General features: G+C 64.1%; 58 protein-coding genes (1 of these 58 running past the window's edge). 10 read left to right on the top strand and 48 right to left on the bottom strand.

The annotated features are described in order from the left end of the window. Window positions 1–1,237: the 3' portion of a DUF5710 domain-containing protein gene (locus FHS31_RS14710; protein ID WP_167074893.1), read on the top strand. Its footprint begins 929 nt before the window's first position; the window shows 1,237 of its 2,166 coding nt (coding positions 930–2,166); its start codon lies beyond the left edge, outside the window; it ends in the stop codon at window positions 1,235–1,237. Window positions 1,238–1,368: 131 nt separating this feature from the next. Continuing rightward, complete coding sequence (locus FHS31_RS14705) at window positions 1,369–1,953, top strand: NAD(P)H-dependent oxidoreductase (RefSeq protein ID WP_167074890.1); 585 nt, start codon at window positions 1,369–1,371, stop codon at window positions 1,951–1,953. Window positions 1,954–2,001: 48 nt separating this feature from the next. Here FHS31_RS14705 and FHS31_RS14700 read toward each other — a convergent pair whose 3' ends face one another. Together FHS31_RS14700 and FHS31_RS16765 are read right to left on the bottom strand one after the other, a co-directional pair. Then, a complete protein-coding gene (locus FHS31_RS14700; protein ID WP_167074888.1) occupies window positions 2,002–2,796 on the bottom strand; it encodes a universal stress protein in 795 nt (264 codons plus the stop codon). A gap of 119 nt (window positions 2,797–2,915) precedes the next feature. Then, a complete protein-coding gene (locus FHS31_RS16765; RefSeq protein WP_341786374.1) occupies window positions 2,916–3,572 on the bottom strand; it encodes a BON domain-containing protein in 657 nt (218 codons plus the stop codon). Window positions 3,573–3,703: 131 nt separating this feature from the next. Between FHS31_RS16765 and FHS31_RS14690 the strand changes: the two genes are divergently transcribed. Next, window positions 3,704–3,991 (top strand): hypothetical protein, encoded by a 288-nt coding sequence (locus FHS31_RS14690; protein WP_167074886.1) that lies wholly within the window; start codon window positions 3,704–3,706, stop codon window positions 3,989–3,991. Between the two features lie 81 nt (window positions 3,992–4,072). Here the strand turns inward: FHS31_RS14690 and FHS31_RS14685 are convergent, their stop codons facing one another. Continuing rightward, window positions 4,073–4,975 (bottom strand): hypothetical protein, encoded by a 903-nt coding sequence (locus FHS31_RS14685; RefSeq protein ID WP_167074884.1) that lies wholly within the window; start codon window positions 4,973–4,975, stop codon window positions 4,073–4,075. Between the two features lie 344 nt (window positions 4,976–5,319). On the opposite strand from FHS31_RS14685, the gene FHS31_RS14680 reads away from it, so the two are divergent. Both FHS31_RS14680 and FHS31_RS14675 read left to right on the top strand, forming a co-directional pair. Further along, on the top strand, window positions 5,320–5,511 hold the full coding sequence (locus tag FHS31_RS14680; protein ID WP_167074882.1) for a hypothetical protein: 192 nt from the start codon (window positions 5,320–5,322) through the stop codon (window positions 5,509–5,511). 68 nt (window positions 5,512–5,579) lie between these two features. Next, entirely contained in the window at window positions 5,580–6,749 is a 1,170-nt protein-coding gene (locus FHS31_RS14675) for a tyrosine-type recombinase/integrase (protein ID WP_208408751.1), read from the top strand. Window positions 6,750–6,895: 146 nt separating this feature from the next. Here the strand turns inward: FHS31_RS14675 and FHS31_RS14670 are convergent, their stop codons facing one another. Next, entirely contained in the window at window positions 6,896–7,816 is a 921-nt protein-coding gene (locus FHS31_RS14670; protein WP_167074878.1) for a hypothetical protein, read from the bottom strand. Then, a complete protein-coding gene (locus FHS31_RS14665) occupies window positions 7,816–10,809 on the bottom strand; it encodes a TrlF family AAA-like ATPase (protein ID WP_208408750.1) in 2,994 nt (997 codons plus the stop codon). Before FHS31_RS14665 ends, FHS31_RS14670 begins: the two co-directional genes overlap by 1 nt. Window positions 10,810–11,094: 285 nt before the next feature. Here FHS31_RS14665 and FHS31_RS14660 point away from each other — a divergent pair, with 285 nt between their 5' ends. Beyond that, on the top strand, window positions 11,095–11,964 hold the full coding sequence (locus FHS31_RS14660) for a hypothetical protein (RefSeq protein ID WP_167074876.1): 870 nt from the start codon (window positions 11,095–11,097) through the stop codon (window positions 11,962–11,964). 277 nt (window positions 11,965–12,241) lie between these two features. Here the strand turns inward: FHS31_RS14660 and FHS31_RS14655 are convergent, their stop codons facing one another. The 14 genes from FHS31_RS14655 to FHS31_RS14590 all read right to left on the bottom strand — a co-directional run bounded on the left by FHS31_RS14655 (window position 12,242) and on the right by FHS31_RS14590 (window position 23,137). Then, the gene (locus FHS31_RS14655) at window positions 12,242–13,276 is read right to left on the bottom strand and encodes a relaxase/mobilization nuclease domain-containing protein (protein ID WP_341786373.1); all 1,035 of its coding nucleotides are present in this window, start codon (window positions 13,274–13,276) and stop codon (window positions 12,242–12,244) included. Beyond that, entirely contained in the window at window positions 13,273–13,803 is a 531-nt protein-coding gene (locus FHS31_RS14650; RefSeq protein WP_167074874.1) for a plasmid mobilization protein, read from the bottom strand. Before FHS31_RS14650 ends, FHS31_RS14655 begins: the two co-directional genes overlap by 4 nt. A gap of 149 nt (window positions 13,804–13,952) precedes the next feature. Further along, entirely contained in the window at window positions 13,953–14,876 is a 924-nt protein-coding gene (locus FHS31_RS14645; RefSeq protein WP_167074872.1) for a ParB/RepB/Spo0J family partition protein, read from the bottom strand. Further along, on the bottom strand, window positions 14,876–15,637 hold the full coding sequence (locus FHS31_RS14640) for a ParA family protein (protein ID WP_167074870.1): 762 nt from the start codon (window positions 15,635–15,637) through the stop codon (window positions 14,876–14,878). Before FHS31_RS14640 ends, FHS31_RS14645 begins: the two co-directional genes overlap by 1 nt. A gap of 20 nt (window positions 15,638–15,657) precedes the next feature. Then, entirely contained in the window at window positions 15,658–16,059 is a 402-nt protein-coding gene (locus tag FHS31_RS14635) for a PIN domain-containing protein (RefSeq protein WP_167074868.1), read from the bottom strand. Continuing rightward, window positions 16,056–16,277 carry a type II toxin-antitoxin system VapB family antitoxin gene (gene vapB / locus FHS31_RS14630; protein ID WP_167074866.1) on the bottom strand — a complete coding sequence of 74 codons (222 nt, stop codon included), beginning with the start codon at window positions 16,275–16,277 and terminating at the stop codon, window positions 16,056–16,058. The genes FHS31_RS14635 and vapB overlap by 4 nt, the downstream gene beginning before the upstream one ends. Before the next feature lie 437 nt (window positions 16,278–16,714). After that, window positions 16,715–17,137, bottom strand: coding sequence for a hypothetical protein (locus tag FHS31_RS14625; protein WP_167074864.1), 423 nt, complete (start codon window positions 17,135–17,137; stop codon window positions 16,715–16,717). Then, on the bottom strand, window positions 17,091–17,411 hold the full coding sequence (locus tag FHS31_RS14620; protein ID WP_167074862.1) for a hypothetical protein: 321 nt from the start codon (window positions 17,409–17,411) through the stop codon (window positions 17,091–17,093). The genes FHS31_RS14625 and FHS31_RS14620 overlap by 47 nt, the downstream gene beginning before the upstream one ends. Window positions 17,412–17,553: 142 nt before the next feature. Next, complete coding sequence (locus tag FHS31_RS14615; RefSeq protein ID WP_208408749.1) at window positions 17,554–19,674, bottom strand: ATP-binding protein; 2,121 nt, start codon at window positions 19,672–19,674, stop codon at window positions 17,554–17,556. A 166-nt stretch (window positions 19,675–19,840) separates the two neighbouring features. After that, window positions 19,841–20,005 (bottom strand): hypothetical protein, encoded by a 165-nt coding sequence (locus FHS31_RS14610; protein ID WP_167074860.1) that lies wholly within the window; start codon window positions 20,003–20,005, stop codon window positions 19,841–19,843. A gap of 288 nt (window positions 20,006–20,293) precedes the next feature. Continuing rightward, entirely contained in the window at window positions 20,294–20,572 is a 279-nt protein-coding gene (locus FHS31_RS14605) for a PilZ domain-containing protein (protein ID WP_167074858.1), read from the bottom strand. Between the two features lie 279 nt (window positions 20,573–20,851). Continuing rightward, on the bottom strand, window positions 20,852–22,153 hold the full coding sequence (locus FHS31_RS14600) for a HipA domain-containing protein (RefSeq protein WP_167074856.1): 1,302 nt from the start codon (window positions 22,151–22,153) through the stop codon (window positions 20,852–20,854). Further along, window positions 22,150–22,506, bottom strand: coding sequence for a helix-turn-helix transcriptional regulator (locus FHS31_RS14595; RefSeq protein ID WP_167074854.1), 357 nt, complete (start codon window positions 22,504–22,506; stop codon window positions 22,150–22,152). The genes FHS31_RS14600 and FHS31_RS14595 overlap by 4 nt, the downstream gene beginning before the upstream one ends. Before the next feature lie 220 nt (window positions 22,507–22,726). Beyond that, window positions 22,727–23,137: a single-stranded DNA-binding protein gene (locus FHS31_RS14590; protein WP_167074852.1), complete on the bottom strand. Its 411-nt coding sequence runs from the start codon at window positions 23,135–23,137 to the stop codon at window positions 22,727–22,729. Window positions 23,138–23,506: 369 nt separating this feature from the next. Between FHS31_RS14590 and FHS31_RS14585 the strand changes: the two genes are divergently transcribed. Continuing rightward, the gene (locus FHS31_RS14585) at window positions 23,507–23,992 is read left to right on the top strand and encodes a hypothetical protein (protein WP_167074850.1); all 486 of its coding nucleotides are present in this window, start codon (window positions 23,507–23,509) and stop codon (window positions 23,990–23,992) included. Between the two features lie 5 nt (window positions 23,993–23,997). Here the strand turns inward: FHS31_RS14585 and FHS31_RS16760 are convergent, their stop codons facing one another. The 17 genes from FHS31_RS16760 to FHS31_RS14500 form a co-directional block, all read right to left on the bottom strand. Next, window positions 23,998–25,497: a Swt1 family HEPN domain-containing protein gene (locus FHS31_RS16760; RefSeq protein WP_167074848.1), complete on the bottom strand. Its 1,500-nt coding sequence runs from the start codon at window positions 25,495–25,497 to the stop codon at window positions 23,998–24,000. Between the two features lie 87 nt (window positions 25,498–25,584). Next, window positions 25,585–26,517 (bottom strand): DUF2493 domain-containing protein, encoded by a 933-nt coding sequence (locus tag FHS31_RS14575; RefSeq protein WP_167074846.1) that lies wholly within the window; start codon window positions 26,515–26,517, stop codon window positions 25,585–25,587. A 328-nt stretch (window positions 26,518–26,845) separates the two neighbouring features. Next, the gene (locus FHS31_RS14570; protein WP_167074844.1) at window positions 26,846–27,559 is read right to left on the bottom strand and encodes an SDR family NAD(P)-dependent oxidoreductase; all 714 of its coding nucleotides are present in this window, start codon (window positions 27,557–27,559) and stop codon (window positions 26,846–26,848) included. Beyond that, window positions 27,553–28,050, bottom strand: coding sequence for a DUF427 domain-containing protein (locus FHS31_RS14565; RefSeq protein WP_341786372.1), 498 nt, complete (start codon window positions 28,048–28,050; stop codon window positions 27,553–27,555). Before FHS31_RS14565 ends, FHS31_RS14570 begins: the two co-directional genes overlap by 7 nt. Next, entirely contained in the window at window positions 28,047–28,409 is a 363-nt protein-coding gene (locus FHS31_RS14560; RefSeq protein WP_167074842.1) for a thiol-disulfide oxidoreductase DCC family protein, read from the bottom strand. The genes FHS31_RS14565 and FHS31_RS14560 overlap by 4 nt, the downstream gene beginning before the upstream one ends. 8 nt (window positions 28,410–28,417) lie before the next feature. Beyond that, complete coding sequence (locus tag FHS31_RS14555) at window positions 28,418–28,870, bottom strand: TspO/MBR family protein (RefSeq protein WP_243843486.1); 453 nt, start codon at window positions 28,868–28,870, stop codon at window positions 28,418–28,420. A gap of 68 nt (window positions 28,871–28,938) precedes the next feature. After that, complete coding sequence (locus FHS31_RS14550; protein ID WP_208408748.1) at window positions 28,939–29,184, bottom strand: glutaredoxin domain-containing protein; 246 nt, start codon at window positions 29,182–29,184, stop codon at window positions 28,939–28,941. Window positions 29,185–29,254: 70 nt separating this feature from the next. Beyond that, window positions 29,255–30,064 carry a universal stress protein gene (locus FHS31_RS14545; protein ID WP_167074838.1) on the bottom strand — a complete coding sequence of 270 codons (810 nt, stop codon included), beginning with the start codon at window positions 30,062–30,064 and terminating at the stop codon, window positions 29,255–29,257. A gap of 44 nt (window positions 30,065–30,108) precedes the next feature. Further along, on the bottom strand, window positions 30,109–30,384 hold the full coding sequence (locus tag FHS31_RS14540; protein ID WP_167074836.1) for a hypothetical protein: 276 nt from the start codon (window positions 30,382–30,384) through the stop codon (window positions 30,109–30,111). A 159-nt stretch (window positions 30,385–30,543) separates the two neighbouring features. Further along, window positions 30,544–31,137, bottom strand: a complete 594-nt coding sequence (locus FHS31_RS14535; protein WP_167074834.1) for a DUF6927 domain-containing protein — start codon at window positions 31,135–31,137, stop codon at window positions 30,544–30,546. A 70-nt stretch (window positions 31,138–31,207) separates the two neighbouring features. After that, a complete protein-coding gene (locus FHS31_RS14530; RefSeq protein WP_167074832.1) occupies window positions 31,208–31,663 on the bottom strand; it encodes a hypothetical protein in 456 nt (151 codons plus the stop codon). 76 nt (window positions 31,664–31,739) lie between these two features. Continuing rightward, on the bottom strand, window positions 31,740–32,795 hold the full coding sequence (locus tag FHS31_RS14525; RefSeq protein WP_167074830.1) for a Fic family protein: 1,056 nt from the start codon (window positions 32,793–32,795) through the stop codon (window positions 31,740–31,742). Continuing rightward, window positions 32,795–33,001, bottom strand: coding sequence for an antitoxin VbhA family protein (locus tag FHS31_RS14520; protein WP_167074828.1), 207 nt, complete (start codon window positions 32,999–33,001; stop codon window positions 32,795–32,797). Before FHS31_RS14520 ends, FHS31_RS14525 begins: the two co-directional genes overlap by 1 nt. Window positions 33,002–33,063: 62 nt before the next feature. After that, complete coding sequence (locus tag FHS31_RS14515) at window positions 33,064–33,369, bottom strand: gp53 minor capsid family protein (RefSeq protein ID WP_167074826.1); 306 nt, start codon at window positions 33,367–33,369, stop codon at window positions 33,064–33,066. 30 nt (window positions 33,370–33,399) lie between these two features. Continuing rightward, window positions 33,400–34,320, bottom strand: coding sequence for an ArdC family protein (locus FHS31_RS14510; RefSeq protein ID WP_167074824.1), 921 nt, complete (start codon window positions 34,318–34,320; stop codon window positions 33,400–33,402). A gap of 129 nt (window positions 34,321–34,449) precedes the next feature. Then, entirely contained in the window at window positions 34,450–36,504 is a 2,055-nt protein-coding gene (locus FHS31_RS14505; RefSeq protein ID WP_167074822.1) for a ParB/RepB/Spo0J family partition protein, read from the bottom strand. Window positions 36,505–36,632: 128 nt separating this feature from the next. Further along, window positions 36,633–40,826 carry a strawberry notch-like NTP hydrolase domain-containing protein gene (locus FHS31_RS14500; RefSeq protein ID WP_167074820.1) on the bottom strand — a complete coding sequence of 1,398 codons (4,194 nt, stop codon included), beginning with the start codon at window positions 40,824–40,826 and terminating at the stop codon, window positions 36,633–36,635. A 147-nt stretch (window positions 40,827–40,973) separates the two neighbouring features. Between FHS31_RS14500 and FHS31_RS14495 the strand changes: the two genes are divergently transcribed. Beyond that, window positions 40,974–41,123, top strand: coding sequence for a DUF2256 domain-containing protein (locus FHS31_RS14495; protein WP_167074818.1), 150 nt, complete (start codon window positions 40,974–40,976; stop codon window positions 41,121–41,123). A 424-nt stretch (window positions 41,124–41,547) separates the two neighbouring features. After that, window positions 41,548–42,357 (top strand): AI-2E family transporter, encoded by an 810-nt coding sequence (locus tag FHS31_RS14490; RefSeq protein ID WP_167074816.1) that lies wholly within the window; start codon window positions 41,548–41,550, stop codon window positions 42,355–42,357. Window positions 42,358–42,538: 181 nt separating this feature from the next. Here FHS31_RS14490 and FHS31_RS14485 read toward each other — a convergent pair whose 3' ends face one another. From FHS31_RS14485 to tnpA, 12 genes are all read right to left on the bottom strand, one after another. Next, window positions 42,539–43,735, bottom strand: coding sequence for a molybdopterin molybdotransferase MoeA (locus FHS31_RS14485; protein WP_167074814.1), 1,197 nt, complete (start codon window positions 43,733–43,735; stop codon window positions 42,539–42,541). Further along, window positions 43,732–43,956 (bottom strand): hypothetical protein, encoded by a 225-nt coding sequence (locus tag FHS31_RS16755; RefSeq protein ID WP_341786371.1) that lies wholly within the window; start codon window positions 43,954–43,956, stop codon window positions 43,732–43,734. The genes FHS31_RS14485 and FHS31_RS16755 overlap by 4 nt, the downstream gene beginning before the upstream one ends. 55 nt (window positions 43,957–44,011) lie before the next feature. Further along, window positions 44,012–44,263 (bottom strand): molybdenum cofactor guanylyltransferase, encoded by a 252-nt coding sequence (gene mobA / locus FHS31_RS16750; RefSeq protein ID WP_341786370.1) that lies wholly within the window; start codon window positions 44,261–44,263, stop codon window positions 44,012–44,014. Between the two features lie 25 nt (window positions 44,264–44,288). Further along, on the bottom strand, window positions 44,289–45,077 hold the full coding sequence (gene cobA, locus FHS31_RS14475) for a uroporphyrinogen-III C-methyltransferase (RefSeq protein ID WP_167074812.1): 789 nt from the start codon (window positions 45,075–45,077) through the stop codon (window positions 44,289–44,291). Next, window positions 45,070–47,691, bottom strand: coding sequence for a nitrate reductase (locus tag FHS31_RS14470; protein WP_167074810.1), 2,622 nt, complete (start codon window positions 47,689–47,691; stop codon window positions 45,070–45,072). The genes cobA and FHS31_RS14470 overlap by 8 nt, the downstream gene beginning before the upstream one ends. Beyond that, a complete protein-coding gene (gene nirD, locus FHS31_RS14465; protein WP_208408747.1) occupies window positions 47,691–48,035 on the bottom strand; it encodes a nitrite reductase small subunit NirD in 345 nt (114 codons plus the stop codon). Before nirD ends, FHS31_RS14470 begins: the two co-directional genes overlap by 1 nt. Then, window positions 48,032–50,548, bottom strand: a complete 2,517-nt coding sequence (gene nirB / locus FHS31_RS14460; RefSeq protein WP_167074808.1) for a nitrite reductase large subunit NirB — start codon at window positions 50,546–50,548, stop codon at window positions 48,032–48,034. The genes nirD and nirB overlap by 4 nt, the downstream gene beginning before the upstream one ends. A 235-nt stretch (window positions 50,549–50,783) precedes the next feature. Beyond that, window positions 50,784–51,992 carry an alginate export family protein gene (locus tag FHS31_RS14455; RefSeq protein ID WP_167074806.1) on the bottom strand — a complete coding sequence of 403 codons (1,209 nt, stop codon included), beginning with the start codon at window positions 51,990–51,992 and terminating at the stop codon, window positions 50,784–50,786. 55 nt (window positions 51,993–52,047) lie between these two features. Continuing rightward, complete coding sequence (locus FHS31_RS14450) at window positions 52,048–53,289, bottom strand: nitrate/nitrite transporter (protein WP_167074804.1); 1,242 nt, start codon at window positions 53,287–53,289, stop codon at window positions 52,048–52,050. A 192-nt stretch (window positions 53,290–53,481) separates the two neighbouring features. After that, complete coding sequence (locus tag FHS31_RS14445; protein ID WP_167074802.1) at window positions 53,482–54,699, bottom strand: CmpA/NrtA family ABC transporter substrate-binding protein; 1,218 nt, start codon at window positions 54,697–54,699, stop codon at window positions 53,482–53,484. Beyond that, window positions 54,696–55,277: an ANTAR domain-containing response regulator gene (locus FHS31_RS14440; protein WP_167074800.1), complete on the bottom strand. Its 582-nt coding sequence runs from the start codon at window positions 55,275–55,277 to the stop codon at window positions 54,696–54,698. The genes FHS31_RS14445 and FHS31_RS14440 overlap by 4 nt, the downstream gene beginning before the upstream one ends. Before the next feature lie 382 nt (window positions 55,278–55,659). After that, window positions 55,660–56,064: an IS200/IS605 family transposase gene (gene tnpA / locus FHS31_RS14435; protein WP_167074798.1), complete on the bottom strand. Its 405-nt coding sequence runs from the start codon at window positions 56,062–56,064 to the stop codon at window positions 55,660–55,662. 238 nt (window positions 56,065–56,302) lie between these two features. Here tnpA and FHS31_RS14430 point away from each other — a divergent pair, with 238 nt between their 5' ends. Then, entirely contained in the window at window positions 56,303–56,503 is a 201-nt protein-coding gene (locus FHS31_RS14430; protein ID WP_167074796.1) for a hypothetical protein, read from the top strand. Window positions 56,504–56,531: the final 28 nt, after the last annotated feature.

Below are 56,531 nucleotides of genomic sequence, written 5' to 3'. Positions count from 1 at the left end.
CGGCGTTCAACTGAGCGAGGGCCATAATCCAGGGCGTGAGAAAGCGACCGCTGCTGCAGAAGCCGTCGATGGTCTGGCGGTCTTTCCCGTTTTCGCCCGGGGGGAGCAGGAAGCGAGCCCGCGCGATTTTACCGACTTCCACGATCTCGCCGTGCGCAGCCGCATCGGGCGCCAGGGAGCCCAAGCCCAGATCCAAGCCGCCATGGCCGGTATTCTCGCCGGTCCCGGCGGCGCATCCGTGGAGGCACATATGCCCGAAGAGCCCCGTCCCAGCGAGAAGGAACGGCGGCGCGAACCGCCGGCCGAAATCCCTATAGCCCCGGTCGAGCCAGCAGCCGAAGCGCGCGACGCTAGGTCGGAAAATCCGAATAGTATCGCGCCGGAGCGCGGTCACGACGATGACGATCGCAGGGTCGAGCGCGGCGAGCCTTCACACGAGGTAGGCGATGTCCCGGGAGACATCAGCGCACGCTACCGCATCGAGACCGGCTCGCGTCGTCATCATGATTTTTACGAGAGCCACACCGCCGAGCAGCCGGCTTTTCGCGATCGTGGCAATCGGCTCGTGTCCGAAATCGAGAGCGCCGCTGTCATCGCGGACATGATCGTCATCGCGGAGCATCGTGGTTGGCAGTCGATCACGGTCGAAGGCACCAATGAATTCCGCCGAGAAGCATGGGTGCGCGCCCACAGAGCAGGCCTTGAAGTTGCCGGCTACACGCCCACGGAGCGCGATCGGCAGGAGGCCACGGCGCGGAGCCCTTCGCCGAGATCCGGCCCGGTCCACGCCCGCGCCGACGATCACGCGCGAGAGCAAGACAAGCCTCGCATCTTGTTGTCGGTGCCTTTTGCCGAGAAGGAGAATGCGAAGGCGGCTGGCGCACGTTGGGATCGGGATGCGCGATCCTGGTATGTTGAGGATGGCCAGCAGGCCGCGGTCGCGCGTTGGATACCCGACGCTGAGCAGGCGCGGGCGGAAAATGTCATTGGCCGGGATCGCGCCGCCGTCGAGCAGCTTCGCACCATAGAGGCGGTCGTGAGCTCAACTCTTTCGGATGATCCAAGCAAAGCCAAGCGCGTGCTTGAGGCCGGTCGAGACGCATTGGCGGCGAAGGTCGAACGCGGCGAGGCAGTTCAGGCCCCTGTTCTCCAGGACCGCAATCGGGACGCCGAACCGAGCGCCGAGATCGGACCACCCAAGGTGGTCGCGCGCAAGCCCCGAGAGCGGCTGCGCTGATCTGTCGGTCCACCATCACTAAGAGTTTGTTCAAACAAACTTTGAGGTCGGGAAACTACGAATAGTCCGCCGTTCGCGACGTCGAGCACAGTCACCAACATGGATCTTATCGGCCATGGCGGAGGCGGCACGTGACACTCAGGCGCATTGCGATCATCGACGGGCATCCCGATCCAGACCCAGCGCGGTTCGTTCACGCCCTCGCCGACCGCTATGCCGAAGGTGCGACGAAAGCCAGTCACGAGGTTCGCCGCATCATGGTTTCAGCGCTTGAATTTTCCCTGCTGGGCTCGCGCCACGATTGGGAAGGCGAATATATCGATTTCGATATCAAGCGCTCGCAAGTGTCGATCCGCTGGGCCGACCATCTCGTATTTCTCTATCCGCTCTGGCTCGGTGATATGCCCGCATTGCTCAAGGGATTCCTCGAGCAAGTGATGCGGCCCGGCTTCGCGTTCGAACCGCAAACGGGAAAAGGTCCGCAGAAGGCGCTCAAGGGCCGATCGGCGCTCGTGGTCGTGACGATGGGCATGCCCGCACTCGTCTATCGCGCTTACTACGGCGCCCACAGCGTGAAGAGCCTAGAGCGCAATATCCTCAAATTCTCCGGGATCAGCCCCGTCCAGCACATGATCATCGGTGACGTCGAGGCACGCCCCGGCATGAGAGATGAATGGCTCAGTCGCCTGTCCTTCTTGGGAGAAACCGGGCAATAAATCATCGTCAGGGAGCGCCGGCATCCGACGCAGCCCCCCGATCTCCTATCAATGTCCGAGCACCAGGGGCCGCTTGCTATGCGCGAGCATGCGCTTGGTATTGCCACCGAACAGCTCGGCCAGGCGGCCATGACTATAGGCGCCCATCATGATGTAATCTGGCCGGAAGAGCTGGGCGTGTTCCTCGATGAGCGTGTCGATCGTGCGAATGCCGTCGTCCAGGCCGTAATGAACCGTCGCCTGTATGCCGTGCCGCGACAGATATTCTGCCGCGTCGTCCGCGCTCGCCGCGATATTGCGCCGATGGGCCATGAAAAGCCGCACCTCGGCGGCGAGCTTCAGCAGGGGAACACAGGCGCGCATGGTCGACGCAACGGACCCTTGACCATCCCAGGCGATCAAAACGCGTCCGATCTCGAAGCGGTCAAGCGTTGGCGGCACCGCGACAATGGGCTTGCGCGCGTGCATCACGGTCCGGCTAGCGACGTCGCGCATTTCGGCCTCAGGCGCGTCGTCCATTCTGAGATTGAGTACGATCAGGTCGGCGAGATTGGCGGCGCCGAGGACGCATTCACTGGGGTTGCCGAGTGCGTCGATCCAGTCCCAGGGGACGTCCTCGCTAGCGAGCCGCGCCTCGATCGCGGCCTTATTCCTCGATTCCTGCTGGCGCTCGGCGGCGAGCACCATCGCCTCGCCGGCGCCATAATCACCCATGAAAATCGGCATCACCGAGACATCGACGCAGGTGAGATGCCCATCCATCGCCCGCGTCAGATCGAGCGCCGCCTGCAATCGCGCCTCTTGGCCGATGTCGTCATGCACCAGCAGGAAGATGTTCTTCATGATCGCCTCCATCCATTGCCAGGCGAGGCTATGGCTGAGCCGGTCGCATCGATATGCGTGATGCTACGGATAAGAAAACGGCCGCCCGATCGGGCGGCCGCCATCTCGCCGATGTATGGTCAGTAGGCGATGACGATGTTGTCGACGACCTTGGTGACGCCGGGCGCCGCCCACGCGGCGCGCTCGGCGATCCCGCGCTCGTGCCAGGCCTTCACACGGCCGCCGAGCCGAACCGTGCTCCCGTCGGTCACCACGGTTACGCTTCCGGAATCGAGATCGGCCTGCCGCTTGAACGCCGCCATGATCCGATCCTTGACGTCGCGACTTGTCGGCAACTTGCGGACCTCGAGCAAATTGCTGACGCCGACCACGCCGCTGACCTTGCCGGCGACCTTGCGAGCCTCATTGCTCTGGTAGAACCAGTCGACCGTGCCGCTGAGCGTGACCCAGCCATGCTCGACTTTGACCTCGATGCAGTCGTCCGGGATCGAGACGTTCCAGGCGAACATGTCGAGGATGCGCTTGGCGATCTCGTGGTCGGCCGTTTTGGGATCGGATGCGAAGCGGACCTTGATCTCTTCGGCGATCGCCTGAACGCCGGCAACGCGCCGCGCCGCGCGTTCGGCCGCCATTTTCTCGGGATAGGCTTTCACATAGCCCGAAAGCGTGACGACACCGTCGTTGACAGCGATGCCGATGTCGGCGTGATCGACACTCGGCTCCCACTCGAGCTCGGCCATCACGTCATGCTGCACTTGTGCGTCGGTTTTCTTCACGAGACATCTCCTTCCTCATGAGCCGCGCGGCTGAGCCGCGCAGTGCGGCCGTCAGGCTCACGGAGCCAGACCGCGAAACTGGACGTCGCGGGTTTCGCCCGCAGATGTCCGCCTCGTTTGATCAGCCTGAGATGGGTGAAGCGGAATTCGTAGATTCCCGGACCGCCCCTTCCGCTGGTGTTGAGGACCCACTTACGTACCTCTCCCAATGGATCGGACGCCAGGCCCTTCGTAGCGCAAAGTTTCTGAAAGGAACGGCTGATGCCTATTCAAATTTCGTCGGAAGAGAATGTCTTGGAGGCACTTTGGTGCGCCGCGTTCGCCTGTTGGATGGCTCCGGCGACCGCGGCGGCGGCCTGGATGGTCGCAGCGATGAATATCTCACCGGCGACGTCGGATACGAAGCCCCATCCGAGTGAACGAATTGAATTACCACGTGCCCTGCGGGGCGACGGCGAGCGCTGCCTCTTCGCCTAGCGGCAGATACGCTCGTCTTTCACCTAGTGGTCGGCCTGGTTTCTGTTGGTCCGCGCGAGGAGCCGATCAAGCTCAGCCAGACTTGCATCGACCTCGGCGGTCGCCTGACTCAATCCCTCGGGAAGAGGTTGCGGCGCCTGCAGCGATCGAGGCTGCTTCCGCTTCCAGTCTATTCGTCCATTTCGACCAAGCTCCACGAGACCGGCTTCTGCGAGGACGCGCGCTTGAATGTCCGCGCCGGCACGCGATAGTCCAAGCGCGCCCGCAAGTTGGGAGCGAGTGATCGACTTTACCGCTGCCACCAGCTTCCAGGCTTCAAAGGCGCTGGCATTTCGGGAAAGATGGCCGAGCATTTCCCGCCCCCGGGTGAGATCCACGGAAGTTTGTTCAAACAAACTTTCTGCCGAATTCATCGCAGACGCCGCCTGCCCGATCAGTTCATCGCAGAGCTCTTCGTTCTCGAGATCTGGGCGAAACGCGGTCCGTCCGACAAGGCCTGGCGCGGGAAGCGCGGCATGTGGTGATCCTTTCAGCAGCAGAGCGACATTGAGTGCCCAGGCCGCCCCGGGGGCGGCCGGCACATAATGGCTGAACGTGCCTCGCGGCATGGCGTGCCGGACCTCGGAACCCATCGCTTCCGCAAAATCAGGATCAAGACGAAGGCGGTCTACGGTGCGCGCAATCTGGACGAGCGGCAGCGAATGCCCGCCGCAATCGATCAGTGTCTGCGCGATGCGACCAGATGGTCCCTCCGCAAGGGATAAGGCTTCATCTGCGATCTCGATCAGCGCGCTTTGCTCTTCGTTGAAACGACGGCGCGCTTTCGTCGCCTTCACCAACTGGGCGGCGGCGCGCTTCATCGCCGGTTGTCCGCGCTCGGATAACAGGACGAGCAGGGCATCCCGGCGCGCCCCATCGTTCGCCATGAGGATCCCCTCTGACCCAAGCCGATGCTCATGCGCCCGCCCAACGTCGCCACGCCCTGCGTCGCGAACGAGTACGTCCCAAGCGCTTGATATGAGGCCGATCGCCACTGTCTCGCAGACGTCGGCATCGGCGAGGCGCCACGCTGACCGGCACGCCCCCACCGACGCCGCATAGCGGATCAAGGCATCTTTCGCTGCGGCCACGGTGAACCAGTACGCTAGTGATTGGATGATTACTAGGCACTTCTAAGACGCTTTTATACGCACTTTCCATAATTGATCGTTATGGTAAGATTAGAGCCACAGGCTGCCGCTCGTGGCCTCGCCTATGATGAGGGGAAACGATGCGACAGATTGGTGGGGAAAATTCGACGCTTTATTCGCTGACAGCGGCCGAACTTGCGGCCTTTGACGCAGGTGTCGCAGCCGGCCAGCTTCTTCCGCCCGCAAGCGTCCACCCCGAAGGCCCGACGGGGGCGCTCGTGCGGTTTGCGTCGCTCGACGAGGTCGCGCTGGTGAGACTCTACCTTCCGTGACCAGCGGCGGCGAGATCGTCCTCCACCGGATCGACAGCACGGCCCTCCCCCAGCGCCGCCCGCGGGGAATGGCCGAGCCTGTCGACCAGCGGCTGCTGCGAACTATCGCATCCTCGCTTGCGTCGGACTTGCCGCCCGTCAGCCAGCTCGGCGTGGAAACGGCGCTCGAGGCGATGGCCGAGGCCACCAAGGCTGCGATCGCGGCCGACATGGATTGCTTTGGCCGCTGGTGTGCCGAAAACGGATCTGTCGCCCTACCGGCAGGCCCGGAGACGCTCGTCCTCTATCTGCGCTGGTTGGAAGCGGCGGGCCGAAAGCCAGCGACGTTGGCACGTCGCATTGCCAGCATCGCCAGTGCGCACCGCCTGATGGGCATCGGCGAAAAGGAAGGCCTGCCGACGGATCACCCGATGGTCCGAAACGCACTGCGCGCCAATCGCCGGCGTCAAGGCACGGTGCAGCGCCAGGCAGCGCCGCTGCGCTTCGGTGGCGCCCTCGGCGAGCTTCCAGGCTTTACGATTTCGGCACTACTCGACGCCTGCATGAGCGATCCGCAAGGACTGCGCGATGGCGCTATGCTGTCCACCGGCTACGACGCGGGCTTGCGCGTAAGCGAGCTCACGGCAGCCGCCGTCGATCATATCGATCCGCAGGCTGACGGGACCGGCTTGCTCTACATCCCGCGGTCGAAAACCGACCAGGAAGGCCAGGGAAGCTGGGCATGGCTTTCGGCCGAAACGATGCGGCGCGTTCAGGCGTGGCTGCAGTATAGTGGGATCGAGAGCGGCCCCCTGTTTCGTCGGGTTGGAATTGATCGCCGCCGCGCCCGCGACGCCATCCCTCCCCGACCCTATCATCTGATGGCTGGCAATACGCGGCACTGGCGGGAGCGCCTGCGCGGTTCACCTGCTATCGAAGCGCAGGTCACCTATACAATCGGTGAAACGCCACTCACCCGACAAGGCGTGTGTGGCATCTACCGGCGCATAGCGCTTGCTTCGGTCGAGGCAGGGCTTGTCGAATTGCCGACAGGAAAGCTCGACGCGGCAATCGCCGCGCTCTCGACCCACTCACTACGAGTTGGGTTGACGCAGGATCTCTTCGCCGCGGGCGAAGATGGAGCCGGCATCGCGCTCACCTTACGCTGGTCGTCACCTGCGACAGCGCTGAGGTACGGTCGCAAATTGGCGGTGCGAAGCAACTCCGCCTCGCGTGTTCTTAATAATGTGCGGCGATGATTGACGTTAGCGGAGAAGCCTAGCTGAATCGACACAAACGGGAGGCGTGCCTGAGAGGCGGCCTTTCGCAAGGTGTTACTCTCGAGAACTACATTTGCTTCGCCGACGCGGTGCGCCCTATTTCGAGCGTGAGCGCGCCCTGGCACCTAATGTTGCTGCTTCTTCGCGCGCTCTCGATGACGGCGTTCTCTACGGGCGTAGTTGTCCGCAAGACGGGCAAGATCTGCGACGTCGATGCCAGGTTCGCGCCCGATGAGAAATGTGCGAGCGAAATGATCGATGACCCACTGCGACGCCTGGAACCTGTGTTTAACATCGCGTCGAGCTTGCGCGAGCTGCTCGCGTGTCGGCGAAGAAATCCCGCGCCCGCGCAGTACCGCTGTTACCGCCTCTTCCCGTCGCTTTCTTCCCTGTGATCCAATACAATTCACGGCGATATGCCGTGTCAGTGATTCAGCGAAGACCTTTTTGCACAGCATAAGATCGAGGTCCGGCTTGAGAACCCGCTCATAGGCTTGGGTGATGTTCGCACTAGCAAACACCTCCCGATAGAAATCTGCGGTTCGCTCCTCGAGAACCCCGACGCTGATCTCATTTTCAGGGGCGATCACTAGATACCAAGGTGCAGGCTGCGAAAGCCGCAAGTGCGTTGCGTGCCACATGCCAAAACATGCAGCGAAGACGCAGCACAAATTGTTGGCCGTCGCGACGTTTATGATGCGGAGCCGCGCGGTGAGCTCTGCCCAGTCGCAAAACTCATTTGCCGGCTTCAGGAAGATGCCCTCGGCGGCCGACCCGTGGCAATCGAAGTGCAGTATCGGGCGCAGACCCGCCTGGGCGGCAGATGCCACGGCGTCCAGGAGAACGAGCAATTCAGTACGACTGGTGACCACCTTCTCCTCGAAGGCAAAATGGCCGGCGGCTGCCATTGGGATCAGATCTTCGATCATTCGGCGCGATGGATTGAGCTCATCCTCATCGAGCGAACGGATCCAAACCACGCTGTTTATGAGAACCGTGTCCGTCAGGCTGATACCGCTATCCGAGCGCGCCACGATGTCGACCATTAGCGTTCCAATGCAACACGTAGTCGCCGAGCGCGCTGCTTGAACGCATCTTCGCCGCCTTCGAGAATATTGCAGACCTGCCGGCGCATGTCCTCCTGATCAAGACCGCCAGATCGGTATGAAATCGGCGGCAACTGGCCCGGCGTGTGAGCTCCGGCGGTCGCGACGATGATCTGATCGGCGTCGGTGTTAACAACGAGATTGGCATTGTGAGTCACCATGATGATTTGCCGCTTCCTCTTGGCGGCAATGAACAGGTGCACCAGCTCGTCGTAAATCGATTTCGGGTCGAGATTCTCCTCTGGCTGGTCGATAATGAGCGGGCGGTCGTCTGCGTCATCGAGCGCCAAATATAGGAGCAGGAGAACGATGCCGCGCGTACCAGGCGACAGCTTGGTAATGTCGGTCCCTTCGTATTCGATGCCATATTGAAGGGAGATGTGTTCAGTGCTGTAGAGCCACTTCGCGAAGCGGCGCAGCCACGCGCGATAGGCAATCACATCCTCCTTTTTGACGTTGGCGACCTCGACAAGCTCGTCTTGCCATGCATCCGCGAAATGCTGCAGAGCTTGTTCGATTGCCGGCGCATCGCCCGTCTCCCAGGCGCTACGCATGTTGGTAGCCGCCCAGGTCTCGATCTTACCCTTGCCCTTGAAATCCCCGGCTCGGCGAAGGTCGAAAAGCTGTTCACCTTCCGATGCCCAGGCGCCGACATCAGCCTTTCGCGAGGCGGTAAACGACAGCTTTTCCAACGTACCTTTGCCCGCTCGCAGTCGGTCCATCAGCGGCTTATAAAGCTGATTGAGGATGGTCTCTTCTGCGATCACAGATTGGAAGACGCGGATGTAAGCCAACCGCCGGTTCTTATCGTGCTCCTTCGACCGCTCCTTCCAACTTTCCGCTTCTTCAAGCGCGGCCCGTGCAGTTTGAAGTTCGGTATTTTCCGTGGCGATACGCTGGCTCAAACTGACGAGTTTGCGGCGCGCGTCCTCGTCGATGTTGATGAGCGATTGGAGGCGATCGCGTTCTGCCTCTAGATTGGTAAGTGTCTCCTTGTTCGGATCCGCGCCTTCGGGAAGGTAGGACTTGCTCTTGTCGGCAAGCGGTGCGGGCGGACTGCCGCGCCAGTCATCCGCATCTTTTTGTGCCTTGGCTATCTTGGCTTGGAGGGCCGCGTCCACATCGCCAGCGTATCGCTGCAGGAAGTCTTCCCAATCGGCATCTTCAAGACGGGCGGCGGCGTAATTCGCCTTGGTCGCGCGCAGATTTTCGGGCGCGGTGAACGTACGGAAGCCCTCCACCTCATCCTGGAGCCGCAGGAGCGCCTCCTTTTTCGACACAAAGTGATTGATGTTGCGATTGACCTTCTCGATCGCGTTGATGATGTTCGCGAGCGCATTGGCTCGGGTCTCCGTATCCTTGCTGGTGACAAGCTTTTTACGGTCGTCCTCGAAGCCGTTTACCAGCTTCTCCTTCTGCTCAATCTTTCCTTTGAGCGACGCGATCTGGCTCCTCTTTTCGCGCTCAAGCCCGATCGCGTCGGAAAGGTTGATAACGGCGGCTGCGTCACGCTCGCGCGCCGCGCGAAAACGGCTAGCACGCAGCTCGCGCAGTTCGCCAAAGCTCAGGCAACCGTCTGTGTTGGGCTGCGCGTCAAAGATGACCCGCTCGATCTCTTCCATCAGCTCATCGGTCATACCGTCTGCCGCGCAGAGCTTCTCGACGAATTTCTGAGAAAGGTAGCGAGCAGCCGGATAGCGACCGCCAAAGTCGGGATCGTACTCGAAATCGAGCAGCTCGCGATCCACGGCGTCGCCAGAACCCCAAGTCAGTCTGACCTCGGCATCACCAAGCAACGGCTTGGCGCGGTATATGAAAGACGCCTCGGTCAAATGTTCGGCAGCGGCATCACAACCGGCGGCGATCGCGTCGGCGAGGGCGGTCTTCCCAGAACCACGCGCGCCGATGATCGTAACAAGCCCAGGATTGAGATCAATGTTAGGAGTCGTCGCCCAAGGCGCATTCAGCAATTCAATTCGAGTAATAACGCGCGAAGGCGGCGCCTGCATCGGTGGAGTGTTGCCGACGTAGGCCCGCCCCTCCGGGTCGATGACGGCCTGTCGCAATGCGTCGAACGTTGGCTCGCCCTTGATCCAGCATAGCCGATCTTCATCCGGAGCGCCGACTTTATCAATTTCATGCGCGTCGCTGCCATGAATGCACGGCTTGAGGTCGCCGTAACGCTGGCGAACCTGATCGGGGCTCAGGCCCTTCTTGCCCAGCCAGAAATCGCGTTGCGCCGGGCTGCTCGCAAATATGGCATGTGCAAAACGCTCAACCTCCTGACGGATTTTGCCCTCGGCCTCGCCTTGAAGCCCCGACGTCCCGTCAGTCTTGCTGCCAGCCACGCCGATCAGGATGTTCCGATCCTTCGATGCCCAGTGCAGGTCGCGATAGACATCCTGTAGTTGCTGGAAATTGACCTTAAATTGCGTCGCACCCATCGCGATCGCGGCTTTGCCGTCCAGCTTGGCGTCTACCGACTGACCAAGTCGGATCAGGCCATCTTCGGTGCAGTTGTAGAGCGTACCATCTGCGCGAAAGGTCAGCTGGGCCAGAAGATTTCGGGTTTCCTTGAGATGATTGGGATCATCGGGGCAGACAAGTAGGTGCGCGTTGATCCAGCCTCCTTTGGGCAGGCCGAAATCTAACCGCAGCTCTACGTTTGGAAAAACCAGATCGACATTCGAAAGCCGGTTATCATCGGCTTTTGCTTTCATAACCCGCTCGTAGGTGCCCAGCAGGTAATAATCGGTGATCCCGACCGCACGGATGGCCGGCGCCGAAGTCTCGATCTTCTTCAGGTATGCGTCGAAATCGGCATCTTCCCCCCCGAATTGATCGTTCAGTGCGGTGCCAGGGGCGTGGAAATGCGGATCCCAACGTAGCCAGCGCGAGCCGGAGTTTGCGATTGTAGTGCCCCCCGTGTTCAAAGTGTCCTCACTCAATTTCACTTTTGACGCAGTGGATCGTCCTCGGTCGGAGGGCTGTCGGTCAACAGATATTCCTTTCATAACGGCGAAAGCGCTATCGCTTCGCGCTGAGCGTCTTTCGTCGGCCATTGCGGCTTGGCGCCGGGGAGTTTGTTCAAACAAACTTTTGCGGCTCCGTTGGCGGGCGCGCCCTATACGCCACTCAAACCACCCGTGCCGACAAGCTGCGTTTCTCTAACCCTCTGGCATGACCTACTCTTGGCAGACCTGTGATTTAGCCGCGCGATGCAACCCGGCTTCGAAGATAGGGTCATAGTCGAAGCACTCAGCGAGCGTGCTGGTCCACCGTCTGACGTGCTCTGCCTGCCGCTCGTCGCTACCTGGCTGGAGCGGATTTGGCGCCGGTTGGGAGATGTCCTGACGCCGGCTGTTGTCGCCGAGTTCGTGAACGAGCCACCCGAGTATGTCGTCTCGAACGATCTTTCGTGGCTGAATGAGCGGATCTATCGAGCAACCGGACGAACGGTTGAAATCAAAAGCCTGACGGCCGACCGTCTTCGACGCGAATTTCGAGCCCTCCGCGCGGGCCACGCAACACGGACCGACGATGTATCGGGCTTTTACAAAAACGGTCTCCGCATCTTGCGCGCTGACGAGATTGACGCCGTTGCCCGTGAGCTGTTTCTTGGCGGTAGCTTTCCGCTTGCCACAGAAGACTTGTTTGAAAAGGCGATTGCCGACCTGGACGCGCGGTCTCGAATGGGTGGCCGCGAAGGACGTCTCTATTTCTGCGCGAACGAGCGCAGCCTTATCACTCGGATAGGGGGCTCTGGCCACTACCTGATCTACGGTAGCGAGTACCTTTACTGCATCGGCATCCGGGTCATCGGGACTTATGCGACAAAGAGGGCGCTCAAAGCCATCGGAAGGCCGACTATGTTTGTCTGCGACCTACCGCTGAAGATGATGCGAGACGCCACGCTGCTCGAATTCGCGGGCGGGATCCTGGAGTATATGTTCTGCGCGCTCGTAGAGGGGATGGAGGCGCATATGCTCTCGCCAGGTTCCGGTTCGGCGCTCAGCCTCACCTCCGACTTACCGGCGACGAGTATCGTAGGTCACTATCATCCGATCCGAGTGCATGACCCCCTTTAGTGATGAGCCCTTCGGACGGCGCCAAAGTGCGTATTCCGACATCAGCATGGCCGCTCAGGAGTTTGTTTGAACAAACTTTCCGTTTCGCCGAGTAGCGCCTCAAGCTGACAAGCGCGACCATCAGCGCCGGCAGCGCGCAGCTACTCGACGGCCGAGCGCATGAGCGTGACGCCATTTCACGTGGCTTGTAATCCGCTTGCCGAGATCCCGTCATTCCGCAGCCTCTCCCTACACAGCGCGCCACCAATTCTAGCCACGCTCCATCTGTCGACGGAAGCTATGAGCGTTTCCGTTCCTTGGGCTTTCGATCGCGCGACAAGCGTCGTCTTTCCTTCGCAATCTGGATGGCCTCGGCGCGATCGCGCGTTGCCGGGCTCGGCATCTCAGCGACGAACTGGCGCGTCTGCTTGGCCAGCGTCCGCTCCTGAGCATCGCCCATTTCCAAGAGATCGGCGGCGCGCTTGTACGCCGCTCGGATCTTGGCTTGGCGGGCCACGGCCCGGGTTTCCCAGGCCTTGGGCTTCGGCGGGTTTTCGGTCGCGAGCTTCGCCGCATTCCTCGCGGCCGACTGGCGGACCCTGGGCTTGGTGGCGGCTCGCTCGCCGATCTTGCGAACCGCGATCTTGTCATGGCGCTGGACGACGCCCCGCGCACGCCGGGGTGTCGCCTCGGCCGCAATGCCTCGCGCGCGCAGCTCGCGCGCAAAGGTCTCGCGCCACCGTGCGAGATCCTCCTTTCGGGGATTGAACCGCCGTCCCCCCTCCCCGCGCGCCGCAACCGTGACGTGGACATGCGGATGATCGGTATCGGTATGGAGCGCCATCACATACGGGAAGGCTTCGAGTTCGACCCGCGCGAACGCCCGCACCGATTCCCAGACGCGCTCGGCGTCGTGCCCCGGCGGCATCGAGAGAACGAGCGACACCGAGGTCAGCGGCTCCCGCCGTCGGGTCGTGCGATCCTCATGATCGACCCACTCCGCGGCGAGAGCTGCAAGCTCCGCCGACGATGACAGCCGTTCCCCGTCGCCGGTCTCCACCTCGAGCTTTCCGTGACGGGAAACATAGTCGAGGTGCGCTAGCGTATGGGTGCCGCCACGCTGACGGCCGGACACTTTCACCATGACCTCGGGCGCCCGCGCTGTGATGCGCGCCAGTTTCGCCTTGATGCCCCGCGGAACGCCCTTGCCTCTGGTCAGCGCCGCCAGCCCGATCAGCGACGGCAGAGTCTTGGCCGCCTTCTTTGCACGGCCACTGCCGGCGGGCGGGCGCCAGGTTTCGTCGAGAAACTCGATGGCATCCTCGTGGATCACTCAGCGCCTCGCCAATAGCTGAGGTCGCCATCGAGCGCCCGCCCGATCGCCGCCTGCTGCTCGATCACCTCGTCGCGGAATTGCTCGATGCGTGCCGCCTCGCGCGCCAGATCGAGACGGCTGCCCTCCATCACGGCCGAGTTCACCGCGTGGACGGCCTGATTGAGGTTGATGCCGATCCGCTTGATCTGCCGCCAAGCGTCGATGAGCGCGCTTTGCACGTCGCGGGGCGGCGGTCCCGCAGCTCCGAGCCGGGCACGCACCGTAGCTGCGATCCAGTCCGATCGACGCAGCCCTCGCGCACCGGCCTGCGCGTCGATCTGCGCCAGCTCGGCTTCGGTGAAGCGCAGCTCGATCCGCTTCAGCGCGCGCCGGTCGGATGCCGGTGGCACGGCTTCGAAACCGTCCTTGCCGCACGCCCGAAGGATGAGCGCGCGCAACGCCGCCGAGCGCCCGCCCGCCGCCTCGGCCGCCGCGTCGAAGCGGGCGGCGAGGTCGTCGGAGAGGCGGAGCGTGAAAAAGGCCATTGATGGTGTGACACAAAACCCGGCTGGAAGCCTATCCTGCCATCCACCACACCAAATAAGAATCGAAGTTAGGACGAATCTGCCACGGATCTCGTTCTATCGCCCTCCGCCGCCGGGCACGCGCTCGCGTCCCAGCCAGCGGCGCGATGTCAGTCGCGCACCGGCCGCAGCTCGTCTAGCTTGTGGCTGGCGGGCGTATCCTCACCCTCGAAGAGGATTTCGACCACGGCAGGCAGGACGATGCGACCACGCCGGCCACCGACATCGACGAAGATCGGCGCCAGTGGCTCGGGCTTCGCCTTCGCCTTGGTGCGCGTGACCTCGACCTTGGTCGGCGCCTCCGCGATCGGTTCGGTCACCGGAGCATCGGGAGTTTGTTTAGACAAACTTTCGTCAGCCTTGGCCGCGCGGTTCTCGATATCCTTGACCAGCGCGCGCGCCTCGGCGGTGGTGATCCCATCGCCGGCACGCTCTGCAATCAGCTTCTCGACGCGCGCCTCATCGAGCTTCCACGCCTGGAACAGCTCATAGACGGTGCGGATCGCGAGCGTGCCGGTCAGGTCGGCCAGCAGCGGCGGCATCGTCGCGACGGCGGCGTACATCGAGATCAAAGGCTTGGGGCGACCGAGCTTCTTGGCGATCTCGGCCTGTTTCATGCCGCCTTCGACCAGCCGCTTGACGGCCGAAGCCAGCTCGGCGGCGGTCAGATCGACGCGCTGATCATTCTCGATGACCTGGTCGACGATGTCGTTCTCATCGGATGCCGTCTCCGAGATGATCGCGGGGATGGTGGGCCATCCTAGCTGCGTCGCAGCGCGGAAGCGGCGATCGCCGTAGCGGATGATGAAGCGGCCCTCTTCGGCGGGACGCACGATGATCGGCTGCAGGATGCCCCGCTCCTTCATCGACGCCGCGAGATCCTTGAGAGCCTCGGGGTCAAAGGACTTGCGCGGATTGTCGGGATCGCTGCTGATCCGGTCGAGCGCCAGCGCGACCACCTGAATGGAGCTGTCCTGATTGGAGAGCGACAGCTCAAGGCCATCGACCAGTGCCGCGAACTTATTCTCGGCCATCACGCCTGATCCTTCTTCTTGGCGACCATACGATCGCGCACATGCGTGAGGATCGCTCGCAACTCGGTGGCGGCGGTCTTCGCGCCTTGGGATTTGATCGCCCAGACGGGCATACGATCACTCATCGCCTGCTCATAGGCGTCACGCGCCGTGACGACGCCGGGCACCATCATCTTGGTGCTGACCGCGCCGATCAGCGCCTCGAGATTGCCGCGCTCGCGGCGCGAGTGGCTGTTGAAGCGCGAGGCGACGAGGCCGAGGAAGTCGATCTTGCGCCCGCCCCTGCCCTTCATCTCGACGTTCTGGATCGACCCCAGCAACTGCTTGACTCCCTCGACCGCGAAATCCTTGAGCTCGATCGGCGACGCGAGCTGATCGCAGACCGCCATCGCCGCGAAATTGCGCGCGCCCCACGTCGGCGGCGTGTCGATGACGCAATAGTCGAAGGCATCGGCGAACGCGGCGAAATGCTTGATCATATAGGGCACATGGCCAAGCTCGATCGCGTGGAGGCGCTCGTCGCGATAGAGGACGGTGATCCCCGCCTCGCCGACGAGTTTGGCCGGCGCCTTCTTCTCGAACAGGTCTGCCGAGGGGAAGGCGCGACGTTCGCCCTGAAGCACCGAAGAGGCGTTCCCCTGCCCGTCCAGATCGACGACGAGAACGCGCGCGCCCGCCTCGGCCAGAAACCAGGCCAGATGGACGGCGAACATGGTCTTGCCCACCCCGCCCTTCTGATTGTTGATGACGATCGTCTGCATGGTCACTCCGCGCGGATGCGCTAACTCCATTTCTCGACGGCAAGGCCGCGTATTTCCGAAAATCGATCGGGATCGATCGTGACAAGCGTGAGCCCCTGGCTGCGCGCATGCGCAGCGACGAGAAGGTCGTAGCCCATTTTCGCGACCCCTGCCCGGCCCATTTGCTGGCCGAGATCGGCGGCGAGCTGCGAGGCGCGGGAATCGAAATCGAGTACCACGAAGCGGGAGGCGAAATCCTCGACCGCGCGGCGTGCATCGGCCGCATCGGACGCCTCGGCGGCCGCCGAGAATAATTCCATCAGCGCGATGCTCGAAAGCACGAGCCGATCGGCCTCGGCGTTGAAGCGCTCGCGCAAGCCCGAGGGGCGTTGCGACAACAGGGACATGCAGAAGGAAGTATCGAGCATGAACCGTGCGCTCACGGCTTGGTCCGTCGACGGGCCGGGACAGCGGGGCGCATACCGAGATCGACGCCGTCGGCGTCGAAGAAATCATCCCATGTGCCGGCAGCCGGCGACATGACGCGGCTGCGCCCGACACAGCGGATGGCGACGTCGCGGACGTCGGCCGGGAATTCGGCTGCCTTGGGGATGCGAACCGCCTGCGATCGATTGGTCACGAAGACCCGCGCTGTCGTCATTTCTCACCTGCCATATCGTTTTTGTATATGGCAGCGGAATTAAGTCAATGGCGGCGCGCGCGCCGCTTGCGTGACGATCCTTCTATCCCCATCTCATCCGCTTCAGTTTGAAGAGGAAACTTCGCGCAAGACGACTCACGATTATCGCGGCGTGGATCGCTTCCATCACCGGGCTCACCATCGAGGCCACCATTCACGTGCCAAATATGGAGGTTCATATGGCTGCACACGTCGATTTACATCTGCACGGAAAAGCGGGCGCTGACGTGATCCCTGGTGGGGTAGCCGATCCACGCGAGCGATAGAGTGACCACCGTTATAGCGAAGTGCCTCATCAAGGTTAGCGCCGGGAGGGGTTCGATTCCCCTCCGTCACACCACAGCCGAAACCCGAAAAGTTTGTTCAAACAAACTTCGGGCGATCGACGCCCTCGGGCTTCAGCTTGCCCAGCGCGCGTAGCGCCCATCCGGGTCGTGATAGCCGCTGATCGAAGGTTTGCCCTTCAAGCCCCCTACCCGCACCGCGAGCTTAGCGAGTTCGTCCGCCGCGCCATTCTTCCATCCCTGCTGGATCGCCCAGGACTTGATCGCAATGGGATCGAAGCTGTGTCCCTTCGCGCGCAGGATCCGCAGAATTTCGTCCGCCTTCTCCTTGTCGCGCGCCACCAGAACGCCGTTGCCAAGATTGATGAGGCTGGTGAGCGTCGTCAGCGCCTTTTCCACGACTGCGTCGGTCAGAAGCGGCTTCGCGGCCTTGGCCGCCTGCCCCGGCACGACCGGATTCCACCGCGAAACCCAGCGCTCGACCTGATCGTCAAATTCGGGGACCGCGAAACACAGCGGCCAGCCCGGTGATGCCATCGATGGTCTCAAGCATCCGATCCTCGGCAAAATAAGCGATGATGATCGCTCCTCGCGCGAACCCGCCGAGAGTTTGCAGCGTCGCGTGGCGCAGCGGCTTGCCGGAAGAGGGCAGGGGAAGCGAATTGTTGGCGAGCAGCGCCTTTGCAGCGGCCTTGCCGACGAAGTTGGCAAGCGACGTGCTGTTGAGCTGCGCCTTTGCGTGGGTCAGCAGGATGACCTCGCGCACATCGGCATTCTGCTTGGCGAGCGCATCGGCGTACCCGCTGGCCATTTTCCAGGCGGCCGGATCCTGAGCGTCGATCGGAATAAGGATACGGGCAGGGGAGGGGGAGGGCACGTCGATACTCCGTCGAGAGATGGCTCGCTGCTAGATGGGATCGCGGCCTTCCATCCGCCAGCCAGACGAAGTTTGTTCAAACAAACTTTTGCGGCGCGGCGTCCGTCAAAGCTGGGGCAGGGGAAGGCGCGATCGACAGCAGCCCCGCCAGCCGCGTCGCCAGATCGGCTTGCCGGAAAGGCTTTTCGAGGCGAGGGATTTCAGCGTCGATGCCGATCGCATCGGAATAGCCCGAAACGATCAGCACGGGCAGATCGGGGCAATGTTCGGCGACCGCGCGCACCAGTTCGACGCCGGTCATATTGGGCATGAGATGGTCTGTGATCAGCACATCGACCACGCCGCAATCCTTGAGCAGGTCGAGTGCCATCGCCCCTGAACTGGCTTCGATGACTTTGAAGCCAATGTCTGCGAGCATGTCGGCGGTACTGGCGCGCACGAGATCCTCGTCGTCGACAAGCAGGGCCGTGCCGGCGATCGGCGTTAGCTGCGCAGCTGCGGGCAGCGCGCGCACAACCGTGTCGGCGCTGACCGGAAGCCACAGGCTCACGGTCGTGCCCTGATCAATCGCGCTCTCGATGGTAAGGGCACCGCCCAGCTGCGAGGCAAGGCCATGCGCCATCGACAGGCCAAGGCCGGTGCCCTGGCCGATGCCCTTGGTTGAGAAGAAGGGCTCGATCGCGCGCTTGCGGGTCGCATCGCTCATCCCAGCACCGGTGTCGGAGACGGCGATCACGACATAATGGCCGGGCGCGATGTCTGCCTGATCGGCGCGCGGCGAAGCCTGCCGCGCCGACAGGGTGAGCTGACCACCGCCGGCCATCGCGTCGCGCGCGTTCACGGACAAATTGAGCAGCGCCATCTCGATCTGGTGCGGATCGGCGACCGCGAGCGGCAAGCCTTCGGACAGATCGAAGTTGAGCGCGACCTGCGGCCCGAGCGTCGTCTCGATCAGCTCGCGCATCCCCTGGATCAGCGCCGAGGCGTCGATCGGCTCGGGCTTGAGCGGCTGGCGACGCGCGAAGGCGAGCAGCCGCTGGACAAGCGTGCGCGCGCGGTCGGCGGACTGTAGCGCACCGTCGATCATCCGCTGCTCGCGCTCGCCGCCGACCTTGCGCCGCTGGAGCAGATCGAGGCTGCCGATGATCGGGGTCAGCAGATTGTTGAAATCATGCGCGACGCCGCCAGTCAGTTGCCCCATCGCGTCGAGCTTCTGCGCCTGGCGAAGCGCCTCCTGCGCCTCGATGAGTTCGCGGGTGCGCTCGGTCACCAGATGCTCGAGCGTCGCGGCCGAGCTTTGCAACGCTTGCTCCATCCTTTTCTGATCGGTGACGTCGACCGACAGTCCGTCGAGCGTCAGCGGCGTGCCGTCGTCGGCATAAGAGGGCTGTGCCCGGATGCCGATCCAGCGTGTCTCGCCGTCGGGCGTGATCAGCCGATATTCGATGTCATAGTCGCCGCCGCTCCGGATGCTGGTGGCGATCGCCTCCTCGACGCGCGCCTTGTCGTCCTCGTGGATCGCCGCGTGCAGATCCGTATAGGTGAAGGGCAGCGCGGGATCGCGGCCGAAGTTGATCCGGCACATCGGTGAGGTTTCGAGATCACCGGTCGCGATGTCGAACGACCACATGCCCATGCGCCCGGCCGCGACCATGAGACTGCGCTGGCGGGTGTTGTCGGCGGCGAGCTTCAGCAGCCGGGCATTCTCGATCGCGATCGCCGCCAGGCGCGCGAGACTTTCGAGGCGGCGGATGGTGGCGCGATCATGGACGCGGACCTCCGACCAATAGGCGCCCAGAGCCGCCACCGCGCGCGGACGTCCGATCGGTGCCATCAGCAGACTGCGCACGAAGGTCGGCGCATAGGCTTCCTGCGGCACACGCGCATCGGCGCGGATGTCGGAGATGCAGACGGTCTGGAGATGCTGCATCGCCCAGCCGGAGATGCAGATATTCTCGTCGAAGCGGCTTCCGGCCCAGAGCGGGCTGATCGAATCCTCGGCGACATAAAAGCAGCGATCGTCTTCGCGGATGACGACGGCGATGCCCTCGGCGCCGACCACGTCGCGCGCGGTGCGGCGCAGGACGTCGACGACCTCGGCCATGGATTGCGCCGCGGCGAGCTGCTCGCTCGCGTCGATGAGAAAGTCCTGTGGGCTTTCCGCGTCGTTCGCCGCTTCCTGTTGTTCGCCGCTCACGCCCGTCTCCATGCGTTCAGCCTAGCACGGAAAAGCGAACAGCAGGATCAACGACATGGACGAGAAGTCGGGTTCAGCCCGAGCCCCGTCCGCAAAGTTTGTTCAAACAAACTTTTCGAGCTGAGCGACCCTCGCTCGAGGAGGAGGGGGCCGAAGCCCCCTCCGATCAGGCAAAGGGATCATATTCGGCGACGACGGTGACGCTGGCGTCGACCTCGTCGGCGGTGAGGACGGCGAACTGGGTGCCGATCGCGATCACGGCGGTGGCGACCATCAATGTCTTCGAGAGGCTGAGCGCGCTGCGGCGAGCGATCCAGATGTCGTTGAACATGTCGAGGCTCCTTGTCCGTCGGCGGGTGCATCCCGCTCGACTGACGCCCGACGTGTCCGCAGTCCGGCCGCGATCATTTTTTCGAGGATCGGAAAAAACCGTAGCGCAGCGCCCGGACCCTTTACGGGTTGATCGTGGAAGGCCGGGCTGTGGACCAAGGATCGCGTCACAAAGAGCGGGAGGTGCCCGCCGACGGCTGCCCGGTGGCTGTTGATTATCGACGCATTATGGCCGGTCGCGTCCTCTGACACGCCGGACGCTGCAGGTCCGGCTTTCGCTGCGCGTCAGCTAAGCTCGGAGGAAAGCCTTGACGGTGTCAGCGGAGTGCCGCTGCGAAAAGGTGACGCCGAAGCGGGGCGGGCTGGACCAGGCGACCTGCGCCGCCACGGTCGTGTCCTGGATGCTGAGCCGGACCAGCGCCCCTCGATCACAGCTGGGCTCGCTGTGGATGAGCGCGCCGGTTTCGGAGATGTCGAGCAGGTGGGCTCGGCGCTCCCCCTTGGGACCGCAGATGACGAAGGGCTCGAAGATCTTCTGTCGCTTTGCGTTTCTGGCGGGATGGTCCATCACGATTATTCCTCGGCTCTGGGGAATTTTATCGCGATAGTTTCGGGTCAGCAACAAGCGAAGCGCGCGTTCACACCACACCTTTTGGCTATTCCCCACGGTCGGATCAGCACCGGGGGGGCGTTGCGGGGGGTCGAGCCCCCCGCAGAAGGGGTCTGCCGAGACCCCCAGTCGCTGGGGGCGGCTCGGCGGCAGGGGAAGGCCTTCCCCTCAAGAGCATCTACCCTGCCTGGACATGTGATATCGATCGCCGAAACCTTCGGCCCGACATCATTCTCCTCAGTCGAAGGTCAACCGAAGCGTATCGGCGATATCGTCGACGAAGCGCGGCAGCACACCGACCGCGCCGGCGATCCGCCGCCATTGGTGGGCGGCCTCAAGCACTTCCTCCAGCATGGCTTTGACGCCCCGCGCCGAAACCCCGGCGACGTCGCCGCCCGCGATCAGATCGGCGAGCGTGAAGGCATCGCGCTTGCCGGCCAGCGACATCTGATGCTGCGACGTCCACTCCCCACGTGGATTGTAGGAATAGGAAATGTCGAACGCGGGCGAGAGCCGCCAGTCGCCCTCGCGATCCATGAGGAAGGCGACATTCTTGACGTGATCGTCCTGGTTGCGCGCGACGATGTTGAACAAGGCCCGGCGGAATTGCTGGTCGATCTGCGACTGGGGCAGCCCGAGCTGGCGCATGACGAGGAAGGCCTGCTCGTAGCTGTTGGCGCGCGGATCGTTGAAATCGAGATGCGCGAGCGCGGCGAGCGACTGCATATGGAGCCGATCGCCATCGTCGAGACGGTCGAAGCGGCGCGTCATGAAATGCCGCCGGCCGCCTTCTTCGAACAGGCGGCATTCGGCCATGTCGATGCCAGCGCGTCCAGCCATGATCGAATAAGCGAATTCGATCGCGCCGAAGCCCGCCGGATCGGCCAGCTCATGATCCTTGTTGTTGGCGACCCCGTCGAACTTCATCAGCCAATAGCCAAAGCCGGCAGGTGCGGAGACCTGGCCCGAGCGCACCTCGTTGGTGTCGGGGTTCCAGGCGATGATCGCCTTGGCGCGCGCGCCGCCGGCCGAAGTGCCGATGCGCAGGATCTCGCGCAGTGCTGCCGCTTTCTCCTCCGAGGCGAAGGTGACGTTCAATTCGGCACGGTGGACCAGCACCTCGGACGCGAGCTTGACCAGTTCGCCGATCGCGAGCGTATCGGCGGCGGTCGCGGCCGGTCCGTGGCTCGGCGCGAAGGTGAGCGCGCCCATGCCGCGTGAGCCGGTGTAGCAGAGGCGTTCGACCGCGTTGAAGTCGGCGGGCAGACGCCCTTGCGTCGCCAGCCAGGCGTCGATCAGCGTGTTGCCGTAACGATCGGGAAGCGCGTCGGCGAGCAGCCCGGGCAAGCCGTGGAAGCTGACGGGCGGCAGGCCCGGAAAGCGATAGACCTGCCGCCCGAGCGGCATGGTCAGCGGCGAGACCTCGATGCCGCTGGTCGCGAAATCGGGATCATATTCAAAGCTCGCGATCCGCTCGCCGGGGGGCAGCGTCACCGCGCCGATCCGGCTGCCCCAGAGCGAGACGACGGCGGTCGTCACTTCTTGTCGCCCCAGACCCAGCCGGGCTTGGCGCCGCGCGCGACCGGCGCCTTGGTGGTGCGCGCCCGCTGGCGAACCTTGGGCTTGGCGCCAATCTGCTGGAGCGGGCGGATCGAGACTTCGGGGAAGAGCTGGTCGAGATTGTCGGTGAGACGCAGCGCGCGCAAGATGCGCAGCAGCTTGTCGAGCTGGACCGGCGTGCCGGACTCGAGCCGTTCGATGGTGCGGCTGGATACCCCCGCGGCCTCGGCCAGCTGCGGCTGCGTCAGGTTCATGCCGACGCGGTGCGCACGGGCACGCCTGCCCAATTCCTCGAGCATGACCGAATCGGGCGTGGTCGCGGCGATCTTCATTTCTCGCCATATATGGCGGGTTAGCCTACGAAAGCAAGATTATGTCGCCGTAAGTGGCGAGTTAGGCGAACCGCCCAACTTCCAGACACTATTCGCCAGATGTGGCGAGTAACCCACGCCTCTCTGCACTTAGTCGCCAGATATGGCGAGAAACAACAATGAGGCGCCCAAGCAGCCGAAAAGGCCCGGCGGCTGAGCCGCCGGGCCGATCCCGACCCCGTCAGAAGGGGACGTCGTCGTCTTCATTGTCCTGGGTGCCGCCGGTGCGGTTCTGGCGGGACTTGCCGTAGCTGAGGAATTTGACGTCCTCCGCGATGATCTCGGCGCCGTAGCGTTCGATGTTCTGATTATCGGTCCAGCGGGTGTAGTGGATGTGGCCGGTGACCATCACCTTCTGGCCGGTCTCGACATATTCGGCGACCGTCTTGGCGATGCCGTTGAAGCAGGTGATCCGGTGCCATTCGGTGTCCTCGGCGCGGCGGCCGTTCTCGTCCTTGAAGGTCTTGCCGTTGCTGTCGCGCTTGGGACGCGAGGTCGCGAGGTTGAACTTGGTGATCTTGGTGCCACCCTGGGTGGTGAGGGTCTCGGGCGCGTTGCCGACGTTGCCGGCGAGGATGACGAGGTTCTGCATTTCGAGGTTCCTTGTGCTTCGCCGGGGGATCGTTCCCTCGACTGAACCCCGACCAAGCTGGCCAGGCCGGTGCTTCCACCGGAGCGCGCAGACGCGAAAGGGGAACCCCGATCGCAGGAGTGGTGCGGGCAGCCGCGGCAGCGGCAACACGGTCCGGAAGATCGCGGGTTGGAATACCGGACGGTCAGATTAGGGGTTTCAGTGAAAGAGAGGGGATGATCCCCAACGGGCGGACACCGGGCCTCAGGAACGCCCTCCGCTGCTCGCCGACCGGATCACGCGCCCAGCTCGCCACAGGAAGGCCCAGACACCCAAACCATCGCGACCCATCCAGTGCGCTCCAGGCGGCATAGTCGAACGGAGAGGAGGGTGCGCACGATCATCGAAACCGCCAAACGCCTCAAGGCGGGCCTGACGACCACGACGCCGAGCGACCAGCAAGGATGGTCCCACCACCTTGACGCACCGACCGCACGAAATGAAAATCCGACAATGGACGATTTTGCCGCGATCTTTAAGGCGCTACGCTTGCTCTACGCGAAGCACGCGGACGCCTGCGTGCTCCTGGCCGACGACGCCGATCGCTACATCCTTGGCACGCATGAGGTTCGCCAGCGGGATGGCTACCGGACCTGGCTCGGCGGCGTCGAGATCAAGAAATCCTACGTCTCGGCGCATCTCATGCCGCTCTACATCCATCCCGACCTCATCGAGACCATGACGCCCGACCTGCGCCGCCGGATGCAGGGCAAGGCCTGCCTGAATTTCAAACGAATCGATCCGAACCTCTTCGCGCAACTCGACGCGCTGATCGACCTCGGGATCGCGCGCTTTCGGGCCGACGGTCGTCTCTGACGACCTCAGGCGTCGGCGTCCCAGCCGTGATCCCAGATCCCATCACGTTCCATCCACCCCACCAAGCGTCGGATGATGAAGACGATCTCGCACAACAAGGGCGGCTCGATCGGCCGGCTGTGCATCGTTGGGCGCCGATAGGCGGTGAGGCGTTCGAGATCGACCCGCAGCCATTCCGCGCGATCGAACACGGCCTCGAAATGCTCGCTCCAATTGTCGCGCCGAACGATGATCGTGAGCAGGTCGCCGAGATCGGTGTAGAAGATCAGATCGAGCGCGGCTTCGCCGCTCCGCATGGCCTCGCGGCGGCGCTCCTTGGCACGGCCGACGATATCGCCGGGCACGCGCTGTACGAACCATTTGGCACCGTGCGCGGGCGCCAGCTTTGCCGCGACGAAGGCGCGCAAGCCGTTCTCGAAAGCCTCGATCGCGCCGAAAGCGCCCAGCTTGGGGCGGGTCGCCAGGATCCGCATACGAACTGGCCCCGCCTCAACGATGGCGGTGACGGCACCCGAGCGCGTGCGACCGCCTTCGACGACACCGCTGTCGACCAGGATCGCGATCGTCTCGGCATTGTCGGCGTCGAGCAGACCGTCGTCGACGGCCTGGTCCCGATATATTCGCACGCGCTCGACCGGGTTGCGCCAATGACGGCTGTCGACATGGTCGAACGCGCTGAAGCCGCCAAGCACCGCTTCATAGGCAGTTCGACTGGCCAGCGTATCGGGACCGAGCACGTCGATCGCGCCGGCGTAGGCCGACATCTTGGACGAGGTGAGACCGAGCGCTGCGTCGATGTCGATCCGGGACATGATCGCCGACCGGCCAAGCTCGGCGCTGGCCGTCGAGATGCCGGCGGCCGCCAGCTTCAAAGCGGCGACCTGCTCCTGCGCGGCACGATCAGGTCCGAGGAGCGACGACAGAAAGTCGGGCTGCGCCGCGATCCGGCTCGCCCAATGCTCAGAACGGGCAAAGGCGCCGATCGCGCCGCGCTCGATGCCGAGCCCCGCAAGCGTCTCACTGTACCGGCTGTGGGATGCGAGGCCCGAGAAACTGGCATAGGCCTTCTCGATCTCGCTTTGGATCTTGAGCGTGGGCGACGCCGCCAGCGCGAGCTTGGCGGCGGTGTCATAGGCCCGGTCAAACGGAGAGATCGCAGCAGCGCTGATTTTGCCGATCGCCGCCTCGATGGCACTGTGCGCGACGCCATAGCGCTCGAAAGGATCATGCCTGCCGATCGCAAGCTTGGCCATCGTGGCTGAAATAGTCTCGGGAGCATCGAAGCCACCGATCCCTGCTGCGGCGAGCTTGGTTGCGGCTGCGATCGCGGAATCGTCGAGGCCGCGCACGGCGCGGCTGTGGCGATCCTCTCCGAACATGCCGGCAGCGGTCAGCTTGGCGAACGCACGCTCCTGTTCGAGCGCGCGATCGATTGTCGATTGAAAGGCGTCGGTCGCGGTGAACCCCAGCGCCATATCGCGCAAAGACTTGCTGCCGTTCGTCACCAATACTGCCCCTTTGCAATACGGGGCCAACATAGGGATGCGTCAGCGCGGATGCGAGCCCGCCGGCCAGGCCGGCGGGCAGCGATCTCACAGAGCCTGCGGCGGCACCCCGAGCGGACCGCGACGATCGACGACGCGGATTCCCGCCTTCTTGGCATCGATGACCAGACGCTCGGTCACGCCATTGCCCTGAAAGGCAATCACGTAGCGAGGCTTCAGGGACAGCATCTGCTCGTTGCGGCGGAAGCCCGCACGATCGCCCAGTTTGCGATCGAGCCCGAAGCGCACCTGCTGGATGCCATGCTGCTCGGCCCAGGAGGCAGCCAGACGTTCGATGCCCTTCATGTCGCCACCGTGGACCAGATACATGTCGCCGACGCGCTCGCGGACCGCGTTCAGCGTCCGGAGCAGATTGTCGCCGAAGGTCGTCATATCGGCGTCGCTGGCGAAGCTCAGCCGCCCACCGGCGAAGACGACGGGCGTGCCGACTGCGGTGTTGGCATCGCGGATCCGCTCGCGCCGCGCGCGCAGGAAGGCCCGGCCATCGACGATCGCGGCGGTCACTCCGAGCGAGATGCGGTTGCCGGTCGACGGCACCCACGAGCGGCCAGTCTCGCGCAGATAATGGGCGGCTGCGGTATCGCGCATTTGCTCGAAGCAACCCGCGGCTTCCTCGATCTTCTTGGCGAGATCGATCTTCTCCTCGAGGTCGGTGGTGGCGATCTCCGAGCCGTCCTGCTCGGCGATCAGCACCCGGATCTCGTCGGTCAGCCGATCGATGGTCGCGTGCTTCTTGGCGGCGGCGCGGTGGAAGAGATTGACCAGACCCCAACCAAGCTCCTCGGTGTCGCGTTCGAGCGACGTGTTGAAGAGGGTGGCGAAGAGGTCGCTCCATAAGGCGGTGATGGTCTGTTCGAGCGCTTCAGAGGGTGGCGGTGCCATGCCGGAGAGATCTTCGACGCGGGGTTCGAGATGCCCAAGCTCCAGAGCGGCAAGCGCTGCGGCAAGTGATGTGGACATGGGACGAGGCCTTTCTTGTTCTCGGCCCGGCGGCTCATCCGCCGGATGCGCACCTCAGGGGGCGCCGGAACAGAGGGGACCGCACCGAGGCGGAGCCGAGGGGAACCCGCGAAATTCGGGTGGAGCGGGCAGCCGTGGCACACGGCAACACGGCCGGATTTCGGGGGTTGCGGGCGCCTCGCGGCGCCCCACATGCCGCATCCCTCTGGCGGGTGAGCCGCCGGGCCGCGACGAACAGCGACCACGGCCACCACATCAATCGCGCTGCCAGCGCCCGGGGAAATTGCAACCACCGTCCCCGCAATCTAGCTACCGCATGGCGCAAGCCTCAAGGATCGATCTCCTTTCCGTCCCAGGCGAAGATCCGACCCGACGCCTCGAGCGTAAGATCGTCGATCACGGCAAGGAGCTGGCGGGCGGCCCGGTCCGCGCCGAAGAGCCGCTCAGGCGGCACGCGCCCCTGAAACGGCGCGCTGAGCGACGTGTCGACGGTGCCGGGGTGGAGGGCCACGCAGATCGCCTCCGGGCGCGTCCGGCGAAGCTCGATCGCGGCCGACCGGATGATCATGTTGAGCGCGGCTTTCGAGGCGCGATAGCCATACCAGCCCCCGGTGCGATTGTCCGAGATGCTGCCGACCCTGGCGGAGAGCATCGCGATGACCGCGCGTCGATCCTTCGGCAGGAGCGGCGCGAAATGCTTCAGAAGGAGCGCCGGCCCGATCGTGTTGACCGCGAACGATCGTGCGAGCGCCGCAGGTTCGAGATCGCGCAGCGCCCGCTCGGGCATGTGCCCGGCATCATGCAGCCACCCGGTGGCGACGAGGACGAGATCGACCGGTTCACCAAGCCGGCCGGCGGCGGCGGCGATGCTCGCTTCGTCGGTGATATCGATCGGGCCATGCAGGATCCGGTCCTCGTTCGCACCGGGTCGGCGCGCGAGCGCATGGATGCGATCGAACCGACCCGAGGCACCGAGCGCATCGACGAAGGCAGAGCCGATGCCGCCACCCGCGCCGACGACGACGGCGACCGCGCCTACCACCCCTTACTGCCGGGGATGCCCTTGAAGGGACCGACGATGCGCGATGTGATCCAGCCGCCGTAGAAGCCGCCCGGCTGCGGCACGACCTGCTCGTCGTCGACGAAGCAGGCATCCATCATGCCGGCATAGAATGCGACATGATCGGCTATGCTCGCAAAGAGAGCGGTCGGGTTCGGATAGGACCAGGCGGCCTTGGGCCGCACGATATCGCCCGCAACCACGTCATAATAGATCGCAGCGCCTTTCCATTCACAGAAACTGCTACCGGCCACCCGGTGCAGCGCGCCGGGCGCGATATCGGCGAGCGGGAAATAATAGGTTGGGGGATGGCTGGTCTCGATCGTGCGCACGGCGCGCCGGGTTTCGGCGATTGTCTGCCCATTCAGCACCACGCGCAGGTGCGCCTCCGTCGGCAAAGCGATCGCCGGACGCGGGAACGACCAGACGCTCTCCTGATCGGGGCCGGCCGGCAGGGGCGTTGGCCGGATCACGAGGGCGATCGCTCGAAATGACGCGCGATGCGCTGGAGAGACGGCCGGATCGTGAGGAAGCGCCGATACGCCGCTTCGAGAAGTCGCAGAACCACCGGGTTGCGCGCTGCAAGACCGAGCGGTCGCAACAGCGGGATGGCCCGCCACATCGCCGCGAATGCGGCGGCTCCTGACAGCATCTCGCCGTCTTCTTCGGCGTGGAAGCGGGCGAGCAACGCCTTGCGATCGGCAGGGCAGATGCTCGCGCCTTCGCTGACATCGACGAAGCGTATCGCGCCACGCCGATCGAGGCGCCGCATCAGGGCGATCTCGCGCCGGCAGAGCGGACAGCCGCCATCATGCCAGACGGTCAGGCTCATAGCGTGCGCTACGACCCCAGATTGCGCCGCCAGATGCTGGTGGCGAGGATCGTCGCGAAGCCGAGCCACGCGACCAGCGGCACGGCCGTCAGCTGCGCCGCGCGATCGACCTTGTGGGTTGTCGCGACATAGGCGCCCGCGCCGGCGAGCATGGCACCGGACGCGGCAGCGCTGGTGCCGAGCGCGCGTCCACGAAAGAAGATCTCCGACCAGCCGCCGATCATGCCGATGGTGCCAAGCCACAGGCCAATCGACGCATTGCGCCGCGCGGACGGTGCTGCGCGCAGCAGGCGATAGCCGCCCACCGCCATGCCGGTCTCCAAGACCGGCCAGACGAGGCCGAAGGCCGCGTCAGGCGGGGTGAAGGCGGGCTTGTCGAGGCCGCGATACCAGTCGCGGATATCGGGATGCGACGGATCGGGCGCGTTGCGGCGACCGAGCAGCGCGCTCAGGCCGAGCATGCCCACGACGACGGCCCCGGCCGCGACCGGCGACAGGCCGCCACTCTTTTCCGAACGCTGGGGTCGCGTCATGCGGCGAGATAGCGCTCGAGGTCGTCGCTGCCGCCGATGCGCTTGCCACCGATAAAGATCTGGGGCGTCGTCTCGACACCCTCCTTTTGCTCGAACGCTTCGACCTCGTCGCGGGAGCGCAGGATATGCTCGTCGATGGCGAAGCCTTTGTCCTCGAGCATCTGCTTGGCCCGCACGCCGAACGGGCAGGTCTCTTCGGGGAGCACCATGCGGTAAAGGGTCGCGGTGTTGTCGTCGGCCATGGCAATTCCTCACGCGCGGCCGAGGCGACCGCCTGCCGCTACAAGCGCAGGCGGGGCTGTGACGTTCCCATCACCGCTGATGGACGAGCAGGACCGGGATCGGCGATTTCGCCAGCATCGTGCGCGTCGCCCCGCCGAAAAGCGTCTCCAGCGCGCGGGAGTGGCCGTAGCCGCCCATCACCGCATAATCGTAAAGACCGTGGCGTGCTTCCTTCACCAGGACACTGCCCGCGCGCTCATACCTGCCATGAAGCGTTCGGATCGTCGCCTCGACACCATGCAGTTTGAGATAATCGACGGCAGTCTTGACCGGGATGCGAAGGGAATTGTCGTCCGCGTAAACGAGTGTGACAGACTCGGCGTGTTGCAGGATCGGCATGGCGGCGCGCAGCGCCGCGTCGGCGTCGCGCGATCCATCCCAGGCAACCATCGCGCGCCCATCGGCTTTCAGGCCATCGGCAGCCGGCGGCATCACGAGGATCGGCTTGCCGAGCTCGACCAGCAGGTCGCCGATCACCTCCTTCATCCACGGGACAAACGTGCCCATCGCATCGGTGCTGAGCACGATGAGATCGATGAGGGCGGCGTGGATCCCGATCGACTGGCGCACGAGGCCGTAGGTATCGATCCAGTCGTAGCGCACGCCCTCGGTATCGAGGCGTAGCGTCAGCTGCGTCTTGTTGAGGCTTTCGCGGGTGCGCTCTTCGGCGAGCATGAGGCCGCCGTCGACGAACGCCGCCGTGTCCCCGACGGCATCGGGCACGACCGCGACATCGACACAGTGGAGATGCGCATCGAGCAGGTGCGCAAGCGCGACGGCGCCCTGATAGCGCGCTTCCTGGCCGGCATCGTCGTGGACGAGCAGAAGAATGGTTTTCATGGCAAACGCCTCCGTCTGAACCAGAGCCAAGGGTGATGGAGGCGCTAGTCGCGCGATATTCGCGTATCTACGTAATCGGGCTCGTTTGCCGGGACCGGCTGCGACCAGCGGGCCGACATCCAGGCAGCGGTCTCCGCGCATCGCCTGGACAGATCGCAACCGTCGCATTCGGCCGGGTCACGGGACCGCAGGCAGAGCGTGAGGTAGCGACGCTCGAGATCCTCGTGGATGAAGCGCGATGCGCCGCAGGCCGCGTTCGCGACCATCTTTGCTTCAGCACGCGCCCGTGATCGCGCGTGTTCGCGTTCCTCGGCCTGCATCAATGCCTCCCGCCCAAGACACCGGATAGCGACGGGTGCCTCCCGAGCCGGGCGGCGCCTGTGCCAATCGATCGTGTCAGGCGGATGGTCGCTGATGCGGACGGGCACCAACATTCGTGAATCTACGAGGGCGACCAGCGCCTGCGGCGATCGCCCTTGTCAGCGCGTGCGAACCGCCGGATTGACCAGCCGGTAGCCCCGCCGCTTGACGTTCGGGATGCGGCAGATCGCCCGCGACATGGGGTCGCGAAACAAAGCCTGCTTTCCCTTCGGATTTGGCACGACCTCGAGACGGTCGCGCGCCTGGCCGTCGCTGAAAGTCAGCGCTTCGTCGAAGATGATGATCTGCCCAGGACGCGGGGTCGGCCTGGCGTTGACCAGACGACGATGCTCGAGATGGTCGCGGCAGCGACTTCGCCACGCCCGCGCATAGTCGCTCTGCGTCTCGGTCAGCAGGTCAAGGATTGCGGCCGGGCATTCGCTCTCGTGCGGCCCCATATCCTCCGACATGTCCTTATATCCGAACGTGCAGCCATCCCTGGCGCCGCTGCTTCGCTTGGTCAGGCAGATGACCGCGAACACCATCCGGACGTCTGTGTCGATCCGCTCGCATGCGGCATAATAGGTCGTGCCGACCATCGACGATGCCAGCACGGTGAGGCGATGGTCATCGCGCACATAGGTGAATTGATCGTCGAGATAGGCGCGCGGAGTCGCGAAGCGACCGAGGTCGCGCATGAAAAGCCAACCCATGATGTAATCTCCAGAAAGGGGGCGAGGCCTCCGGCAATCTGCAGCCAGTCGGTCCGCCTCGGCGGGTCACTCAGGCGTCAGCGCGATCCGCAACGACGAGCGGCGGCACGACGAAATCGGCCTTTCCGAAATGGGCGAAGATCGCCTCGAGCGAGCCCAACCGCTCGATGTCGGCCCGATCGATAAGGATGCGATCACTCTCGTCTGCGACGAAAAATTGCAGGGCACCGGTGCCTGTGAAAACCACGCGCTCCGGATTCCATTCGCAATCATAGCCGCCACACCAGCGGGCAAAGGCGAGGCCATGGGTTACGCACCATGCTTCGAGCGTCTCGAACGAGCCCCCGGCGACTTCATGCGCGTACAGGCAGAGCCGCTCGCCTTCGGTGCGATCCTCGGGGCCAAAGGCCGGTCCGTCCCACTCGTTCGAGAGACCTTCGCTGGCGATGATTGCGACGAGATCCGCATAATCACTCGGCGTGACCAAGCCGCCAAGCTCGATCGATGCGGAAACACGATTGGCCATGATATCCTCCGTGAAAAGAGCCCGCAGCGGCGAGCCCACGCCTCGGCGGAAGCCTCTCCTCCAGTGCCCGAAGGCCTTAGCGCTCGCGGTGCGAAGGGGGCCGACGCGACGCCAAATCTGTGGCTGCAGCTGCCCGGTCGCGGACCAGCGCTCGCTCGGCGTCCGCAACGGCACTTCCTAGCCCGATCACGCGCTCGATCGCTCGCTCACCCGGCACACGCTTCACGTCCACGGACGTGACGCCCGCGGCAGCGCCGCGCGCCAGCAGGTTTTCGGGGCCGGCAGCGCCGTCGATCCATCGGTGCCGTTTGGCCGCTTCCTCATGCAGCGGCGCGAGAGAGGGCGTGCGCAGCGCCAGAATGCGCGCCCGTTCTTCGTCCCAGCGCGCTTGGTGGCGAGCAGCCGGCAGGAGCATCTCCATCTCGCTTTTGACATCGAAGAACGCGAGGGTCTCGACCTCGGCGCCCATCCGCCCGCGATCGACCGATTGCCGGATGATCTCACCGAGTCGGTCGGCCTTCTGAAGTTCGCCGAGCGTCAGATACGCAGCATATTGATCGCGATCGGCGATGTCGGTCGGTTCCTTGCCGGCGATGCCGGGGTAGGCCCGCTGCAGGACGGCGAAGTCGCGCGCCATGTAGAGATTGTCGCGCGTGACGGCATTGGCGTTGGTCGTTCCCCAGTCGAGCGAATAGCCGGCCTGGCGCGCGAGCTGATCGGTGAAGCTGCGCAAGGTGCGGCTGTTACCTTCGCGAAAAGGGTGGAGATGATCGAGATCGCCGTAGAGCCTGGCCATCCGTCCAGTGAATTCGGCGGGAGGGAGGCCGCGCAGGGCCGCGCCGCCATCGAGCGTCGTGAGCACCTCCGTCAGACGGGCATCGACTTCCGGACGCAAAGCATAAGGGACGGCGTAACGGAAGCGCGTCGATTCCAGCACGCGGCGCTTCATATGCCCGGGGGCGTCAGGCCGAAAATCGCCGGGCGCGTGATGCGTCAGATCCTGGAAGATCCGACGATGGACTTCACGAAGGTGGTCGACATCGAAGCGACCGCGCACGGGATCGAGCTGCAGCTCGGTGATGCGCGCGAAGGTGATCCGGCCTTCGCGGGCCGCGTCGATCTCCGTCGCCACTATAAGGCGGCGATGGCAGCCACATGTTCGGCGACGGTCAACTCACCGTCGATGAAACGGCGGTTGATCGCCTCGGCTTCCGCATTGAGCTCGAAGCCCTCGAAGCGCACGCTTCCCCGCGCGAAATCGACCGCTTCCTGGCGGCGCGCGCGCTCCTCCGTCGAAATCCGGGGGTGATCGCGGGTGACTTTGCGCTCGATATTCATCGCCGGTCTCCGGTGAAAACCATAGCAAAAAAGGCGGCCGAACCCAACCGCTTCCTCTCCTCTCAACCGGTTTCGGCAAGGCGGCCGGAGGCGACCTCGACCCAGCGTTGGCCATCGGCCAGATCGGCGAGGACACCGCCATCGGTGAGCACGATGACCTCTTCGCCAGCCTGATACGCTTCGCGCACCCCAGCGCCTTGGGGCCGCTTGGCGATACCGCCCGGGCTCGCGCGCTCGGGGTCAACGACGCATGTCCCATCGCTGACCGCGACGAAGGCACCGAAGCGGATCGGTGCCTTCGCGATTGCCGTCACGGTCCGATGAACGGTCATGGCGATGACCGTATCGTCGATCCAACCCCCCGTCATCGCGAGATGCCACGAAAGCGATACGAGAGGTCAGGCTGCTTGGCGAAGGTCGGATCCTGTCTCGACCGCGCCGATACCCGAGGCCCGCATCAGATAGCCCGCAGCCGCCTCCGCCTTGGCGGCGAAGGTCATGATGGCCCGGCTGTCGCGTTTGAGGACGTGCAGCCAGGAGCCGATATAGGCTGCGTGATCGTCGAGATGGAAGGTCGGAAGACCGAGGTCGGCGCCGACCAGCGACGCCGCCATCTCCGCCACGACTTCCTCGCAAGCATAAGCCTGATCACCGAATTTCTTGCCGAACTCCCGGTCGAGGCGATCGGGATGCCCGGTCCAGTGCGCACCTTCATGTGCGAGCGTCGCCGCCCATCGCGCGCGGGTCATGAACAGCGAAACCGGAGGCATGGTGATGCTGTCGGCCACCCGATCGTAGAAAGCGCGATCGCCACGCTCGTGAACGGTCGCGGGCAGCCCTTCAACGAACTGAGTCGCACGCTCCGGCAGCGCATCGACCGGTGGAACGAGCGCCAGGGTGTCGGGGCGAAAGCGGTCGGGCAGTCCGTCGATCTGATCGACGTTGAAGACCGCATAGCTGCGCAGGACACGTCGCAATTCGTCCGCCGCATCGCCGCTGATCGGCGACTGCACGGTCTTGCTGTAGGTCTTGTAGAAGATCGCGAATTGCGACCGCTCGTCTTCGCGAACCTGGCCCCCGAGCGCCTGAGCCTGTTTGTAGGTCATCCAGGTGCGCCCGTTATACCCCGCGCTTTCGGCGACCAGCCAAAGCCAGAAGCAGTTGATGCCGCGATAGGGCTCGCCGGTGACGCGCAGGGGACGCCCGCCAAGTCCCGGTCGCCACGGCTTGACCCAGGGGCGCACGCCGGATTCGAGCTTCTCGATGATGGCGTTGGTGATGATGTCGGCGGGCGACGGCTTGTCCGGTGTATTTGCCATTGCGGATCTCCAGATCATAAGTGGGAGTGCGCCGGTTCGCCGCGTCCGATCGGCGCGGCTGGAACGAGCACAAAAAGAGGGGCGACGCTCTTGCGAGTGCCGCCCCAGTCGCCTCGAACTGTGATCCGATCAGGCGGCTTCGCTCAGCTCCTCCTCGCCCGGGTCGCCGGCACCGTCGTGCGCGCCGTCAGGCTCGGCGCCATCCTCCGCAGCCTCGGGCTCGTCGCCATCCGAAAGGAAGGCGGAGTGGAGCGCGTGACGCTCGGGCTGTTCGATCGCGTCGAAGCGCATCGCCTCGGGCAGCCAGGCGGTCGCCTTCTCGCGGATTTCCGCCTCGACGATGCCCTGGCCCGCACAGAGGGACGCGCAGGTGTTGGCGAGATCGCCCTTCTTCGCATCCTTATACCGACCGCGCAGCACCGGCCCGCCGATCTCGGCGAGGGCGTCCAGCATGACGTCCTTCTTCACCCGGCCGAAAAAGTTTTCGGCGGTCGGACGCCACCACTGCGCAACCTGGATCTCGAGGATGCGGCCGAGGTGATCGTGGAAGCCGTTCAGGCGGCCGCCGTCACCGACATTGAGCGTCGGTTCGAGCGTCTGGGCGATCACGAACGCCACCCATGCGCCCCGCGCCTCGTCGTCGAGCGCGCGAAACGCATCGAACCGCTCGGTCATCGTTCGATGACCCGCCCAACTCGTGTCGAGCGCCTGGCGCTGCTCTTCGATCGCCCGAGAGGCGGTCGATCCCTCGTCGCGAAATGCCGTGATCGGGAATTGCGCGGCGCTCGCCTTCAGGGTCGAATGGTCACGCACGTAATTGTTCGCGAACACCGTGCCGTGCGCCATCAGGAAGATGGTCAGGTCGAGCGCGAGGCCCGGGTCGCTCGCGACATGCGCCACCAGGATCTGACGACGCTGGGTCGCCAGTTCATCGACGAGCGTCGCGCTGAGCTTGACCCCGACATCGCCGTCACCCGCGGTGGATGGGTCCGCCGGAGACGAGGTCGGCGCGGGCGCGTTCGGATCGACCACGGGACGCTCGCTGAAGAGGCGGGTGTGAACCCGCGCTTCGCCATCACCGCCGATATAGACGAACGTGCCGAGCTGCGCTTTCACGTCGCCATCGATGACCTCCCGGGCCGCGTCGATCTCCTCGAGTTCGCGATCGATCGCGTCGAGACGATCGTTGGCGGCCTGCGCCTCGGGCGTGCCGTCCTCCAGACCATTTTCGAGGGCCTCGACCAAATCGTCGTTCTCGGCCGAAAGCGCTTCGACGCGCTGCTGCTCCTCCTCGGTCAGCGGACGGGCCGTCGCATGATATTCGTGCAGCTGGCGCTCCAGATCGTATGGCACATGGGTCGCGGCGATCGGCGTGACAAAGGCCAGGCCGTGCGTCTGCGCGACCTCGGCGGCGGCGGCTTCGAGCTTCTTGGCGGCAAGATCTTCGAGCAGATCGACGTCGGTCCAATTTTCATCGGCCTCGGTCGCGAACAGGTCGCCCTCGACATGACCGCCCGCCGCGACATAGGCCTCGCGGCCCACGAAACGCGCCTTGGCGTCGTTCGCCTTGACCGTGCCATTCAGGATCGCGCGGCGAATATTGTCGGGCTGGTCACCGTAATAGTGATTGCGCATCTGCGCGAACACCCGGGCCTGGCGATCGGTGTCGGCGGTGACGGCATAGGCCTGCGCGACGCCGAGACTGATTTCGCCCGATGCGAGAGCCTCAAAGACAGGCTCCGCCAGTTCGGCGAGACGCACACGCTGCTCGACGAAGCGGGTCGTGACGCCGAAACGCTTGGCGACGTCCTCGGCGGTCGCGCCCTTGTCGATGAAATGCTTGAAGGCGGTGCATTCGTCGGCCGGGTTCATGCTGGCCCGGTGAAAATTCTCCGACAGGCTTGCCTCGACCGACGCGGTATCGTTGGCAAGCACGAGGACCGGCACCTCATGATCGGCGGCAAAGCGGCCCTGCTCGATGAGGAGCTGGAGCGCGCGCAACCGGCGGCCGCCCGCCTTGACCGTAAAATGGCCCGCTTTCTTGAGCGGGGTAACGATCAGGTTCTGTAGGAGGCCTTGCGCGAAGATATTCTCGGCGAAGCTCGCCAGGTCGATATCCCGATTGCGCTTGCGGACATTGTCCTTGGAAAGCGTGAGGTTCTTGACCTTTACGGACTGGATCATCGGTCGTCTCCATCTGGAACGAGCGCGCCCAAAGCTCTCAAGCGGACGCGCGAACCCGGCTCCCGGGCTCACCAAGCCGAAGGCTCCCTCCCCTCTCATGCGCGGCCGAGAGGGGAGGGGTCCGGCCGTCATCCGGCGAGGCGGTCGATGACCTCCACCGCCGTCGCGACTGGCACGAACAATCGGGTCCGGTGCTGGATGATTTCGGTGAAGCAGCCGGCGGCCTTCAGCTCGGCGAGGCGCGTGTGCGGCCAGTCGAGCAGCTCCAATCGCTGGTCGCCGGCGACGAGGCTGCGTTTCAGCTGATAGTCGCCGATCGGCGAGACCTCACCGGTTGCGAGGACATGGCGGACCAATTCCGCCCCGGAAACCGCGATCGTCGCCTGGATGCCGAAGGCGTCGGCGAGCTTGGCCACGAGCGGGGCGGGCACGAGGCGGCCGAGGAACGACTGGCCATCTTCGGTCGTCAGCCGCCAGACCTGGACATGATCGTCGGGCAGTTTACCCCACACCGGCAAGAGCAGGCCGGTGACGAGATAGATGGTGCTGGTGCGGGTCTTCCCGTCGAGTTCGTCGACCTCGGCCTGCCAGAGCGCTGCGAAATCGGCCTCGCTCGCCTCCTCCCACATCGTCTCGAGAAACAGATCCTGCCGCATCCGCTCAGACCGCGTCGGCCGGACCAGCTCGTACCGACGCACGATCTCGCCCTCGTCGTCGGTCAGCGAAAAGGTGCTGCAGCGGATCGCCGCCTTGCCCGACTTGCGGTTGATGACCGGGACGGCGTCGTCATGGATCATCCGCAACGCGCGTTCGAGCGCCATTGGACGATAGCGCTCTTCGGTTTCCAGCCGCAGGATCTCGGTCTCGGCACCGCTGACGGGATCGCGGCGGATGACCGTGCGATCGAGGATGGTGATCCGCTCGGCGGTGATCGTCTCCACGCCGACGTCGAGTGATCCGGCCTGGCGCGCTGCCTCGACCCGCGCCTCGATCAGACCGAGATATTCGTCAAAAATAGCGTTCTGGAGCGCGATGCGCAGTGCAAGGATGCGATTGAGCCAGCGCTGGATAGGCGGCAGCTCCTCCTTCAGCCCACCCCCTTCGCCTTCCAGCTCAAGACCCGTGAGCGACTGGAATTCCGCGAAGGTCACCGAGCGCAACTTGCCGGCAGCGAGGAGCCGGAACCAGGTTTCGAGCGATTCCTTGGCATAATCGCTTTCGAGATTGTCGCGCGGATCGAACAGCCCCTGGCCGCCGGTCTGGCGTTGGCCGCGGGTCAGCGCGCCGAGCGAATCCAGCCGGCGTGCGATCGTCGAGATGAAGCGGCGTTCGCCCCGGCAATCGGTCGAGACCGGGCGGAACAGCGGCGCGGACGCCTGGTGCGTGCGATGCGTGCGGCCGAGCCCTTGGATGGCCGCGTCGGCGCGCCAGCCGGGCTCGAGCAGATAGTGGATGCGCCGTGAGCGGTTCTCGGCGGTGAGGCTGGCATGGTAGCTGCGGCCGGTGCCGCCGGCGTCGGAGAAGATCAGGATCTTCTTTTCGCCGCGCATGAAGGCATCGGTCTCGGCGAGGTTGGTGCGGGGCGACCGGCTCTCGACGCGCTGGCGACCGCCGGCATCGACGACGATGCGGCGGCTGCGCCCGGTGACCTCGGCGACCGAGGTCGGACCGAAATGGCCGATGATGTGGTCGAGGGCAGACCCGACGATCGGCAGGGCACAGAGCTGCTCGATCAGATCGTCGCGCATGCGCAGCGCCTCCTGGCTGAGCACTGGCCGCCCGTCCTCATCGATCATCGGTTCCGAGCGTGTCTTGCCCGTATCGTCGACGAAGGTCTTCATCTGGCGGACCGGGAAGGCCGCCGTCAGATAATCCATGAGGAATTCACGCGGCGATAATTCGATCTCGAGATTAGCACGCTCCTCCGCGCTGAGATCGGCGAGCGCCCGGTTGAGCATCGCCTCGGAGGTGGAGACCAGCTGGATGACGACGCTGTCGCCGCGCGCGAGATCGGCGTTCATCGCCGGGATGAGGGCGGGAAGCTTCAGTCCGATCAGCAACTGGCAGAAGAAGCGTTGCTTGGTGGATTCGAAGATCGAGAGTGCCGCCGATTTCGCCCCGCTGTTATAGGTGTCCTTGGAGAAGCTGTCCGTGATCCGGGTCGCATCGAGCGCGGCGCGCAGATTGGCGTGAATGATGGCCCAGGCATCGGCGTAAGCATCGTAGACCGCGATCTGGTCGGGTGCGAGCTGGTGTTCGAGAATGTCATATTCGACGCCAGCGAAACTCAGCGCACGGGCCGTGTAGAGCCCCTGCATCTTCAGGTCGCGCGCGATCAGCTCCATTGCCGCGATCCCGCCTCGGCGTAGGCTGTCGACGAAAGCGCGGCGGTCGGCAAAGGCGGTGCCCGGTCCCCAAAGCCCGAGCCGGGTGGCGTAGGCCAGATTGTTGACGTCGGACGCGCCGGTCGCCGAGACGTAGAGCACCCGCACTCGCGGCAGCAGATTCTGCAGCCGCACCCCGGCGATCCCCTGGTCCGAGCCGTCCTTGGTGCCGAAACGGCCCTCGCCGCCGGCGACACCCGCCATCTCGTGCGCTTCGTCGAACACGATGACGCCTTCGCAACCGTCACCGAGCCAATCGAGAATCTGGCGCAGGCGCGTGCCCTTGTCGCCCCGGTTTGAGCGCAGCGTCGCATAGGTGAGGAACAGAACGCCTTCGGGCGCACCGATCGGCGTGCCGAGTTTCCACTGGTTGAGATGCTGGATGTCGAGCGCGAGGCCACCGACCGAACTCCAGTCACGCCGCGCATCTTCGAGCAAGGTCTCGGTCTTGGAGATCCAGACATGCTTGCGCGAACCGCGCAGCCACTGGTCGAGCAGGATCGCGGCCACCTGGCGTCCCTTGCCGGCGCCCGTGCCGTCGGCGAGGAAATAGCCGGTTCGATACGGCTGACCTTCGGGATCGGGGGTGAGCGAAAGGCCTTCCTCGGCCGGCAAAAAGCGGCCGGGAAGGTCGCGCTCGAAGGCGTCGCTCGCATAGATGAGTGTCTCGAGCTGCGCGTCGGACAGGATCTGCCCATCGACGATGCGCGCCGGAAGCTGAGGCACGTAGGTCGGGATCGGCGCCGTGATCGCTCCCATCGCGATCGATTCGACGAGCGCGGTCGGATGGGCTGACCCGCACGGGATGGAGATGCGGCTCGGACGGTACGGCAGGTAGAGGCCGCTCGCCTCGCCGACGCGCGCGGGTGCTTCCAGAATGTCATAGGCGATGGGCTGCGGTTCGACCGACGGGTTGGCGGTGACGGCCTGTCCGGCGAACGGCTGGCGAGAACGCAGTCCGCCAAGCAGCGAGGGGCGCGCCCTGGCGACAGCGGTGCGCGGCGGCTGTGGGGACGTGCCGACGATCCTCGCGAGTGCCTCTGAAAGGGTCGCGCAGCGCACGACAGGCTCGGTTCCCGTGCCGCCCTTGTCGAGGCGCATGATCTTCACGGTCTGGTTCGTGCCATGCTTGGCATAGGCATTCGCCGGCAATTCGAGATGGAGAGACAGGCCGCAGCCTTCGGTCGCCTTGGCCCATGCGCGACCGGACGTATCGACGCGGTTGGGCAGGATGGCGACGCAGCGCCCGCCGGCGACGAGACGCTGCAGCGCCGAGCGCACGTGGCGCAGACTTGCCAGCGGATCGGCGTGCCGACCCACGCTCCGCGAGAAAGGCGGGTTGATCAGCACGACGGTCGGTTGCGCCGACATCGGGAGGAGATCGTCGATCAGTTCCGAATCGTGGCGGCTGACGGCCGTTCCGGGATAGGCAGCCATCAGCATTTCGGCGCGATCGGCGTCGAGCTCGTTGAGCGTCAGGCGTGCTTTGGTACGGGCCGCGAAGAGCGCGAGCAGGCCGGTCCCGGCTGAGGGCTCGAGCACATGATCGCTGGCGGACACGCGCGCAGCCAGCGTCGCCAGAAAGGCGATCGGTGCGGGGGTCGAGAATTGCTGCAGTTCGATCTGCTCCTCGCTGCGTACGGTGTGGGTGGGCAGCGCGGCGACGAAGGCCGTCAGCATCGCGAGACAAGCAGCAGGATCGCCAGGGAGATCGGCACCGATCAAGTGCAAGACCTCGGCCAACTCCAGCGCATCATAGGCGTCGCGCTGGGTCCAGTTTCCGTCGGCAGCCGACGACCCATAAGCCGCCGTCATCGTTCTCAGCAGGGCGTCCCGATCGACCGGTTGGCCCTTTTTCAAATGTGCGGCGAGCGAGCGGGCCGCGCCAATCCGGGGGTGTTCGAGATCGAATTCGGGAAGGATGGCAAGGTTGGACATCGAGGCCTCCATGGTGCTTGCCCGGCAGATCGCCGGGTCACCACAGGCCGGAGGCCACCTCTCCTCTGCGAAAGTTTGTTCAGACAAACTTTCCGGAATTCCTGACGTTGGGGCGGATAGCGAGCCGAACAGCAGGAGTGAGCGACCATGCCCCACAAGAAGCTCACGCTTCCCACCAAGATCTGCGCCGCGTGCCAGCGGCCGTTCGCATGGCGCAAGAAATGGGAGCGAGATTGGGAGAACGTGAAATTCTGCTCGGATCGGTGCCGCAAGTCTGGCTCCGGCACGCCGGCCTGATCAGTCCGGCAACACTCGCCGCCACTGCCGGTTGGACGGACGAAGCCGCTTCGCGCACATGGGAGGCAGCGATTGAATGAGGGGCGAGCAAGTTGACCGAAGCGCAGGCGGGGAAGAACGACATCCACGTCGACGAGATGATCGTCGTCAACGAGCCGCGCGATCTCCGCATCCGCCAGATCGGACTGACCGTCGTGATCGTTGCCCTTTCGTTCTGGACGGCGCTGGAATTTTTCACGCCGCTTGCCTGGGCGGCGGTCATCGCGATTGCCGAATGGCCGCTCTATCAACGTGCGCTTCGGCGCTTTCCCGGCCGCCCCAATCTCCTAGCGGCGGGATGTGCGTTTCTGACCGCGCTGTTCGTGATCGGTCCATTGTCGCTGGCGGCGGTATCGCTGGCGCAGGAATCACAGGCCGCAATGGCGTGGCTACAGCACGCTCAGCAGGCATTCCAGCGCCGCCCTGGCTGCCCGCGCTGCCGCTCGTTAGCGCGAAGGCGAGCGCGTATTGGCAGGAGCATATCGGCAGCCCGCAGGCGGCCAACGCACTGCTGGGCTCGTTCAGCGCCGGGTCGATCCTTGGCTGGACGAAATCGATCGGCGGTGAGGTCGCGCGCGAGTCCGCGCTTTTCCTGATCACGTTGCTGGCGCTGGTGACGCTGCTGGCGCGCGGTCATGCGATCTCGGAGCGCTCGCGTGACGCTGCCGAGCGGATGTTTGGCGCCTTCGGCCGAAACCTGCTCGAGCGCATGATCGAAGCCATGCGGGCTACGGTCAACGGCACCGTCCTCGTCTCGGTGGTCGAGGGTGGGCTCATCGGGATCGGCTACGCTGTCGCGGGCGTCCCGCAGCCGCTACTGTTCGCGACGTTCACGATCATTCTGGCGCTCGTCCCGTTTGGCGCCTGGGCGGCGTTCGGCCTCGCAAGCCTGATCCTGCTCGGGAGCGGACATGTCCTGGCTGGCGGATTGCTGTTCGGCTTCGGCGTCGTGGTCATGACGATTGGCGACAATTTCGTGCAGCCGACGGTGATTGGCAGCGCCGTCGTGCTGCCTTTCCTGATGGCGATGATCGGGGCGTTCGGGGGCTTGGCCCAATTTGGCCTCGTCGGCCTCTTCATCGGCCCGGTCATCATGGCGGCGTTGCTGCTTGTATCGCAGCAGTGGATGAAGCCCGGCGTCAGCCGACAGTTCGACACGTTTGGCCCACAAACTTCTGCAGACTTCACCGATTAAAGGAGGCTTTCATCACCTCATTTAACCCAGGTCCGATAGTGTGACCTCGAACGGCCAGTGGCGGCAAGTTCGAAGTCGTTGTCCTATGCGCTGTAGAGCGTAACCGTATTCGAAAATTTGAGGGACGCTCTTTCTCTGCCAAATTCTGGTGCCCGCTCACCGCGAACCCCACAATCTTTTTTCAAAATTTTAAAGCATTGATGACACTCCCCGCAGCGCATGTTGGCTGGTTGGCAGGAACACGCACGAGTACGTTTGCACGTGCGAGCATTAATTGCGATGAAGCCGACTGACTCTTGAGTATCTCTACTGAACCGTCCTCAATGGTCCCACACAAGAAGCTCTCCCGCGTGGCAATTAGTTCGGGACAATTTTTCAAAGGCATCGCCTGCCAGTTCAGCGCGCTACGAAGATCGCGACCTTCCAGCGCGCGCAGCAAAGGCGCGAGAATGAGGCGTGCGGTGGTAAGCGCAGCCGTTGGGTTACCAGGAAGCCCGATGATATGCTTTGCTCCTATCCGGCCATACCAGACCGGCTTTCCAGGCTTCATCGCGACGTCCGAAAAGCGGACATCGAGGCCAAGCGGTCTCAGTCCAGCCTTTGCGAAATCTCGATCACCGCGAGAAGCACCACCAATCAGCACGAGAACATCGCAATCTGACATCATGGTCTCGGCGGCGGCCAGAATAGCATTTCTGGTATCGGCGACCAGTGCTGCACTCCCCGGCTTGGCACCGTATTGGCGCGACAGCAGCAGGATCGCTTCCGAGAGGCTGTCCGGAATCGTGTAGTCCAATTCGGTGGCTTTGCCCGGCGACACCAGTTCGTCTCCGCTTGCGAGCACGCTGACGATAGGGCGGCGCCATGTCTGAACTGTCGCGACGTCAGCGGCAGCAGCAACCAACAGCGCCCGGGGATCGAGCAACGTCCCGGCAGCCAGCATGATCTGCCCGATCTTTATATCGCACCCTTTGTGCCGGATATGCGATTTGGCAGGCCACACTTGCGGAAGGCTGAGGATCCCGGAATTCTCTTCGACCAGTTCGAGCGGAATAATGCGGCAAGCCCCTGCCGGCGCTGCGGCGCCCGTCATTATTCTCACGGCCTCACCGGCCTTTAGACGCCCGAGCCAAGGCTCGCCCGGATAAGATGCCCCCAGCACGCGGCAGGCACCACCTGCAGATTCAGCCGCCGAAACGGCAAAACCATCCATCGCCGCAGCGCTATAGCGCGGAGCGTCGATGCGGGCATGCACGGCCTCCGCAAGCACTCGCCTGCCAGCCGTGGATAATTGCGTCGTTTCGACTCCGAGTGGCTGAGCTTCGCGCTGCAATACAGCGACGGCCTCATCGAACGTGATCGAGGCCCCGCAGGTCATTCGCAAAGCAACCGCCGAAGATCCTTGAGATCATCCCGCGTGTTGACGTTGGGAATTCGGTCAATTCCTTCGATCAAGCGTGCGCCGACGTCAAATGCCAAAGACTGCATCGACTGCTTGCCGTTCCCGCGCAGGATGGTCTGGATTGTGTCGATCGCGCTTACCGGCCAAAGTCCGATGACCGGCTGCAACGCGAGGTAAGAAGGCGCAGGTTCGAGCACCGTAAGAAGGTCTGTGGGCAGAAGTGGGGCGTCGATCGAGACACTCAACACCTGATCATAACGATGCGCCGCATAGAGCAGTGCGCCCGCGAGCCCCCCCCAGCGGCCCCTTGTCTGGTGCGGGCCAATCAGCAATCGATAATGCGCCCTCGTATTCGCGACCAACGACTGCGACAGCATCGCATTGTGATCGGAGGAATTCCAAAGCGTGGTCCAGCAATGTGCGTCCCAGCAACAGAGCTTGCGCCTTGTCCGAACCGAAGCGGCTCGATTTTCCACCAGCCAGAACCGCACCGAGGGTTTTCATACGTGGCTCCAGAGCAGATCGCGGATCACGGTCGCTTGGCTTCAAACGGCTCGGCCTGAAATTCCATCTCGGATCCACAAGATAGTATATCTGCCGAAGCGGTGTCGACGGCTTCGCCGATCAGCAGCAAAGTCGGATCCTCTTCGCTGATCGTCTCGACCAGAAATGCCAGCGCCGACAGCCGACCGCGAATGAGCCGCTCGCTCGGTAGCGAGACATCGACCGCGACCATTACCGGCGTCGCCGGATCGCGCCCGGCAGCGATCAAACTGTTCGCGATTTGCGGCGCGGCGGCCCGCCCCATATAGACTGCGAGCGTATTTTCGGCCGATGTCAGCGCATGCCAGTCGAGATCGAGGCTCTCACCCTTGCGGGCATGCGCCGTGACAAACGTCAGACCGCGCGCCAGGCCGCGCAACGTGAGCGACGCAACGCCGTTAGCCGCCGCTGCGCTGGCTGCGGTGATGCCGGGGCAGATCCGGACGGCGATACCTTTCGCGGTGAGGCACTCGATCTCCTCGGCAGAGCGGCCGAAGATCGAGGGATCTCCACCCTTGAGGCGAACGACGCGCCGGCCAGTCAACGCCGCCTTCACCAACAGATCGTTGATATCAGCCTGTTCACGCGAATGACGCCCGGATCGCTTGCCGACCCAGACCAGCTCGGCATCGGACCGGGCAAAATCGAGAATGGCGGGGCCAACCAGGGCATCATGGAAAATGATGTCGGCGCCGGCTATCAGCTGTTCGGCCTTGCGCGTCAGCAATTCCGGATCGCCTGGACCTGCACCGACCAGCCACACCGGTTCAGACATTGACTCGACTCCTTGCGAGGATAGACGCCTGTTCGGCGACGATACGGCCGAGCGCGGGGCGACAGGAGCCGCAATTGGTGCCGGCACCCAGCGCCTTTCCGATCTCGGCCACATCTGCCAACCGTTGCTCTTTAACGGCGCTGACGATCGTGTTCAGGCCGACATCGAAGCAGACGCAGATAATCGGGCCTCGATCCGGCCGCGCGCCCGGCTCTCGCGCCGCGAGCAGGCTCGGCGCGACGCCCGGTGCTTGAAGCTGAGCGATCAGCCAGTCTCGGCCGGGCAGTTCGCCGGATTGGGTAATGAACAACACGGCAGCCATTCGTCCGTTGGCTACGACAGCGATTCGGCGTGTACCGCGCGCGATGTCTGCGGCTTCAATCCATTCGCCGGACGGCAGCGAATGTTCGAGCGCGGTCGCGTCGCCCATCCCGGCCAGTTCGTACAGCGTCCCTCCCGGCACTGTGATGCGGCTTGACCAGAGACAGCCGGGAAACCGGGGTGCTTCGCCCCGCACGATCAGAAAGGCGCGCCATTCGACTGCTACCTTTTCGATCCGCGCCGGAGTTGATTTGAAGCCTGGCTGGCCCGAATGGGGATCGGTCAGCGACCTGGGAAGAAGGCCGGTTCGTCCGCCGGTCGATTGGCGGTCGGTCCAGTGGATCGGCGTGAACAGATCGCCATGGCGCTGGCTTGCCGTGAGCAGAGCGCGAAAAAGGCTGGCGCCCTGCGGAGTTTCGACGCGCACGATATCGTAATTGGCGATGCCGAGGCGTTCGGCGTCCCTCGGGTTGATCTCCGCTAAGGGCTCTTCGCGATGGCGCGCCAGCTTCGGCGAGAGGCCCGTCCGCGTCATTGTGTGCCACTGGTCGCGATATCGACCGGTGTTCAGCGTGAAGGGCCAATCGCGGAGCGGCTCGGGGAGTTTTGCCTGCCGGACAGTGACCAGCCGTGCGGTCAACCGGCTTTCAAGCGCGTGGTCACCGCCGAACGGATCACGCCCCCAGCGGAACGGCACCATCTCGTCGTAAGCGGCGTTCCCGATCGCGGCGTGATGCCCTAGATCGAAGAGCCGCGCGCCGCCATTCTGATAAGCGGACAGGCGCGCATGCTCGCGATAGACATCGGCAGCGCATGTATAGGCGAAGGCACTGCCCCAGCCCATGTGCCGCGCGACCTCGGTCACGATCCACCAATCGGGTCGCGCTTCGCCGGGAGGCGGCAACATGCCGCGCTGGCGACTGACGCGCCTTTCGCTGTTCGTGACCGTACCGTCCTTCTCGGCCCAGCCGGTGGCGGGCAGCCGAACATGGGCGAAACGGCTGGTATCGGTATCGGCGATGACGTCGGAAACGACTACGAAAGGGCATCCGGAAAGCGCCTCGCGCACCCGGCCCGCATCGGGCATCGAGACTGCGGGATTGGTCGCCATCACCCACAGCGCCTTGATCTTTCCCTCTCCCACGGCGCGAAACAGATCGACGGCTTTAAGGCCCGGCTTGTTCGCCATCCGCGGTGCCGACCAGAAACGGCCGACCCGAGCGACATTGTCGTCCGCGAAATCCATGTGGGCGGCCAGCGTGGAGGCCAAGCCACCCACCTCTCGCCCACCCATCGCGTTGGGCTGGCCAGTAATCGAGAAGGGGGCCGCGCCCGGCTTGCCGATCCGCCCCGTCGCGAGGTGCAGGTTCAGGATCGCATTGACCTGATCGGTCCCGCGCAATGCCTGATTGATGCCTTGGCTAAAGAGCGTGACGGTTCGGGGCGTCGCAGCGAAGAGGGCATAGAAGCGCTGCAGATCGCTGACCGGGACGTCGCATGTCTTCGCGACCGTCCAAAGATCGCTTTCCGCTTCAATCGCTTCCCAGAAGTCGGCGGGCACGGTGACGTGCTCCTGTAGAAAGGCCGCGTCCAACGCGCCTTCGCGACGGCAGAAGGCTAACAGGCCGTTCATCAGCGCCACGTCACACCCGGGACGGATAGCGAGATGCAGGTCGGCATCCTCGCATGTCTCGGTGCGGCGCGGATCGATGACGACCAGCTTGGTGCCCCGCGCCGCGCGCGCAGCCATGATGCGTTGATAGACGATCGGATGGCACCAGGCGGTGTTCGAGCCGACGAGCACCACGAGATCGGCTGCGTCCAGATCGTCATAGCTTGCCGGCACGACGTCTTCGCCAAACGCCCGGATATGGCCCGCGACGGCGCTGGACATGCACAGGCGCGAATTGGTGTCGATGTTCGCCGAGCCGATGAAGCCCTTCATCAGCTTGTTGGCGACATAATAGTCTTCGGTGAGGAGTTGGCCGGATACGTAGAAGGCCACACTGTCCGGCCCGAAGTTGGCGATGGTGTCGCGAAACCGGCGTGCCACGAGATCGAGGGCCTTGTCCCAGCCAGCGCGACGGCGACCGATCATGGGGTGAAGGAGGCGCCCTTCGAGGCCGACGGTTTCGCCCAGATGAGTGCCCTTGGAGCAGAGGCGGCCGAAGTTGGCGGGATGATCCGGATCGCCGCGCACTTCGATGGCACGGTCGCCCGTGCGGGTGGCGAGGATGCCGCAGCCGACGCCGCAATAGGCGCAGGTGGTGCGGACGGCCTCACCCGCACCCATCAACCGACCAGTGCCGCGGCGAGCGCGCCGACGCGCGAGAGGAGGACGCGCCCGGCATCGACGCGCGCGGGAATGATCGGCACGCAACCTTCATCCTCGCCGAGCGCCTCTCCGGTCGAAAGGCTGATCCGCCAGTTATGCAGCGGGCAGGCGACGGCGTGGCCGTGGACGATGCCCTGGCTGAGCGGCCCCTGCTTGTGCGGGCAGCGATTGACCAGCGCGTACACGGCGTCATCGCCGGTGCGGAACACCGCGATCTCCTCGCCGCCTTCCACGGGCACGGTGCGGGCGCCGCGCGGCGGGATATCGGCCAACGGGCCGACGTCGATCCAGTCGCCGATCATCGCACCGCCTCCAGCGCGGATGCAGGCCTGAATTCGCCGAGATGCTGGTGCTGCTCGCATTCCACGCCCGAGGCACGCGCCGCCCAGGGATCCTCCTGCGAATGCGCCTGCGAGAAGAGGAAGCGCGCCGTCAGCGCCTCGCGGCCGATCTCGTCCTCCACGATCCGGCGCTTGATATGCTCCAGCCCGACGCGCTCGATCCACGGTGCCGTCCGCTCGAGATAGCGAGCCTCCTCGCGGTAGAGCTGGATGAAGGCCGCGCAGTGGTCCATCGCCTGCTGCTCGGTCTCGACCTTGCAGAGCAGGTCGGTCGCGCGGACCTTGATGCCGCCGTTGCCGCCTACGTGCAGTTCGTAACCGCTGTCGACGCAGACAACGCCGAAATCCTTGATCGTCGCCTCGGCACAATTGCGCGGGCATCCGGAGACCGCGATCTTGAATTTGTGGGGCATCCACGATCCCCAGCTCATCCGTTCGATCTTCACGCCGAGCCCGGTGGAATCCTGCGTCCCGAAGCGGCACCATTCGGAGCCGACGCACGTCTTCACGGTGCGCAGCGACTTGCCATAGGCGTGGCCCGACACCATCCCCGCCGCATTGAGATCGGCCCAGACGGCGGGCAGATCCTCCTTCTTGATGCCGAAGATATCGAGGCGCTGGCCGCCCGTGACCTTCACCATCGGCGCGTTGAACTTCTCGACGACGTCGGCAATCGCGCGCAACTCGCGCGGGTTGGTGAGACCGCCCCACATGCGCGGCACCACCGAATAGGTACCGTCCTTCTGGATGTTGGCATGCATCCGTTCGTTGACGAAGCGGCTCTGCTGATCGTCGACATATTCGCCGGGCAAGGCGCAGAGTAGATAATAGTTGAGGGCAGGCCGGCACGAGGAACAGCCGTCCGGCGTCGACCAGTGGAGCTTCTGCATCACCTCGGGGATCGAGGTCATACCCTGCGCGACGATCTCGCGGCGGACGTCGTCATGGCCGAAGCTGGTGCATTTGCAGAGCGTCTTGGGGCCCGCCTGAACCTCATCCCCCAGCGTGAGCGCGAGCAGGTTCTCGACCAGCTCGGTGCACGAACCACAGCTTGCCGACGCCTTGCAGCTGGAGCGCACCGCATCGAGGCTGCACGCACCACCCGTGATCGACGCAACGACCTTGCCCTTGGAAACGCCGTTGCAGCCACAAATCTCGGCATCGTCCGAGAGCGCCGCAACGGCCGCCTTAGGGTCCGCCTGCCCCCCTCCCGAGGCGAAGGCCTGGCCAAAGATCAGCAGATCGCGGGCATCGGAAATATCCTCGCCCTTTTTCAGCAGATCGAAATACCAGCCACCATCGGCGGTATCGCCGTAGAGGACGGCGCCGACGATGCGATTGTCCTTGATGACAAGCCTCTTATAGATGCCACGCGAGGCATCGCGCAGCACGATATCCTCGGCGCTGTCTCCTCCTGAGAAATCGCCCGCCGAGAAGACATCGAGCCCGGCGACCTTCAGCTTCGTGGACGTGACCGACCCGCGATAGCCTGTCGGCGCCTCGACCAGCCCGTCTGCCAGCGCGCGGCACATCTCCCACAGCGGCGCGACGAGACCGTAGACCTGCCCGTCATGCTCGACACATTCGCCCACCGCGCGGATGTTTGGATCGGAGGTGACCATATGATCGTCGACCCGGATGCCCCGGCCGACATCCAGCCCCGCCTGCGCGGCCAGCGCAACGTTTGGCCGGATACCAACCGCCATCACCACCAGCTTGGCCGGGATCAACGTATCGTCCTTCAGGCGAACGCCCTCGACACGATCCGCACCGACGATCTCTGCCGTGTTGGCGCCCGTCAGGATTGTCTGGCCACGGCTTTCCAGCGCGCTCTTGAGCAGCCAGCCCGCCGCCTCGTCCAATTGCCGCTCCATTAGCGTCGGCATCAGGTGGATGACGGTGACTTTCATGCCGCGCAGCGTCAGCCCATGCGCCGCCTCCAGCCCGAGCAGACCGCCGCCGATCACCACGGCATCGCCCCCTTCGGCTGCGGCTGCCAGCATCGTATCGACGTCGCCCATGTCGCGGAACGCGATCACGCCGGGCAAATCCTTGCCGGGCACGGGGATGATGAAGGGATCGGAGCCGGTGGCGATCAGCAGCTTGTCGTAGGCGACCGAACGGCCCGAGCGCGCGACGACAATGCGGGCCTCGCGATCGATCGAAACGACAGGATCGCCCGCAACCAGCTCGATGCCGTTGTCACGATACCAATCATGGCCGTTGATGACGATATCATCGAAGCTCTTTTCGCCGGCAAGCACGGGCGAGAGCATGATGCGGTTGTAGTTGACGCGCGGTTCGGCCCCGAAGATCGTGACGCGATAACGAGTACCGTCGCGCGCCAGCAATTCCTCGATCGCGCGGCACCCGGCCATGCCGTTGCCGATGACGACAAGGTGGGAGCGCCCGTCCTGCGCCACCGTCTCGATCATGCTTCCATCGTCCGTGTCGGGACGCTCGTAAAAGTCCATTTCACACACTCCGAACGCAAAAAAGCCGCCATCCGGACCTCGGGGGTGAACCGAAGTCGGGATGGCGGCTTTGCCAACATCATGATCCGGCGATGTGCCGGTGTGATGATCCCGCGCAATTCCAGCATCGGAAGCGGCGGGTATAGAGCGTCCCGGCGCCATTGCCGGAACGCCCGTGATTATGTGGGCAAACGCCCTGCGAGACAAGCACCGTTTTTTTGCACCGCAACAAAAGTCACAGCGCCCAATCCGCTTGCAGCCAGAGTTTGCGCGTATCGGTGAGGAACGTTGTCGCTCGGTAATCGGCATAGCGGACGGAAAGTTGGGTATGCTTGCCGAGCTTCGCGGTGGCGAGCAGATCGATCTCATTGCCATAATGCTGGCCCAGTCGATCGCTGTCGAAGCGATGATAGACCGCCTGCACCGTCACGCCCTTCGCGGGGCCGATCGCCTTCCAGCCATAGCCCAAGCTGCCGTAGAGATCGCGCACGCCGTTCGGCGGGGTGGTCAGGAACTTGTCCGCCCAGCCCTGGAATTTGAAGCCGGTGGCGAGCGGCGTCTGGAAACTGGTGAGCGCCACGCCCTTATCCGCGCCCAGCACCTCGTAACCGCCGCCCGCCTTCCATCCGTAAGCATCCAGCGTCGCATCGATCAGATAATAATCCGCGCGATATTCGTTGGGATTACGGTGGTAGTCCGATTGGGTGGCGTAGCTCGCTTGGTAGGAAAGCTTCGCATGTTTCGAAAGCGCGTGCGCGCCGGTGAACCGCACGCCGTAGCTTTGGCTGGATAGCTGGTATGCCTGCACCAGCGTCTCATCCTGATCGATCAGATAGGCGAAGGCGGTGATCGTGCCGAGCTTCGTTCCATAGGACAGATTGGCGAGGATGTTGCGGCCCGAGACCGCCTGCTGACGCGCACCGACGCCATCGATTCCCCAGATCGTGCGATCGCTCCAAGCGTAGCTGACATCCGCCTTCAGCCCGGCGATCGGCGTGATTTCGGCACGCACCGCATCGAATGTCTGGCCATTGTCGCGGAAGTTGACCGCGCCGACAAAGCGCTCGTCATCGAGCACGATGCGCTGGCGCCCGGCGGTGATCGTCAGCGCCTTGCTGCGATACTGAAGCTGCGCGCGGTACAGCGCGATAGTCTGCGGATCGGCGACGAGCGGATGGGCAGCATCGACATGCAGTCCATCGAAATAATGATTCACCGCCGCCAGCGTGCCCTGCCCCTCGACCAGCACCGACCAGGGGCCGCTCGACGCTTGCAGGCCACCACGAAGGCGTAGCGTGAGCGCCTCGGCCTTATCCGCCACACCCGTCTGATCGACGCTTTCATAGCGCGTCCGCAGATCGACGAGCGGATTCAGGGCGATGGACTGGGCACACGCGGGGCCCGCGACGGCCAGAGCGGCCGCCGATAAGAGGATCGGTTTCATCGAAATATCCTTTCGGCGGGTCGGCGGGGATCAGCCCGCCGACCCCGTGACGAAATCAGATGCGGACGCCGTTTTCTGTCGCACCCCAGCCCGATCGCCAGCCCTGCTTGACCAGGGTCAGCACCACGACCGCGACCAGCGCGAGCCCTGCGAAGATCAGGAAGCCGGGCGCGAAGCTGCCGGTGATCTGCTTGGCGATGCCGAGCGAGGAGGCAAGGTAGAAGCCGCCGATGCCCCCGGCCATGCCGACCAGCCCGGTCATCACGCCGATCTCCTTGGCGAAGCGCTGCGGGACGAGCTGGAACACCGCGCCGTTACCGGCGCCGAGCGCCAGCATGCCGAGCACGAAGAAGCTCATCGCGGTGACCACCGTTGGCGCGCCGCTCACCCCCGCCAGCGCTGCGGCGGCGACCAGATAGACGACGGTGAGCGTCTTCACGCCGCCGATGGCATCGGCCACCGCGCCGCCGATCGGCCTCACCAGAGACCCCGCGAACACGCAGGCCGCCGTGCAATATCCAGCCATCACGGGGGTCAGCCCGAAGCGATCGGTGAAGTAGATCGGCAGCGACGAGGAAAGGCCGACGAAACCGCCGAACGTGACCGCGTAGAAGAGCATGAAGAGCCACGCGTCGGCCTGCTTGAGCGGCTGGAGATATTCGACAATGCCCTTGGGCGCAGGGGCGTTCGGCGCGTCCTTTGCCATCGCCAGATAGAGCAGGAAGACGATGGAGAGCGGGATGCACGCCAGCCCCAGCACTGCGTTCCAACCAAATGCCTTAGCCAGCAGCGGCGCGAAGAGGGCCGCGAACACTGTACCCGAATTGCCCATGCCGGCGATGCCCATCGCCTTGCCCTGATGCTGCGGCGGATACCAGCGGCTGGCGAGCGGCAGTGCGATCGCGAAGCTGGCGCCCGCAAACCCCAGGATCACGCCCAGCGCGAGCGTTCCAGCGAAAGAGTTGACCCCCAACGCGAAGGCGCTGAGCAGTCCGGCGATGACGATCAGCTGGCTGATCGCGCCCGACCTTTTCGGCCCGATGCGATCGACGAGCAGCCCATTGACGACGCGCAGGATGGCGCCGGCCAATGTCGGTGTCGCGACCATCAGGCCTTTCTGCGCGGGCAGCAGGTGGAGCGTCTTCGAAATCTCGGGTGCCAGCGGCCCGAGCAGCACCCAGACCATGAAAGCCAGATCGAAGTAGAGGAAAGCAGCGATCAGCGTGGGGCGATGCCCGGCGCTCCAAAATCCGCTGGCCTCCTTCTTGTCCACCTCTTCCCAATATGCCGTCGCCATGATGAAATCCCCCGATCTCGAAAAAACGAAAAAAAACCGCCCTCCAGCGCCGCGATCTGCGGGGCTGGACAGCGGCTCTGCTGTCGATGGTGGAGCGAAAGCCCCTACGTTGGGGCATGCTCCTCTGGGCGCGCTTCATCGCGCGACACCAAAAGGCTGACGGAAATCACATTCTTTCGCAAGTGCAAAAAATCAATCCGTCGAAATAGCGGCCAAGCCCTTGAGATAGCCCGTAACATCGTTCGGATCGAAGGCCCGCCCATCGAAGAATCGGTCCGGCCCGAGGGTGAGCGCGCCCTTATGCGTGCCGACGCTCATGGGGCTGGACAGTGCACCCTCCACTTTCATGCTCGCCCCAGGCATCGGCAGGCCCGAGCCCGCCAGCGCGCGGCGATAGACGTCCGATCGGAAAACATCGGCCGCGCGCCGCTCGATCTGCGGACCGGTCTTCACCATCCCCCAGCGCACCAGCTGCGAGTAGATCCACAGCGCCTGGCTGCGCCATGGGAAGTTGGCAGCTTCGCGTTGGAACAGCAGAAAATCTGGCACGTCGATTGGGCCTTCGCCGGGGCGCAAGACGATGCGGCCGGTGAGTGCAGGCATCAACTCGGCGGCGGAACGTCCGACATACTCGGGGCGCTCCAGCAGCGCAGCAAGCGCGTCATGGTTGGCGGCATCGTCGCACCACGCCGCTGCACGTGCCAGCGCGGGAAGCAGCCGATCGACGATATCGGGATGCGCCTCCATCCAGTCGGCCCGGAAAGCGAGCACCTTCTCCACGCCGCGCTGCCAGATGCGCGATCCCGCCGCAACGATCTCGGCAATCCCGTCCGCCACCGCGACGCTGCTCCACGGCTCGCCCGCGATGAACCCGTCGATTTCGCCCGCCCGAAGCGCCTCCACCATCAGCGAAGGCGGGAGTACGCGCAGGGACAGGTCGCGATCGGCATTCACCCCCGCGCTCGCCAGCCAGTAGCGCAGCATCAGCGCGTGGCTCGAAAAGCGATGGACGATACCGATCACGGGCTTGCGGCGGTGTAGCCCGATCGCGCCAGCGAAGTCATGCGCGGCGGCCACTGGATCGGCCAGGCGCTGCGCAGGATCGGGATCGAGCGCGGCAGCGAAATCGCTCGCCATCGCCAGCGCATTTCCGTTGACGTTAAGCTTGAACGGTGCGGCAAGCGTGGCGGGATGCTGGCCGAGCCCCAATGTCACCGCGATGGCGAGCGGCGCCAGCATGTGCGCGGCCTGCACCTGCCCATAAACGAGCCGATCGCGCGCCGTCGCCCAGGAAGTCGTGCGGACCAGATCAAGCGCGAGACCCGCATCTGTCGCAAACCCCTTCTCGCGCGCCGCGATCAGCACGGCGCTGTCGGTCAGCGGCAGAAAGGCGACGGACACGGGGATCATTCGATGCCTCCCAGCAGGCTACTCGCGGTGATCAGCGCCTCGGCGACGTCGACGATCTTGCGCCCTTGATTCATCGCGGCTGATCGCAGCGCGGCATAGGCTTCAGGCTCCTGCAGGCCGCGCGTTTTCATTAATATCGCCTTGGCGCGGTCGACTGTCTTGCGATCAGCGAGTGCTGTTCGCGCCTCATCAAGATCCGCCTGCATTCGGGCGAAGGCGTTGAAGCGACGGATCGCGAGATCAAGGATTGGCTTCACCCGCTCCTTGCGCAAACCATCGACGACATAGGCCGAGACTCCCGCATCGATTGCAGCACCAATCATAGCATCGTCCGACTGATCAACGAACATCGCGATTGGTCGCGCCAACGCCCGGCTGACCACCAGCATCTCCTCCAGACTGTCACGGCTAGGGCTACCAAGGTCCATCAGAACCACGTCGGGCGCCATGCGCTCCAGAATAGCGACGAACGCGCCACGCGGCGGAACAACATGAATATCGTCGTACCCGGCTTCGCGCAAACCGTCGCCCAGGACCGTCGCCCTCAGCCCGCTATCGTCAACGATCGCAATCCGCAACGCATCCCCCGATCATTCCCAATAACCTATGCAATTTGCTGCAGTGCAACGCAATGTGTCGGTTTTTCGAAAGCCGCGCTGTTCGATTCAAATGATCGGAGGCTAAAAGGCGCTGGCGAAATGCACTGACCGTTACTCGCGACTACAGAGATTGCGGGAACGGGGGATGTCGAGCGTCGTAAAGACGCTGGCTAATTGCTTGCCCTGTGTCCCGCCAAGCCGATAAGATGGTGATCCGCGCGGAGACGTGCGGCGGGGCGTGGAAACCTCGAAGGATAAGAGCCGGTTCGTGCGACCGGGTGGCGGACGCGTATGTCCAAGCCACCCGGCTGAATGACATACCGGCTGACGCCGGTAGGATCATTGGAGAGGGCTGAAGCCTTCATTGGTCCTTGTGGATATGCTTGTCGAGATAGCGCATGATGATGTCGTCGGAGATGTTGCCGGACGTGGTTGAGAAGTAACCCCTTTGCCAGAAGCGCTGGCCCCAATAGCGTTTGCGGATATGCTCGAACTCCTGCTGGATTTTGCGCGAGGACCGTCCTTTGGCGCGGCGCACGAAGTCGCTGACCGAGATGTGCGGCGGGATTTCGACGAACATATGGACATGGTCGCTCGACAGGACGCCATTGATGATCGTCACATTCATTTCGGCACACACCTGACGGATGATCTCGCGCACCCGCAAGCGGACCTCGCCGCGCAGCACCTTGAACCGGTATTTCGGCGCCCAGACGAGATGGTAGCGATGATGGAATGTCGTGTGACAACCGGTCGAATATCCCATAGCCTTTATCCTCGGAAAAAAGAGACTCAACGCCCTTCGGGCTGTCTCTTTTTTCCGAGGATAAAGGCTATCGACCGAGTCGATGGCTGAAGCCAGCATCCGACTGAAGTCGGAGGGGTTCCTCCTCACCGAGGACTCTAAAGGCGTTCGCGCCTAGCTTATCCTAGGTTTCCAACACCCGGTTCGAAGCGACGACGTGCCTCCGGGCACGTCGGCGGCTTCTTCGGGATCTGGCCGGTTGGACGAGCGCGACGACATCAGAGAAGAGGCGATCGCAGCGACAAGGCGCGCCCTTCACCTGCTCGACCAGATCGGAGAGCGTGGCCCCGCTGCGCTCGTTCAACAGGCGATCGATCAGCTCACACCCGGTTTCGACAGCGCGGCATTTGATGTCGTCGATCGAAGATTTGCCCCAGTTCGGCGACGGGAGCCCAAGTAGACCCCATAATGAATATTAACCTCAGATA

Source organism: Sphingomonas vulcanisoli (assembly GCF_011761305.1).
Taxonomy (GTDB): Bacteria; Pseudomonadota; Alphaproteobacteria; order Sphingomonadales; family Sphingomonadaceae; genus Sphingomonas_I; species Sphingomonas_I vulcanisoli.
Note: the sequence above shows the minus strand (reverse complement) of the source record. Positions and strands in the feature narration are given on the sequence as shown.

Bases quoted from the DNA above. Each gene is read 5' to 3' on its own strand.
- nirD (WP_208408747.1), bottom strand. From the start codon at position 48,035: ATGATCGGCGACTGGATCGACGTCGGCCCGTTGGCCGATATCCCGCCG.
- FHS31_RS14685 (WP_167074884.1), bottom strand. From the start codon at position 4,975: ATGGCGAACGATGGGGCGCGCCGGGATGCCCTGCTCGTCCTGTTATCC.
- FHS31_RS14445 (WP_167074802.1), bottom strand. From the start codon at position 54,699: ATGATCCCCGTGTCCGTCGCCTTTCTGCCGCTGACCGACAGCGCCGTG.
- FHS31_RS14680 (WP_167074882.1), top strand. From the start codon at position 5,320: ATGCGACAGATTGGTGGGGAAAATTCGACGCTTTATTCGCTGACAGCG.
- FHS31_RS14620 (WP_167074862.1), bottom strand. From the start codon at position 17,411: ATGGCCAGCGGGTACGCCGATGCGCTCGCCAAGCAGAATGCCGATGTG.
- FHS31_RS14455 (WP_167074806.1), bottom strand. From the start codon at position 51,992: ATGAAACCGATCCTCTTATCGGCGGCCGCTCTGGCCGTCGCGGGCCCC.
- FHS31_RS14550 (WP_208408748.1), bottom strand. From the start codon at position 29,184: ATGGCCGACGACAACACCGCGACCCTTTACCGCATGGTGCTCCCCGAA.
- FHS31_RS14640 (WP_167074870.1), bottom strand. From the start codon at position 15,637: ATGCAGACGATCGTCATCAACAATCAGAAGGGCGGGGTGGGCAAGACC.
- tnpA (WP_167074798.1), bottom strand. From the start codon at position 56,064: ATGGGATATTCGACCGGTTGTCACACGACATTCCATCATCGCTACCAT.
- FHS31_RS14575 (WP_167074846.1), bottom strand. From the start codon at position 26,517: ATGTCCACATCACTTGCCGCAGCGCTTGCCGCTCTGGAGCTTGGGCAT.
- FHS31_RS14450 (WP_167074804.1), bottom strand. From the start codon at position 53,289: ATGGCGACGGCATATTGGGAAGAGGTGGACAAGAAGGAGGCCAGCGGA.
- FHS31_RS14515 (WP_167074826.1), bottom strand. From the start codon at position 33,369: ATGACGGGGGGTTGGATCGACGATACGGTCATCGCCATGACCGTTCAT.
- FHS31_RS14690 (WP_167074886.1), top strand. From the start codon at position 3,704: ATGGGTGAAGCGGAATTCGTAGATTCCCGGACCGCCCCTTCCGCTGGT.
- FHS31_RS14555 (WP_243843486.1), bottom strand. From the start codon at position 28,870: ATGCTCGGCCTGAGCGCGCTGCTCGGTCGCCGCAACGCGCCCGATCCG.
- FHS31_RS14675 (WP_208408751.1), top strand. From the start codon at position 5,580: ATGGCCGAGCCTGTCGACCAGCGGCTGCTGCGAACTATCGCATCCTCG.
- FHS31_RS14700 (WP_167074888.1), bottom strand. From the start codon at position 2,796: ATGAAGAACATCTTCCTGCTGGTGCATGACGACATCGGCCAAGAGGCG.
- mobA (WP_341786370.1), bottom strand. From the start codon at position 44,263: ATGAAAACCCTCGGTGCGGTTCTGGCTGGTGGAAAATCGAGCCGCTTC.
- FHS31_RS14605 (WP_167074858.1), bottom strand. From the start codon at position 20,572: ATGGACCATCCCGCCAGAAACGCAAAGCGACAGAAGATCTTCGAGCCC.
- FHS31_RS14650 (WP_167074874.1), bottom strand. From the start codon at position 13,803: ATGGCCTTTTTCACGCTCCGCCTCTCCGACGACCTCGCCGCCCGCTTC.
- FHS31_RS14590 (WP_167074852.1), bottom strand. From the start codon at position 23,137: ATGCAGAACCTCGTCATCCTCGCCGGCAACGTCGGCAACGCGCCCGAG.
- FHS31_RS14535 (WP_167074834.1), bottom strand. From the start codon at position 31,137: ATGGGTTGGCTTTTCATGCGCGACCTCGGTCGCTTCGCGACTCCGCGC.
- FHS31_RS14520 (WP_167074828.1), bottom strand. From the start codon at position 33,001: ATGAATATCGAGCGCAAAGTCACCCGCGATCACCCCCGGATTTCGACG.
- FHS31_RS14540 (WP_167074836.1), bottom strand. From the start codon at position 30,384: ATGCAGGCCGAGGAACGCGAACACGCGCGATCACGGGCGCGTGCTGAA.
- FHS31_RS14645 (WP_167074872.1), bottom strand. From the start codon at position 14,876: ATGGCCGAGAATAAGTTCGCGGCACTGGTCGATGGCCTTGAGCTGTCG.
- FHS31_RS14595 (WP_167074854.1), bottom strand. From the start codon at position 22,506: ATGAAGATCGCCGCGACCACGCCCGATTCGGTCATGCTCGAGGAATTG.
- FHS31_RS14530 (WP_167074832.1), bottom strand. From the start codon at position 31,663: ATGGCCAATCGTGTTTCCGCATCGATCGAGCTTGGCGGCTTGGTCACG.
- FHS31_RS14610 (WP_167074860.1), bottom strand. From the start codon at position 20,005: ATGTTCAACGACATCTGGATCGCTCGCCGCAGCGCGCTCAGCCTCTCG.
- cobA (WP_167074812.1), bottom strand. From the start codon at position 45,077: ATGTCTGAACCGGTGTGGCTGGTCGGTGCAGGTCCAGGCGATCCGGAA.
- vapB (WP_167074866.1), bottom strand. From the start codon at position 16,277: ATGACGACAGCGCGGGTCTTCGTGACCAATCGATCGCAGGCGGTTCGC.
- FHS31_RS14500 (WP_167074820.1), bottom strand. From the start codon at position 40,826: ATGTCCAACCTTGCCATCCTTCCCGAATTCGATCTCGAACACCCCCGG.
- FHS31_RS14660 (WP_167074876.1), top strand. From the start codon at position 11,095: ATGCAACCCGGCTTCGAAGATAGGGTCATAGTCGAAGCACTCAGCGAG.
- FHS31_RS14510 (WP_167074824.1), bottom strand. From the start codon at position 34,320: ATGGCAAATACACCGGACAAGCCGTCGCCCGCCGACATCATCACCAAC.
- FHS31_RS14560 (WP_167074842.1), bottom strand. From the start codon at position 28,409: ATGAGCCTGACCGTCTGGCATGATGGCGGCTGTCCGCTCTGCCGGCGC.
- FHS31_RS14470 (WP_167074810.1), bottom strand. From the start codon at position 47,691: ATGGGTGCGGGTGAGGCCGTCCGCACCACCTGCGCCTATTGCGGCGTC.
- FHS31_RS14670 (WP_167074878.1), bottom strand. From the start codon at position 7,816: ATGGTCGACATCGTGGCGCGCTCGGATAGCGGTATCAGCCTGACGGAC.
- nirB (WP_167074808.1), bottom strand. From the start codon at position 50,548: ATGGACTTTTACGAGCGTCCCGACACGGACGATGGAAGCATGATCGAG.
- FHS31_RS14485 (WP_167074814.1), bottom strand. From the start codon at position 43,735: ATGACCTGCGGGGCCTCGATCACGTTCGATGAGGCCGTCGCTGTATTG.
- FHS31_RS14625 (WP_167074864.1), bottom strand. From the start codon at position 17,137: ATGGCATCACCGGGCTGGCCGCTGTGTTTCGCGGTCCCCGAATTTGAC.
- FHS31_RS14505 (WP_167074822.1), bottom strand. From the start codon at position 36,504: ATGATCCAGTCCGTAAAGGTCAAGAACCTCACGCTTTCCAAGGACAAT.
- FHS31_RS14495 (WP_167074818.1), top strand. From the start codon at position 40,974: ATGCCCCACAAGAAGCTCACGCTTCCCACCAAGATCTGCGCCGCGTGC.
- FHS31_RS14545 (WP_167074838.1), bottom strand. From the start codon at position 30,064: ATGAAAACCATTCTTCTGCTCGTCCACGACGATGCCGGCCAGGAAGCG.